This is a genomic window from Amnibacterium flavum (assembly GCF_003097495.1).
GTDB lineage: Bacteria > Actinomycetota > Actinomycetes > Actinomycetales > Microbacteriaceae > Naasia > Naasia flava.
Genome location: NZ_QEOP01000002.1, coordinates 1 through 57,343 on the forward strand (window position 1 = coordinate 1; position 57,343 = coordinate 57,343).

The following is a 57,343-nucleotide window of genomic DNA, read 5'->3' on the forward strand; positions in this document are numbered from 1 at the left end:
CGTGTGGAGCCCGGGTAGAGGCGCGTGGCCTGGTCGAACGTGACTGATGCCATGGTTCTTTTCTCCTTCACCGGCAGGTACGTGCCGGACGATCCGTAGTGAAACGAGTGCGGGTAGGTCAGCTGCGAGTGCGCAGCGAGAACCTGAAGGTGTCGCCGTCGATGAGTGCGTCGAGCTCCTTGTCGGTCAGCTCGGGAGCGGCAGCCGGGTCGAGGAACACGCGCGATCCGTCGCGCTCGACGACCTGGTCGCCTTCGTTCGGGGCTGGTGCGATCGCGAGTCCGAGCCCCTTCGCGTCGTCGGGTTTCGTTCCGATCCGCAGGCCTGCGTCGTTCTCGAGCTCGATCTGATTGACGAGGCCTTTGATGATCGTGGCGGCGTTCTCTGAGATGGTCAGCACGGGCTGCTCCCTTCGTTCGGTGCATCTGATGGAAAATGAGCCATTCCCAGCATTGCACTTTTGCAATAGTTGCATCCAGACATATATAGGCGATTCGCAGGTTGCAGATGGTCGTGCCACGCGACTGTTGCAAACCGGCAACGAATCGCGGCGCGCTGGATTCGAGCGCGCCGACCCGTGCCACACTGCAACCGTGAGACTCGTTCCGACGAGTCGGTGGATACGAAGCGGAGCGACATGATCACTCCTCATGGAGAGCCTGACGAAGACCCTGTCGAGTCGACCCTTCGAGCGTCTCGGGCGCTGCTCGGTGTCGTCGCGAGGTCCTCGATCGATGCGTTGACGCGCGTATCCGTCTCCGAGTTGCGTCTTCTGGTGCTTCTCACGAGTCGGGGGCCGTCGAGTCCGAGCGAACTCGCGGCGAGGATGGGAGAGGGACCGGCCTCCGTCGACCCGTTGCTGTCCTCGCTCGCCAGTCGGGCGTTCGTGGCGTTCGTGTCAGGGGCGGACCCGGCTTCGCCCTCCCTTCAGATCACCTCGCGGGGGCGAGAGATCGTCGACGAGGTCACGGAGCGACGACGCTCGGAACTCGCGACGATCCTGGCGAGACTGTCTCACGTCCAGCGACGCGAGCTGGGGGAGGCTCTGAGTGCGTTCGCCGATGCGGCCGACGAGGCATCTTCCGAGGAACTTCTGATCCTGGGTCTATAGCCCCAGCGTCAGCAGGTCGCGCGATGGAGCTTCGCCCGCTGCTCGGGCGAAGACTCCGAGCGCCTGGGAGATGCCGCGCTGCTCGTCCGGTGAGAGCCGTCCGAGAATCTCCGCGATCTCACGGCGTCGGAGGTCGGTCACGTGCTCGACCAGCGCCCTGCCCTTCGCAGTGACCTCGATGAGAACTTCGCGCCGGCTGTCCGTGCTGTTCGTCCGGTCCACCCACCCGTGACTGACCATCCGGTCGATGGTCCTGGAGAAGGTGGACGGGTTCGAATTCATGCGGTCGGCGAGAGCCCCGATCCGGAGTCTGCCGACGGTCGACAGCACGACGAGCACTCGGAACTGCGGCAGGGTGACATCGTGGAGGACGTCGGCGATGGATCGGGCGACCACGCCGAGCAGGGCGCGGGAGGTCATCAGCGTCGCCTCGACAGCGTCGGGGTCAGCTCGGTACTCGCCCACTCCAGCTCCTTCTCGTCTGCGACAGCGGCCCACGATCGCAATATTTGCAAGCGTACAAGCAAGGAATGTGGTCGGCGCCGTGCGCAATCAGGCATCGACGCCGCTGCGGCGGGTCGAAGTCAGGGGAGAGCAGACCCATCACCGCGAGAGCTCTTCCCGATGACGCTCAAAGTGCCGTTCGGCTCCAACACCACTGCAGCCACGAGGCTCACGTCTCCGAATCCGCCGCTGCGCACAGCTTGCATCACCTGCGACTCGGTGACCCGGTTCTCGCGGATCGCATGCTCGAGCACTCGTCCCTCGGAGACCAGCACGGCAGGTTTCGAGGTGATGGCACCCCGGACAGCTCCCCATTTCGTCGACAGCCATGCCACCAGAAACTGCAGCCCGCCGAGAAGCGAGAGGGCAACCACTCCCTCCGCCCACGAGACATCCGCGCTGAGGAGGATCGTTGCCAGGGTCGATCCGAGCGCGACGGTGACGACGAAGTCGAACGCATTCATATGACTCAAGGTCCGTTTGCCGCTGACTCGAAGGGCAGCGATGAGGAACGCGTAAGCAGCAGATCCGACGAGGAGCACGCGGCCCACCTCGGACCAGGTATCGAACCACATGGTTTGCCCCTTGCTGATCGTCGCGGGTCCGGACGGATGAGAATGGCCGCTCGCGATTCCCCGACTCTATGCGCAGAGCCTGACCCTCGAAGAGGCGCTTCCGTCAGAGGCGTCGTTTCAGTCGATGCCAGGCATCGAGGAGTTTGCGTCGTGTTCTCGGAACGAGAGTGTCGCTCCGATCCGGTATCTCCTCGCCGTTCCGCAGAAGCGTGCCGTTTCGTACGTCCACAGCTGCCGTACGACTCGACGTGTCACTCGCCGTCGTGTCGCGAGCCGGGAGCAGGAGACGAGATTCGGAGCGCATGCCCGCCTGGAGCTGCCGACCGCGCTCGAGCTCCGTGTTGAACTCGGCGCCGAGCAGCAGGGCGAGATTGATCAGGAAGATCCAGATCAGGAAGACGATGACACCCCCGAGAGCGCCGAACGTCTGGTTGTAGCTGGCGAAGTTGGCGACGTAGAAGGCGAAACCGGCCGATGCTCCACCGAGCAGGAGCAGCGCGACGAGGGCGCCGAGGCTGAGCCACCGGAATCGAGGCTGCCGGACGTTGGGCGTCGCGGCGTAGAGGAGGGCGATGATCAGAAGTGCAGCGGCGGCCAGGACAGGCCACTTGACGACGTCCCAGACCGCGAGCGGTGTGCCCTCGATACCCATCAGCCGACCGAGCGTGCGCGCGACCGGTCCCGACAGGGTGACTATCGCGGCGATCACCAGCACCAGACCGGCGATGATGACCGTCAGGAGAAGCTGGAGGGGTTTGCGCTTCCAATACGGTCGCCCCTCGTCCACCTCGTAGATCCGGTTCATCGCTCGGCTGAACGCGCTCACGTACCCCGAAGCCGACCACAGTCCCGTCAGGACCCCGATGGCGAGTGCGAGGCTCGCACTCGACGTGGTAGCGATGTCGTCCAACGGCTGCCTCAGCACCTCAACGACGGGTCCCGGGGCAACCTCGTCGAGAAGAGAGAGAAGGCGGTTCACGATCGCCTCCCCATCGGCGATGACTCCGAGGAGGGATACGATTGCGAGTGCCGCGGGGAAGATCGACAGTACCGCGAAGAACGTCAGCGCTCCGGCTGCATCGAGGGCACCATTCCGTACGAAGCCGTGCAGGCTGCGCCGGGCCAGGTATTTCCAGGTCCGGCCTTGTATCTGCGTCGGCCACGACGCCTTCGTGGGGTCGTCGGGTTCGAGCTGCGGTTCTTCGGGCACCTTCGAATCGCCTCCGGGTACGAAGAATTGAGCGGACCGTTCACTGCGATGCGTGCACAACGACGATAGTTCCCGTCGAGGCGCTCCGCCTCCGAGTGGGTGGCGTCGGTCCGAACCGAGAGGCGTGAACGTGCGAGCGACGATGACGAAGAGCCGAGGCTGGATCGCGCGGGTATCCGAGTCGATCGAGTCCAGGTTGTGGCCGCTTCCCGTGGCGTCGATCGTGGTGGCAGTGCTTCTGGGGATCTACGTCCCGCGCCTCGATCTCGCGATCGATGAGGTGCTCCCTCCAGGAGTCGATTCGATCGTCTTCAACGGGGGAGCGGAGACGGCGCGATCCGTACTGTCCTCCATCGCGGGATCGCTCATCACAGCTACCTCCCTGACGTTCTCGCTCACTGTCGTTGCCCTTCAACTCGCAAGCAGCCAGGCGTCGCCGCGAGTCCTCCGCCTGTTCTCGCGGGACAGACAGGTTCACGCGACTCTCGCGGTGTTCCTCGGCACCTTCGCCTATGCCATCACCGTTCTGCGCTCCGTACGCGACTCGACCGACGAGATCCCCGAGTTCGCACCCCGAATCGCCGTGACAGGCGGGTTCGTGCTCACCCTGGTGAGCGTCGTGGTGCTCGTCTTCTTCCTTGCGCACCTCGCAGCTCAGCTGCGGGTCGAGACCATCATGAAGGAGATCCATGCCGAGACCGACCGCACGATAGATCTCGTCGGCGACGGCAATGCCGCAGCGAACGCCTACTCGCACCCGATCGAGGTACCCGCCTCGAAGCACGTCGTGACTGCCGAGTCATCGGGATTCCTGACGAGTTGCGATCGCGGCGGACTGGTGAAGCTCGCGTCGTCGCATGGGATCGTGATCGAGGAGACGAAACGCGTCGGCGAGAGCGTCGTCGCGGGCGCACCGCAGGCCTACTGGTGGCCACGCGATGGGCGACGCCCGACTGATCCCGCGGAGATCGCGCGAGAGATACGAAAAGCCTTCGTCGTCGGCTACGAGAGAACCGCGGCGCAGGATATCGACTACGGCCTTCAGCAGATCCTGGACATCGGCGTCCGTGCCCTCTCGGCGGGCATCAACGATCCGACCACGGCCGTCAACGCTTTGGGACACCTCAGTGCCCTGGTGTCGCGAGCAGTCGAAGTGCCTCAGCTGCCCGCCGGCCTCGCCGACGGCGATGACGAGCTCGCGGTGGTGACGATCGATCGACCTCCCGCCAGGATCGTGGAGGAATCGCTGACTCCCATGCGGCATTACGGCGGAAGCAGCCCCGCGGTCGTCGTCCGATTTCTCCAGCTCATCTCCGACCTGCACTACACCTGCCCGGGGGCGGCGATCAGCGGCGCACTGATCCAACAGCTGATCGCGCTGGAGACGCAGCTTCGCGGCGATAGCACCGATCCCGCTCTCATGGCTGTGCTCATCGAACAAACGGCACGACTGAGAGATCGAATCGAGCAGAGCTAGGGGAGGACGAGGTGCCCGACGCCTCGAAGCGCCCCAAGCCGTTCCCTACCGCTCGACGTTTGCATTCTCGGCCGCTCCTGAGGCTGGTGCCGGTCGTCTGGCTTCGGGCTGGAGACGGAACTTCCGACAGCCCGTGGTGGCCGAGTGGGCTCAGCGCGCCAGGAACTGGATCAGGACCCGGTTCCACTCGTGCGAGTGACTCACGTTGACACCGTGGGGCCCTCCGGCCACGAGGTAGAGCTCGCTGTTCGGGATCGCCGCGTGCGTGCGAGCACCCGAGCCCTCGAACGGAACCGTCGCGTCGCTGTCGCCGTGGAGCACGAGCGTCGGCACCGTGACCTTCTCGAGGTCCTCTCGGAAGTCGGTCGACCCGAAGCTCGTCATGGTCGCGAGCGCGGCCTCCTTGCTGGCCAGCTCGGTGAGCGCGAGGGCCTCCTGACGCTGCTCCTCGGTCACGACGACCTTGTCGTCCGCCGAGAAGAACTGCGTCACGAAGTCGTCGAAGAACTTCTCGCGGTTGGCGGTCAATCCCGCCGCCATCTGGGCGGCCTGACCCGCTGACAGCGGGCCATCGGGGTTGCCCGGTGTGGTCAGCAGGTACGGCGGGACCGCCGAGGCGAAGACGACGCTGTGGATGAGCTCCGATCCGTGCTTCGCGAGGTAGCGTGCGACCTCGCCGCCGCCCATCGAGAAGCCGACCAGAGTCACGTCGGTGAGCGCGAGCCCGTCGATCACTGCTGCGAGGTCGTCGGCGAGTGTGTCGTAGCCGTACCCGGTGAGCGGCTTGTCGCTGCGCCCGAATCCGCGGCGGTCGTAGGTGATCGCCCGGTAGCCCGCCGTCACGAGGGCGGGGACCGCGTCCTTGAACGCTTCTCCCGAGAGGGGCCAGCCGTGGATCAGGACGACCGGTCGACCCGAGCCGCCGGTGTCGTCGACGTGGAGGTTGGTGTCCTTGAAGAGCCCGTGGTGGGCGGTGATCTCAGTCATCGGTCGATGACTCCTTCCGTGGGCATCGATGCCCGTCGCTTGTCCATTCGGTACGGGGGAACCTACGGATTGCGGCTGACCGGTCAGTGCGGAACGCCTGGGTGCGAAGGGTGAGCGAGCAGTGAGATCGTCGGCCTGTCACGGGGCATGCGATGTCGGAGGTACCTGGTTTCCTGGGGTCATGGACGAGGAGTTCGAGCAGGAGAGCGAGGGACTGATCGCCTCCGACGACTCGGCTCCCGAGCCCGTCCCCGGTGTCGACGAGCCCGGCCCGTTCCCGATGATGCGCCAGCTGGCGCGCATGCTCGAAGACAACGAGCGCTCGACGGCCGGGTTCGCAGCCAATCGTCTGCGACTCGTCGACGCGATGCGCGGGCAGTGGGAGGCCGGCATGGGCGGGTCGATCACCGATCCCGGCGATTTGCAGAGCCGTGCCCTCCGCGCCGAGGTGGCCGCGGTTCTGGGCATCGCCGAGCGCACCGCCGAATCGCTGCTCGGGGTCGCCCGCATCCTCGTCCACGACCTGCCGTCCACCCTTCGCCGCCTGTCAGCCGGCCGCTTCTCCGAACGGCACGCCCGGATCCTCGCCGACAACATCGGCGGACTCGCTCCCGATCAGGTCGAGGAACTCGAGCGACGCGCTCTCCCGCACGCCGAGCGGCTCACGGCCGTGAAGTTCGATCGCAAGGTCCGGGTGCTCCGCGAGATGATCAGCCCCAGCGACATGACCGAACGTCACCGCAAGGCCATCCTCGACGCCGACGTCAGAGTCGAACCCGCCCGCGATGGAATGGCCTACATCAGCGGGTACGTTCCCGCCCCCGAGGCCTACGCGATCGACGACTACCTCGACCAGGTCGCCGGCAGTCTCAAGGTCGAAGGCGAGACCCGCACCCATCGCCAGCTGCGCGCGGCGGTCTTCATCGACATGCTGCTCGACGACGGAGCAGGGCTCCCTCCCGCTGAGGGCGAGACCGAGCTGCGGTCATCGGCCAAGCGGGTCCGGGGCGTCGTGCCTCATGTGAACGTGACGGTGCCCGCACTCACCGCGGCGGGACTCGATGGCGGCGTCGCGACCCTCGACGGCTACGGTCCGATAGATCCCGAGACGGCCCGCCGTCTGGTCGGCGCCTCATCGGGCTTCTACCGGGTGCTCACCCACCCCGAGACGGGTGTGACGCTCTCATTCGGACGCGACAAGTACGTCGTCCCCGCCGAACTCCGTCGCTACCTTCAGCAGCGCGACGGCACCTGCCGGTTCGTGGGATGCAACCGGGCCGCCAGGAAATGCGACATCGATCACACGGTCGACTGGCAGTGGCTCGGCTGCACCGACGCCTGCAATCTCTCGCACCTCTGTCCGGGGCATCACCGCCTGAAACACGGCACCGCCTGGAATGTCGCGGGTGACGCCGGCGGCAGCGGAACCCTGACCTGGACCTCCCCGCTCGGCTTCCGGTACGTCACCGAACCCCAGAACGGCCCGCCGGGGTCCGTGCCTGTGTCGTCGGGCGAGCCGGCGACGAGAGTCGGATCAGGTGCCGTGGCGCAGACGGAGTGGCTGTCCGACGACCCACCGTTCTGACCGCCATCGAGGCGTGCCCGTCGAGGGCGCTTGGTCAGACAGGTGTGCTGAGGAACTCCATTGCACGTTCGCGGAACGCCCGCGCGGTCGGGGCGTTGAAGTGATTGCGTCCCGGGATCGAGAAGAACTCGCCTCGAGGGGTCGCCTCCGCGAGCGCCTTCGACGCCTCGAGGATCTTGTCGTCGCTTCCCGTCGCGAACAGGAGCGGTTGGCGCGGCGCGTTGTCCGGGTCGGGCTGAGGACTTCCGCGCATTCCCTCGACGAGCGCCACCAGGGCCGACAGATCGTTCCCGTCGAACCCACTCGCCATCGTCAGGTACGCGGCGGTCAGCCGATCCTCGACGGGTCTGCCGTCGGCGATGAAGCTCTTCGCCTCGTCGACCCGGAACCGGGTGAGGGGGTCGCCGTCGGGGATGCCGCCGAAAACACCGCGCACCACCAGATGCGGCAGATCGATCGCGGCATGCCAGCCCACCCGTGCACCCAGTGAATAGCCCACGTAGGTGACCTCGTCGAGGAGGTAGGTGTCGAGCACCGCCTGCACGTCGTCGACCAGAGCGCCCATCGTGTACGCGGCCGGATCGTGCGGCTTGTCGCTGTTGCCGTGGCCGCGCTGATCGAAGGAGATCACGCGGTATCCCGCCCGACCGAGCTCGCGGACCCAGCCCGTCACGACCCAGTTGCTGTACGCGTTCGAGGCGAAACCGTGCACGGCGAGGACGACGGGGAGATCGCTCGAACCGCCGTGGTCGTAGGTCGCGATCCGCAGCCCGTCGGAGGTCATGACACCGACAGCGGGCGGACGCGGGGGCAAGGGGAGCATCAGACCGAACCGTACCGCACGCGGAGCCGGTCGGCACGGCGGTCGCTACGCTATCCGGGGGCGTCGCGACGGCGCACCGCCACACGAAACAGGGAGCAGCGCGTGACCGATCCCCGCCTGGCCGTCATCGTCCTCGCAGCAGGTCAGGGAACGCGAATGAAGTCCGCGACCCCCAAACTGCTGCACGAACTCGCGGGAGCGCCGATCGTCAGCCATGTTCTGGCCACGGCGAAGGCCCTCGATGCGGCCCACGTCCTCACCGTTGTGCGGCACGAGCGCGACCGACTCGTCGAACTCATCTCCGTCGAACTGCCCGAGGCGATCGTCGTCGATCAGGACGAGCAGGCCGGCACCGGCCGCGCCGTGGAACTCGCGGTCGCCGCCCTTCCCGACGATTTCGACGGCGACGTGCTCGTGCTCAACGGCGACGTCCCGCTCCTCGACGCCGCAACCCTCGAGGCTCTGCTCACCACCCACCGCGCCGGCGATGCCGACGCGACGCTCCTCACCTCCGAACCCGCCGACCCGACCGGGTACGGCCGCGTGCTCCGTGCGGTCGACGGCAGCATCGAGCGCATCGTCGAGCAGAAGGATGCGACCGCCGCCGAGCTCGCCACCCGCGAGGTCAACGCCGGTGTCTACCTGTTCGGCGTCGAATCGCTCCGCGACCACCTCGCGAGCCTCTCCACCGAGAACGCGCAGGGTGAGAAGTACCTCACCGACCTCGTCGCCGCGCTCCGAGCCGCGGGATCTTCCGTCACCGCTCTTCCCGTCGGCGACGCCTGGATCGTCGAGGGCATCAACGATCGCGCCCAGCTGTCCGCCGCTGCGGCACGCCTCAACGCGCTGATCGTGCGCGGCTGGCAGCTCGCCGGCGTCACGATCCAGGATCCGGCAACGACCTGGATCGACCTCACGGTGACCCTCGCCCCCGATGTCACCGTGCTTCCCGGCACCCAGCTGAAGGGCGCGACCATCGTGGCGACGGGAGCGACGATCGGACCCGACACGACCCTCGTCGACTGCGAGATCGGCGAGCGTGCGACGGTGAAGCGCACCGACGCGACTCTCGCCGTCATCGGAGACGATGCCACGGTCGGCCCGTTCTCCTACCTGCGGCCGGGCACCATCCTCCACGCCGACGGCAAGATCGGAACCTTCGTCGAGACGAAGAACGCCGTCATCGGTCGCGGTTCGAAGGTGCCCCACCTGTCCTACATCGGCGACACCGAGGTGGGGGAGGGTTCCAACATCGGGGCGGGCACGATCGTCGCGAACTACGACGGCGTGAACAAGCACCGCACCCAGGTCGGCTCGCAGGTGCGCACCGGGTCGCACAACGTGTTCGTGGCCCCCGTTAGAATTGGCGACGGAGCCTACAGCGGTGCGGGCACGGTCATCCGCAAGAACGTACCGGCTGGGGCACTGGCCGTGAACGTGGCCCCACAACGGAATATCGAGGGTTGGGTCGCCGCCAATCGGCCTGGTACCGAAGCCGCGCGAGCCGCGGAAGAGAGCGGGAACAGTTGACGGGCATCAGGACAACCGGGGAGAAGCGGCTCGTCATCGTGAGTGGGCGCGCCCACCCGCAGCTGGCGCGAGACATCGCCGCTGAACTCGACACCGCAGTCGTCCCCACCGACGCCCGCACCTTCGCCAACGGCGAGCTGTACGCCCGCTACGACGAGAGCGTGCGCGGCTGCGACGCGTTCGTGATCCAGTCGCACACGGCCCCGATCAACGAGTGGCTCATGGAGCAGCTCATCATGGTCGACGCCCTCAAGCGCGCCTCGGCCAAGCGGATCACCGTCGTCTCCCCGTTCTACCCGTACGGTCGCCAGGACAAGAAGGGCCGTGGACGCGAGCCCATCTCCGCCCGTCTCGTCGCTGACCTGTACAAGGCCGCCGGTGCCGACCGCATCATGTCGGTCGACCTTCACGCCGCTCAGATACAGGGCTTCTTCGACGGCCCCCTCGACCACCTGTTCGCGATGCCGGTCCTCCTCGAGTACATCGCGAAGACCGTCGACCGCGACAAGCTGACGGTCGTCTCGCCCGACATGGGCCGCGTCCGCGTCGCCGACATCTGGAGCGACAAGCTCGGTGCGCCGCTCGCGATCATCCACAAGCGCCGCGACCCCAAGGTGCCGAACCAGGTCTCGGTGCACGAGATCGTCGGTGACGTCTCGGGGCGGGTGTGCCTCCTCGTCGACGATCTCATCGACACGGGCCGCACCATCCAGCACGCCGCTGTCGCACTCAAGGCGGCGGGCGCCATCGGCGTCGTCGTCGCCGCCACCCACGCGGTCTTCTCGGATCCTGCCGTCGAGCTGCTCCAGGCTCCCGAGATCGACTCGGTCATCGTCACCGACACCCTGCCGCTGCCCGAGGACAAGAGGTGGGACAAGCTCGTCGTCCTGCCGATCGCACCCCTGATCGCCCGCGCGATCAAGGAGGTCTTCGGAGACGGCTCCGTCACCTCCATGTTCGACGGGGCGGCGTAGCCGAACCGTCGAACCGGACGGGCACCTCGACGGGGCGGCGAAGCTGAACCGTCGAACCGGGCGGGCACCTCGACGGGGCGGCGTAGCCGAACCGATTCGGCGCTCTACTTCGTGGCGCGGCGTCCCAGGGATGCGAGGGCGGTGACGGCGAGAACACCCGCGGTCGTCGCGAACGCGGCCGCTGCCGTGTAGGCGGCGGGACGGTTGCGGATCGCCCACATCTGGACCGACGTCGACTTCGCCTTGTCGTCGAACGCCCCGCGGGCTCCCTGATCGCCGGGGGTGGGCTCGTAGAGGTTGTCGGCGAGCATCGGCTCCGTCACATCGGGTGCCTGCTGCCCGGAGTATCCGGTGCGCGCCAGGTAGACGTCGAGGATGCGGGATCCGAACCGATTCCCGATGATCGTCAGGACGGTGGAGGAGCCGACCCAGACGCGGCGTCGGGGCTTCTCCGCCGTGTCGACGACGATCGCGGCGCAGATCTCGGGTTGGAAGATCGGCTCGACCGGCTGCGGGTGGTCGGGCAGCTGCGAGCGCACCCAGTTGAACTGCACGGTGTTCATGGCGGGCATGTCGACCTGCGAGACGGTGACCTTCGACTTGTTGTGCAGCAGCTCGGTGACGATGCTCTCGGTGAAGCCGGTGATCGCATTCTTCGCTGAGCAGTAGGCGGCCTGCAGGGGGATGCCGCGGTGGGCGAGCGCGGATCCGACCTGCACCACGGTGCCGCGGTCACGCGCGGTCATCCGGGCGAGGGCGGCACGGGTGCCGTTCACGAAGCCGAAGAAGTTGACCTGCATGGCGCGTTCGAAGTCGGCCGGGTCGGTGTTCAGGAACTCACCGAAGACCCCGACCATGGCGTTGTTGATCCAGGCGTCGATCGGGCCGAGTTCCGCCTCGACCCGTGCGGCGGCAGCATCCACGGCGGCGGAGTCGGCGACGTCGGTCGGGACGGCGAGCGCGCGTCGGCCGCGCGACTGGACGTCGCTGACCGCTCCGGCGAGGCCGTCTTCCCCGCGGGCGAGGATGGCGACATCCCAGCCCCGGTCGGCGAGTTCGCGCACGATGGCACGGCCGAGTCCTGCTGATCCACCGGTGACTACTGCAACTCGTTGTGCGCTCATCTGGCGAACGCTATCCGCGAGGGCCTGGGAGCATGCCCGGCGGTCAGCGATCTCCGAGCCCCCGCCCACCGACCCCAGGGCTGCGACCCCGCCCCGCCCATTGAGCGCAGCGAAATGAAGGGGCTCGCTTCGTCGGGCTCAGCGGGCGGGGGAGAGGCCCGCTCATTGACCTCGTCGAAATGAAGGGGCTCGCTTCGTCGGGCTCAGCGGGCGGGGGAGAGGCCCGCTCATTGAGCTCGTCGAAATGAAGGGGCTCGCTTCGCTGCGCTCAGCGGGCGCGGGGCCGGCCCGCCCAGTGAGCGCAGCGAAATGAAGGGCTCACTTCGCTGCGCCCAGCGGGTGGGGCGTGCGCTCAGTGGGAGGCGACGGCCTCGATCTCGGAGCGGTCGCCGCTCCACAGGGTGTGGAAGGTGCCGTCGCGGTCGACGCGCTTGTAGGTGTGCGCCCCGAAGAAGTCGCGCTGACCCTGGATGAGCGCGGCCGGAAGCCGGTCGGCGCGCAGCCCGTCGTAGTACGCGAGCGACGACGAGAACGCGGGGCTGGGGATCCCGCCCTGCGCGGCGGCGATGACGACGCGACGCCATGCCTCCTGAGTGCCCTCGAGCGCCTCGCGGAAGTACGGCGCGGTCAGCAGCGCGACCAGGCCGGGGTTCTCGTCGTACGCCTCGGTGATGCGGTTGAGGAACTGGGCGCGGATGATGCAGCCGCCGCGCCAGATCTTCGCGATGTCGCCCTTCTTGATGTCCCAGCCGTACTGCTCAGCGCCGGCGACGATCTCGTCGAAGCCCTGCGAGTAGGCGATGATCTTCGACGCGTACAGGGCACGGCGCACATCCTCGACGAAGCCGTCGGGGTCGTTCACGGTCCACGCCTCGGACGGGCCGGGCAGGTCGCTCGAGGCGGCGCGCTGGGCGGGCTTCGACGACAGCGAGCGGGCGAAGACGGCCTCGGCGATGCCCGACACGGGGATGCCGAGGTCGAGGGCGGTCTGCACGGTCCAGGCTCCGGTGCCCTTGGCGCCGGCCTGGTCGAGGATGACGTCGACGAGGGGGTTGCCGGTCTCGGCGTCGACCTGGCGGAGGACCTCGGCGGTGATCTCGATGAGGTAGCTCTCGAGCTCGCCCTTGTTCCACTCGGCGAAGATGTCGGCGATCTCGGCCGGCGACTTGTTCGTGCCGCGGCGGATGAGGTCGTACGCCTCGGCGATGAGCTGCATGTCGGCGTATTCGATGCCGTTGTGGATCATCTTCACGAAGTGGCCGGCGCCGTCGGTGCCGACGTGGGTCACGCAGGGCTCGCCCTCCGCGACGGCGGCGATCGACTTGAGGATCGGGCCGAGCGTCTCCCACGCCTCGGCGGAACCGCCGGGCATGATCGACGGCCCGTTGAGCGCGCCCTCCTCGCCGCCCGAGATGCCGGCGCCGACGAAGTTGATGCCGGTCTCGCGGACCGCCTTCTCGCGACGGATGGTGTCGGTGAAGAGCGCGTTGCCGCCGTCGACGATGATGTCGCCGGGCTCGAACACCTTCGTGAGCTCGTCGATCACGGCGTCGGTGCCCCGGCCCGCCTGGACCATGATGATCGCGGTGCGCGGGGTCGTCAGCGACTCCGCGAACTCGGCGTAGGTGGTGGCCGGGATGAAGCCGGCCTCGGGGTGCTCGCTCGTGAGGGTCTCTGTCTTCTCGTAGGAGCGGTTGAAGACCGCCACCGTGTTGCCCTCGCGGCTGGCGAGGTTGCGGGCGAGGTTCGAGCCCATCACCGCCAGACCCACAACACCGATGTTCGCTTTGGTCGTCGTCTCAGCCACGCGTTCCGTCCTTCTTCGGGGAATGTCCTCATCCAGGCTAGTGCGCGTGGACGCGGCTGGAAGCGGACGGAATTAGGCTCTTCTGCATGCCCTCACGCCCGATCGTCGTCATGGGAGTCTCCGGCAGTGGCAAGTCGACGATCGGGGCGCTGCTGGCCGAACGCCTCGATGACGACTTCGTCGACGCCGACGACCTCCACCCCGCCGCCAACAAGGCGAAGATGACGGCGGGCATCCCGCTCGACGACGCCGACCGGCTGCCCTGGCTGCGAGCGGTCGGCAAGACCATCGCGACCGATCGCGATCTCGACCGGGGGATCGTGGTCGCCTGCTCGTCGCTGAAGCGCGCGTACCGCGACATCATCCGCGACGCGGTGCCGACCGTGCTGTTCGTCTACCTCGACGGGACTCCCGAACTGCTCGCCCGGCGCATGGGCGCCCGCACCGGCCACTTCATGCCGACCGCGCTGCTCACGTCGCAGCTCGCCATCCTCGAACCGCTCGAGGCCGACGAGGTGGGGGTGACGGTCGACGTCGATCAGTCTCCGGAGGCGATCGTCGACAGCGCGCTCGCGTCGATCGGTGCCATCGACTAAGATTGCCCACTGAACTTCGGCGAGGGATGCTCCGGCATCCGTTATCGACGCGGTGGACGGCTTCGGCTTCCTCACGCGCAGGTGTGCGATCACACCGCCGTTCGAGTTGAACACCTACTGGGCCGTCCGCTAGCGGCCTCGGATGCGGGGCAGGCCCCGCGGGAGAAGAGAATCAGCATGGCTGAGAACGAACAGAACAAGTTGACCGTCGACGTGCGCACCAGCTTCGGCAAGGGTGCCGCCCGCAAGATCCGTGCCCTGGGCAAGATCCCGGCCGTGATCTACGGCCACGGTACCGAGCCGCAGCACGTGACCCTGCCCGGTCACGAGACCGCGCTGATCATCCGCCGCGCCAACGCGCTCATCGAGCTCGACATCGAGGGCAAGGACCAGACCGTCCTCGTCAAGGACGTCCAGCGCGACCCGGTGCGTCAGATCATCGAGCACATGGACCTCGTCATCATCCGCCGCGGCGAGAAGGTCCAGGTCGAGATCCCCGTGCACGTGGAGGGCGAGTCCGCTCCCGGCACCGTCGCGAACCTCGACACCACGACCCTGCTGCTCGAGGTCCCGGCCGTCAGCATCCCGCAGAACATCGTCGTCAGCATCGAGGGCCTCGAGGACGGCGCGCAGGTCACGGCCGGCGACATCACGCTGCCCGAGGGCGCTGTGCTGGTCAGCGAGCCCGACCTGCTGATCCTCGCGATCTACACGCCTCAGGAGGAGAGCGACGACACCGACACCGAGGCGACCGACGCCCCGGCCGAGGAGTCGAGCGACTCCGACGAGTAGTCGTCAGTCCATCGAACGGCCGTCGTCCCTCAGGGGACGGCGGCCGTTCGTGCTTTCGCAGGCCTTTCGGGCATGCTGGTGTGACGGTCCGCGGAACGCGGACGCCGGAAGGGGATCAGCGTGGCGGGCGAGGCATGGCTTGTTGTCGGTCTCGGCAACCCCGGACCGGGCTATGCCGGCAACCGGCACAATGTCGGCCAGATGGTGCTCGACGTGCTCGCGCACCGCATCGGCGCCCGCTTCGGCACCCACAAGACCAACTCGACGGTGGCGGAGGGACGAGCGGTTCCCGGGGGGCCGCGCTACGTGCTCGCCAAGCCGAACTCGTTCATGAACCTGTCCGGCGGGCCGACGGCGTCGCTGCTCGCCTATTACGACCTCGACGTCGCCAACCTGATCGTGGTGCACGATGAGCTCGACATCCCGTTCGACAGCATCAAGCTGAAGCGCGGGGGAGGGCACGGCGGTCACAACGGCATCCGCGACATCGCCTCTGCTTCGGGCAGCGGCGACTTCACCCGGGTCCGTGTCGGCATCGGGCGTCCTCCGGGGCGGATGTCGGCGGCGGACTTCGTGCTGCGCGACTTCTCCGGTTCCGAGCGCGACGTGCTGCCCAACCTCCTCGAGGATGCCGCCGACGCGGTCGAGCTGGTGGTCGGCAGCGGACTCGAGGCGGCCCAGCTGCGCTTCCACACCGCGGCCACCGACTGACGGTCCGCGGTCAGACGGCGAACCGGGCGCCGACGAGTCGCTCGGACTCCTCCCACAGCCGGCGGGCCGAGCCCATGTCGGCGAGCGGGCGCCACAGCTCCACCGCAGCCGGCGCGCCGCCGACCTGCCGGCGGGGGCCGAAGAACTGGTCTCCTCGCGAGTCGGCGCCGGTCGCCGCGAGCAGCGCCGGCAGCGCTGCGGTCTCGGGCGTGCCGACGATTCCGACCCGGGACAGCAGGCGGATGAGGCGGACCTCGATCGTGTCTCTGCTTCGACCCATTCCCGGTTGGGCGGCGAGAAGGTTGGTCGGTGAGACGCCGGGATGCGAGAGGTTGCTGCTGATGCCCCAGTCGCCTGCCCTGCTGCGGGCGTCGAGCTCACGGGCGAAGAGCCCGACGGCGAGCTTCGACTGGGAGTAGGCCTTCATCACGTTGTAGCTGCGCTCCCCGTTGAGATCGTCCCAGTCGATGGCCGCGCTGCGGGCGGCGATGCTCGTCTGATGGGTGACCCGGGCCCGCCCCGCCTTCAGCAGGGGCAGGAGGCCGAGCGTGAGAGCGAAGTGGCCGAGGTGGTTCGTGCCGAATTGCAGCTCGAAGCCGTCGGCGGTGAGCTGGCGGCTGGGCGGCGTCATCACCCCCGCGTTGTTGATGAGGATGTCGATCGGTCGACCGTCGGAGATCAGTTCGTCGACGAGGGCGGTCACCGAGTCCAGAGAGGCGAGATCGAGCGATCGCACGGCGATGTTCACCCCCGGAGCGGCGTTCCGGATCCGCTCGGCCGCCCGGGCCCCCTTCTCCGCGGAGCGCGCGGGCAGGATGATGTCGGCGCCGGCCCGGGCGAGCCGGGTCGCGATCACCTGGCCGATGCCGTCGCTGGCTCCGGTGACCACGGCGAGTCTGCCGGTCTGGTCGGGGATGGGGATGTCGATGCGGGCCATGGGGTTCTCCTGATGTCGCGTGGGCCGGTGGTGCTACCCATGTTCGGCAATTCGGAGAACCTCATTCAGGGCCTGGCGATCCACTGCTCGACGAGTCACCGCTGAGCGAGCCGACTCAGGGCAGCCGGCCCCGTGCCAAGCGGGCGGAGGGCAGCGCAGGCTCAGGGCAGGGCCTGGGTGCCGATGACGGAGAGGAGCTGCAGCTTCTCGTAGCTCTCGCTTCCGGGGACCGCGGTGTAGACGAGCAACCGGTGCGACTGCTCCGGGTCGAGGAGCGTCTGACACTCCAGTTCGACCAGGCCGACCTCGGGGTGCGCGAAGCGCTTGATCTCGGTGGGCTGGATGCCGGCCTCGTGGGCTGCCCAGAGCGTCCGGAACTCAGCGCTCGTCGCCTCGAGCAGTTCGGCGAACCGGGCGGCTCGGGAGCCGGGGCCGCGGAGCGTCACGACTTCGCGCAGGCCCGCCACGTACACGCGCGAGAGCTGAACGGCGTCGTCAGGCGGGTAGGGCGTCCTCGCCGCCGGATCCGTGAACCAGCGGTAGCCGAGACTGCGGGCGGGTCCGGTCCGCTCGGAGGCATCGCCGAAGAGCGCGGCGGCGAGCGGTGTCTGCCGCAGCGTCTCGCCGAGCTCGGTGATGATCTCGGCAGGGGTGTCCTGCAGGCGATCGAGGATCCGCAGGAGTCCCGGTCCGACGTAGTCGCTGTCGGCCCCGCGCGGCGGCGGATTGTGACCGGCCAGACGGAACACGTGATCGCGCTCGCCGAGCGACAGATGCAGACCCTGAGCGATCGACGCGATCATCTGCTCCGACGGCTGCGGGCCGGTCCCGCGCTCGAGCCGTGCGTAGTAATCGGTCGACATGTGGCAGAGCACCGCGACCTCCTCGCGGCGCAGACCGAGCGTCCTGCGGCGCTGGCCCCGCGACATGCCGACGTCCTCCGGCTGCAGCGACTCCCGGCGGTGCCGCAGGAACGTCGCCAGTCCTTCGCGATCGATCACTGTCGTCTCCTCGTCCGGCGCCTGCGGCGCCCCCATCCGTTCGTACCGTGTCGCCGGGATGCGTGCCATGACTTCCCGATCCACCCCTCCGCCCGCGGGCGGCCCGCGGCAGCCGCCTCGGGACACGAGGGGTCGCGCTCGCGTGGCGTGAGAGCGCGCTCCACCGAAGCTATAGCCTTCACTCTGGTCCACTGCCGGGCCGGGAACTGGCCGATGGAGGTGGGTGAGTGCCCTCGCAGCGAGAGCGGACCTCGTCGCATCGATCAGCCCACCGCATCGGTCGCGGTCTGCCCGGGATCCTTCCCGTCTCGTTGGCCACGACTCTCCGCCGGACCCGCTCGTCCTGGCCCCTGCTGGTCGTGCTGACCTCGATCACGACGATCGGCTGCGCCATCGTCGTCTCGCTCGGACTCCTCGCGAGCTCGACCGAGCAGGCCGGGGTGCGCGACGCCCTCGACACGGTTCCCGAGGCCCGGACCTCGCTCCAGGTGCGCGCGAGCGTTCCGTTCGAGGGGCTGGCGGCCAGTCATGAGGCGATCGACGGTGTCGTGGCGGAGATCCTCGGGCCCCGCATCAGCGCCGCCTCGACCACCTACGCCCTCTCGGGCTTCATCGAGGTGCCCTCCCGGGGCCCGCTGCTGACGCTCGGATACTTCGGCGAACTCGACACCGTCGACCAGCACGCGACGCTCGTCGCCGGCGAGTGGCCGGCCGAGCTCGCCGAGGAGCGCAACCCGGCCGATCCGGTCCCCGTCGCGATGCCGCAGGCGGCGGCCGGTTCGCTCGGATTGGGAGTCGGCGACACTCTGGTCCTCGATCCGCCCGGAGATCCGCTCACCGTGCAGGTCTCCGGGATCTACACGGTCGACGATCAGGCCGACGACTACTGGACGGTCGATCCGCTCCGCGGTCAGGGCGACGTGCCCGACTTCCCGAAGCCCGACTCCCGCGAGTACATCCCGACCCACGCGTTCGGGCCGCTCGTGCTCCCTCCGCGCGGGATGGACGCGGCATCCCTCGACGCCGACTTCCTCGACCTCACCTACACCCCCGACTTCTCCGGGCTCCGGGTCGACGACCTGGGGCCCCTGGAGACCCGACTCGACGATCTCGACACCGCCCTCTTCCGTGACGCCGGAGCCACGGCGTCGGCGATCTATCAGACGACCCAGCTCCCCGAGACCGTGCGGCTCGTCTCGACGGGACTCGTGGTCACCCGGTCGACCGTGGCCATCGCGAGCCTCCTGGTGCTCCTCGCCTCGCTCGCGGCGATCTGGCAGGCCTCCCGCATCTACGCCGAAGCGCGAGCGGGGGAGCGTGCACTCCTGCGGTCGCGCGGTGCCTCCGCCGCTCAGCTGGTGGGGCTCGCGGCGATCGAGACAGCGCTCATCGCGGTCGCCACCGCCGTCCTCGGTCCGCTTCTCGCCGTGGCCGTCATCGACCTGCTCGCCACCCGGCCCGCGCTGTCGAGTGCGGCGTCGACCGGGATCCTCGACCTGCCCGCCGCGGCATGGATCACCGCGGCGGCGCTGGGCGCAGCCTTCGGGCTCGTGCTCCTCGCCCCTCTGATCCGCCCACCCCTCAGCTTCGCCGACGCGGAACGAGCCGCGGCCCGCCCGCGACTCGTCTCGGGCGTCGCGCGATCGGGACTCGACCTCGCGGTGGTGGCCCTCGCGGGCATCGCCTACTGGCAGCTCCTCAGCCACCAGAGCTCCGCGGTCACCGAGGCGCTGCCATCGGTGGATCCCGTGCTCGCTGCCGCGCCGTCGGTCGTGCTGCTCGGGGCAGCGCTCCTCTGCGTGAGGCTCGTGCCCCTCTTCGCCCGGGCATTCGATGGTGCGGTCCCCCAAACCCGCGGGCCCGTGCTGGCGCTCGTGCTGTGGGAGGTGGGCCGACGTGCTCGCCGGGCGACGGCGGCGGTGCTCCTCCTCAGCCTGTGCCTCGGCGTCGCGACCTTCGCCTCCGCCTTCCTGGCGACCTGGACGCAGTCGCAACGCGATCAGGCCGCCGTCGCCGTCGGTGCTCCGGCTCGGGTCGACCTCGATGCCGCGCAGAGCTCACCCGTCGCAGCCGACTTCTCGCCGACCCTCCGCCGCCTCGGCTCCGTCTCGATCGACGACGGCGGGACCTCGACCTCGGTGCAGCTGCTCGGGCTCGACCCCGCCGCCCGCGCCCTCCTGACGACCGGACGCCAGGGCGAGGTGGGAGGCGCCCGGATCGCCGACCGACTGGCCGCGGAGAACGGCGAGCCCGCGTACGGGCCCCTGCCGGCCGGGTCGCGCGGCCTGACCATGACCGTGGCCCTCGGCGACCCCGCTGCGCCGCTGCCCGACGCGAGCGCCGACGTGTCAGCCGTGCTGGTCGATTCGCGCGGCTATCTCCGCACGGTGCCCATGGGCGCGGTGACAGCGGATGGCACGTCGCGCCGACTGGCCGCCGACCTCGGCGGGGATCCTTCGTCGCAGACCTCGTTGGCGGGCATCCGGTTCAGTCTCACGGTGGGCGAGGAGGCGTCGCCCGATGAGTCGCAGGGCGGTGCCGGGGTGATCGTCAGCGAGATATCGGCTCTCGACACCGCGCCCTCGACGGGGGAGACTCCGACCGCGTCGACCCCGATCACCTTCGACGACTCGACCTGGTCGACCGTGCTGTCGCCCTACGCCTCGGTCTCGGTCGCCCGCGACGACACCCCGCCGGCGGGATCGAGCTTCGCTCTGTTCCTGAAGCTCCCGGCGGCCGGGTCGTACGGTGCGGACACGGTCTCCTTCGTCGCCTGGGCACCGGTCAGCACGGTGCAGGCGGTCCTGCCCACGAGCCTCTCCCGGTCTCTGCGTACGGTCGATGACTCGACCCTTCAGCTCATCCTCGACAACGTTCCTGTCACCCTGCAGCTGCACGGAACCGTCGACGCGGTCCCGGGTGCGGCGAGCGCGGCGGAGGTCAGAGCGGGGGAGAGCGGCGCGTCGGCGCCCGATGCCTCCGTGCCGACCGCCGTCGTCGATCTGACCGAGGTCTCCCGTGCCCTGATCCAGGCAGGGGACACCGGTGTGCTCGCCGACGAGTGGTGGGTCGATCTGCCGCCCGGCGCGGGGGTCGACTACGTGGACTCGCTGGCGGCAGCGGCGACCGAGGACTCGCCCGTCGCGGCCGTGAGCATCGACACCCTCGCCGAGGCGCTTCTGCAGGCGCCCCTCCGGGCGGGGACGCCGGCCGCGCTCTGGCTCACCATCCTGGCGGCCGGTCTTCTCGCCGCCGTCGGATTCGCGATCCACACGGCGTCGTCCCTGCGCGCTCGCCGCCTCGAACTGGCGCAGCTGCGCGCGATCGGACTGACCGGGCGTCAGCTGCTCGGTGCTGTGGCTCTCGAGTCCGCCGTGCTCGTCGTGCTGGGGGTCGTCATCGGCGTCGGCGTCGGAGTGCTCCTCGCCGCAGGACTCGGTCCGCTCGTATCGGTCTCGGCGGGCGGGGTCGCGCCGGTCCCGTCGGTGATCATCGTCACCCCGTGGCCCGAGATCGCGCTCCTCACGGGCGCGGTGGTTGTCGTCGTGGCCGCCGCCATCGCGATCGCGACGGCGCTCCAGCGTGCGGTGAGTCCGGCCGCGCTCCTCCGGGGAGGCGGGTCATGAGGCCGAGACGCCGCCGTCGCCCGTCGCCGTTGAGTGCTCTCGCGTCATCGGGGCTGCTGATGCGACGACGGCTGCGCCGTGACCTGCTCCTGGCCGTCTGCTACGCCGCGCTCCTCGGCTTCGTGACGTTCGTCGCGGCTGCCACCCCCGCACTCATCAGGACGACTCTCGACGAGGGAGCGCAGGAGGCGGTCGCCGACGCGGGGTACGACGCCGATCTGCTGGTGTCCGTGCCGACCGGCCTGTCCGACGGCGTGACGCGGACCGTGGAACCCGTCGTCGTCGATCAGGTCGCCGACGGCATCGTCCCGCGGCTCCCTCCCGCCCTGCAGGCCAGCCAGGACGGTGCAACCGCCACCGTGCTCACTCCCACGATCGATGTCGCGGTCGACGGGGCGACCAGTCCGGACAACGCGATCGACATCCAGGTGGGTATGGCCACGGGGACCCGACTCGATGACATCGTGCTCACCGAAGGCCGGCTGCCGTCGAACCCGGAGAGCGCGACGGGCCCCGTCGAGGTGATGATCGGCTCCGAGGCGGCGAGCGCTGCGGGCATCGAGGTCGGCTCGGTGCTCGAGGTCCCCGCGGGCGAGCAGCTGAAGGGCGGGCCCACGAGTTTCGTCGTCACCGGGCTCGCCGACCTCGTCGACGAGGCGCAGGCGTCGACGCGCCAGTGGATCGACCTGCCGACCCTGTGGACGCCGGTCGAGCGTCTGCGCTCGGGACGGATCGTCGGTCTCGGTGTCACGGTGCTCACCGACCCCGAGGGCGAGCGCCGGGCCGAGCAGCTGATCGACGATTCGGTCGACGCCGTCGTCCGCGTCGGCTTCGACCCCGAGAGTTTCAGCGAGGCACGTCTGTACGAGGTGCTCGACGAGATCGAGGCTCTGACCGTCAACTCGTCATCGCTCGCCGGGGACAGCACCGCCCAGATCTCGGCGCGCTCCTCGCTGGCGAATGCGGTATCCGGCTATCCGGCTGCGGCGGCGGGTGCGCTCGCCCAGCTGACGACTGCTGCGGAAGGCGTCGGGGGCGTGGGGGCCGTGACCCTCTTCCTCACCGCCCGCCTGCTCGTGCTCCGCCGCGAGCGGGACGTCGCCTGGGAACGCGCCCGCGGTGCCTCTCTCCTCTCCGTCGCCCTGACCTCGTTCGTCGAGTCCCTGCTGCTCGCCGCCGTCGGCGTGGCGGCGGGGGCAGCGCTGCTGCTGGCCCTCGGTGCGTCGAGCGATCTCATGAGTCTGGCCGTCGTCCTGCTCGTCGGAGTGGCGGCGCCGGTGCTCCAGACCGTCATCGGCGCCTCTGCGGTGTGGCGCGCTCCCCGCGGAAAGGTCGCGCAGGCAGGGCGGGACGCGCGCCGTCGCGCTCGCCGTCTCGTGGCCGAGGCGCTCGTCGTGGTCGTCACCGTGGCGGCGGGGGCGGCTCTGTTCTCCCGCGGGTTCGGTCGGTCCGCGGGAGGGACGCCCGACCTGCTGATCGGAGCGCTCCCGCTGCTGGTCGCGCTGACGGCGTCGCTCCTGATCCTGCGTCTCCAGCTGCCCGCGGTCCGCTTCCTCGCGGCCCTCGCCCGGAGGTCGAAGGGGGCGGCCGGCATCGTCGCCGCCTCGCAGGCCGAGGCTTCGCGGCCCGCCCTGCCGCTCATGGCGCTCACCGTCGCATTCGCTCTGGCGATCGGGGGAGCGACCCTGGTGCAGACGATCGATGCCGGTGAGGTCGACGCCTCCTGGCAGCGCGTGGGTGCCGACGCCCGCGTCGACGGCAGCATCACCGACGACGAGATCGCCTCGGCTCGCGCCGCCGACGGCGTGACCGCGGCCGGGGCCGCCGCGAGCCTGCCCGGCACCCCGCTCGAGGGCGGCAGCGGCACCACCATCGCCACGGTCCTGGCGATCGATCCGGGCTACTGCGATGTCCTGTCCCGACTTCCGCGGTCGGCTCACGGAACCGCGGCCGATCTGTGCGGGAAGCTCGCGTCCGGCGGATCCGATGACGCGGTCCCCGTGATGGCCGACGAGGTGCTCGCGGAGCGGCTCACCGCGGAGACCCTCGAACTGAGCGTCGAGGACCAGGTCGTGCCGATCCGGATCGTCGGCACCACCAGCGCCGGGCCGAACGGTTACGACAAGGGTCCCTTCCTGTTCGTCGACAGGACGGCGCTCGCCGAGGCCTCAGGCGTGAACCTCACCGTCGACACCCTGCTCCTGATGGGAGACGGTGCTGACGCGGCGGGAGAGGCGACCGCCGGCAGCAGCGGGTCCACCCTGACCAGCCGCACGGCCTGGCTGGCGGACCAGCGCACCAGCGCCCTCCCGTCCGGCGTCGTGGGCGGCTTCGTCACGTCGGTCGGAGCGCTGCTCGTACTCGGCATGATCGCCCTCGCGACCGCGACCATCGCGGGCGGGCAGGCTCGGTCGCGCACGCTGTCGCTGCTGCGCACCCTGGGCCTGCCCCGCCGGACCGGGTGGCTGCTCGTGGCCGTGGAGACCGTGCCGCTGCTCGTCGCCTCGCTTCTCGGCGGGATCGCCGCGTCGATCGTGGCGGTGCTGCTGATCGCGCCCCGCCTCGGGCTCGGCGCCCTGACGGGCGGGACCGGCGACCCGCCGATCGCCTCGACCCTCCCCGCGACGATCGCGGCCATCGGCGCGGCGGTGATCGTGCTCCTGGTCACGACCGTCGCCGAACGGATCGCGTATCGACGCGAACGCCTCAGTGAGACACTTCGAGTAGGAGATCCACGATGACGATGTCACTTCAGGGCAAGGCCGCGGCCGCCCCGGCGTACGGGTCCGAGTCGCTCATCGTCTGCGACAACCTCGTCCGCATCTACCAGGTGGGGCGCATCGAGGTCCAGGCGCTGCAGGGGCTCGATCTGCTCATCGACGACGGCGAGATGCTCGCGATCGTCGGCGCATCGGGATCGGGCAAGTCGACTCTCCTGAACATCCTCTCCGGGCTCGACGTGCCGACCGCCGGCCGGGCCGTCGTGGCGGGCCGCGACCTCCTCGCGATGACCTCGGCGCAGCGGCTCGCGTTCCGGCGGGAGGCGGTCGGATTCGTCTGGCAGCAGACCGCGCGCAACCTGCTTCCCTACCTCACCGCCGCGGAGAACGTCGCCCTGCCCATGTCGTTCGCTGGGCTGCGCGGCCGCGAGCGTCGCCGCCGAACCGGCGAACTGCTCGGGGCGATGGGGCTGCGCGAACTGGCCGACCGCCGGCCCGGCGGGCTGTCGGGCGGCCAGCAGCAGCGCGTCGCCATCGCCGTCGCCCTCGCCAACCGACCGCGTGTGCTGTTCGCCGACGAGCCGACCGGCGAACTCGACAGCGCGACGGGGGACGAGGTCTTCGCCGCTCTCCGCGCCGCCAACACACGCTTCGGCACGACCATCGTGATCGTCACCCACGATGCCGCGGTGTCGGCCCAGGTGCAGCGGACCGTCGCCATCCGCGACGGCCGCACCTCCTCCGAGGTCGTGCGCGAGACGACGATCGACAGCGCCGGAGCCTCCTCGGTCATCGCCCGCGAGTTCGCGGTGCTCGACCGGGCCGGCCGGCTGCAGCTGCCGGGGGAGTACCGATCCGCTCTGGGCCTCAAGGGCCGCGTCAGGCTCGAACTCGAACGCGACCACGTGGGCATCTGGCCAGGCGTGGACAGACCGGCGTCAGCGCCGACGGAGCCCGACGCGTCGGAGCAGGCCGGAGACGCCCGATGAGCGCACCCCTGCAGGGCGAGGCCGAACGCCAGATGGTGTCCGTGCAGTCCCTGACCCGCAGCTACCGCACCCCATCCGGCGTCGTCACCGCGCTCGCCGATGTCTCGTTCGAGCTGCCGGCGGGAGAGATCCTCGCCGTGCTCGGCCGGTCGGGGGCCGGCAAGACCACCCTGCTCAACTGCGTCGGTGGACTCGATCCCGCCACCTCGGGCAGCGTCGTCGTCGACGGGGTCGAGGTCGCCTCCCTGGACGAGCGGAAGCGGACCCTGCTGCGGCGCCGAGAACTGGCCTTCGTCTTCCAGACCTTCGGTCTGCTCCCGCTCCTCACCGCCGCGGAGAACGTCGAGCTCCCTCTGCGAGTGCTGAAGACCGACCGTGCCGAACGACGCGCACGGGTCGAGCACCTGCTCGATCTCGTCGGCCTCTCCGGATCCGCCGGTCAGCGCCCCGGGGAGCTGTCGGGAGGACAGCAGCAGCGGGTGGCCATCGCCCGCGCCCTGTCCACGGCGCCGCGTCTGCTCATCGCCGACGAGCCGACCGGCCAACTCGACGCCGAGACGGGTGACGACATCCTGCGGCTGCTGCAGGACGTGGTCCGCTCCGAGGGCACCACCGCGATCATCTCCACTCACGATCCGCGCGTGCGCGACTCTGCCGACCGGGCGCTCGTGCTCGCCGACGGCCGCGTCGTCGAACGGGACGAGGCTCGGCTCCGCCTCCGGTGAACGCACAGCGCCGTGTCCGACCGGACGCCTAGACTCGTTTGAGTGAGTTTGCAGGGGATGACGCGCGCCCTGACGCGTGCCGATTCGTTCGCCGCCGCCGCCCGTGCGATCGGGCGCGACGCTGATTTCTCCGCGACACCGGGCCTCCAGGCACCGCTGCTCGCCGCCCTTCTCGAGGCCCGCACGGCCGCCGGGAAACCCGCCGTGCTCTTCACCGTCTCGCCGACCGGTCGCGAGTCCGAAGGCCTGCGGGTCGCTCTTGGCTGCCTGCTGCCCGACGCCGAGATCCTCGACTTCCCGGCGTGGGAGACCCTGCCGCACGAGCGGCTGAGCCCCAGCCCCGAGACCGTCGGCAACCGCATCCACGCGCTCCGACGGCTGCGCGACTGGAACGGCGAGCGCCCTCTCATCGTCGCCAGCTCGGTGCGTGCCGCCCTGCAGCCGCTCGCCGAAGGGCTGACGGATCTCGAGCCCGTGCGGCTGACGATGAACGCGCGCGGCATCTCGCTCACGGACGTGACCGCCACCCTGCCCAAGCTGGCCTACTCCCGCGTCGACATGGTCACCCGCCGCGGCGAGTTCGCGGTGCGCGGCGGCATCCTCGACGTGTTCCCGCCCACCGCGGAGCACCCTGTCCGCGTCGACTTCTTCGGCGACGAGGTCGACAGCATCCGTCAGTTCTCGGTCGCCGACCAGCGCTCCATCGAGGGCGATGTCGAGTCGGTGGAGCTGCCCGCCAGCCGGGAGCTGCTTCTCGACGACAAGGTGCGCCAGCGCGCCGCCGAGATGCTGCACGAGTTCCCGAGCCTGTCCGCGATGCTCGCCAAGATCGCCGAGGGCATCCCGGTCGAGGGCATGGAGTCGTTGACCCCCGCACTCGTCGACCGGCTGGTGCCCGTGACCGCCTACCTCCCGCCGGGGGCCGCGGTCGCCGTGGTCCAGCCCGAGCGCGTGGCGAGCCGCGCAGTCGACCTGGCCGACACCAATCGCGAGTTCCTCGACGCCGCCTGGCTCGCCGCGACCGCGGGTGCCGCGGCGCCGATCGATCTCGCGAGCGGCGACTTCATGACCGTCAATCAGCTGCGCGACGCAGCGGCCGACCGATCGTGGTGGACCCTCTCGACGTTCGAGTCCGCGCCCGACGACGACGCCGCGGCGGTCGAGATGGCGAGCTATCAGCGCGTGCGCGGCGACGCCGTGCCGCTCATCCAGGGCGGCGCGGTCGATCACGTCGCCGACCTGCTCGGCAAGGGGTGGAGCCTCGCCATCGCCGCCGGCGGGCAGGGGCTCGTCGAGCGCAGCCGCGACCTGCTCGCCGAGCGGGAGCTGCCCGGCCGCATCGTCGACGAGTTCCCCGCCGACCCCGAGCCCGGCATCGCCTACCTGATCCGCGGCGCCATCGACACCGGGTTCGAGCAGACGGAGGCCAAACTGGCCCTGCTCTCCGAGCGCGAGTTCTTCGGCCGCAGCGCGGGCTACGACTCCCGGCAGCCGAAGAAGCTCGCGACGCGGCGCAAGAACGTCGTCGACCCCCTCCAGTTGAAGGCGGGCGACTACGTCGTCCACCAGACGCACGGCATCGGCCGATTCGTCGAGCTCGTCTCACGCGAGGTCAGCTCGGGCGGTCGCAACGCGGTCAAGTCGAGTCGTGAGTTCCTGCTGCTCGAGTACGCCCCGAGCAAGCGCGGCTACCCCGGCGACAAGCTCTACGTGCCCACCGACCAGCTCGACCTCCTCACCCGGTACGTGGGCGGCGAGGCGCCGCAGCTGTCGAAGATGGGCGGAAGCGACTGGGCTGCCGCGAAGGGGCGTGCACGCAAGGCCGTCCGCGACATCGCCGTCGAGCTGGTCAAGCTCTACTCCGCCCGGATGGCGTCGAAGGGGCACGCGTTCCCGCCCGACACCCCGTGGCAGCGCGAGCTGGAGGAGGCGTTCCCGTTCGCCGAGACTCCCGATCAGCTCACCACGATCGACGAGGTCAAGGCCGACATGGAGCGGCCCATCCCGATGGACCGCCTGCTCGCGGGCGACGTCGGCTTCGGCAAGACCGAGGTCGCGGTCCGCGCCGCCTTCAAGGCGATCCAGGACGGCAAGCAGGTCGCCATGCTCGTGCCGACGACCCTTCTCGTGCGCCAGCACCTCGAGACGTTCACCGAGCGCTTCGCCGGCTTCCCGGTCAAGGTGCGCGCCCTCAGCCGTTTCCAGACCGCGAAAGAGGCCAAGGAGGTGTCGAAGGGGCTCGAGGACGGCACCATCGACATGGTCATCGGCACCCACCGCATCCTCACCGATTCGATCTCGTTCAAAGACGTGGGGCTCGTCATCATCGATGAGGAGCAGCGCTTCGGCGTCGAGCACAAGGATGCCCTCAAGAAGCTCAAGACCAACGTCGACCTGCTGGCCATGAGTGCGACCCCGATCCCGCGCACCCTCGAGATGGCGGTCACGGGTATCCGCGAGATGTCGACTCTCGCCACCCCTCCCGAGGACCGGCACCCCATCCTCACCTTCGTCGGACCGCACTCCGACAAGCAGGTCGCCGCCGCCATCAAGCGCGAGCTGCTGCGCGAGGGGCAGGTCTTCTACGTGCACAACCGGGTGTCGAGCATCAACCGCGTCGCCGCGCAGATCGCCGAGCTCGTGCCCGAGGCCCGGGTCGCGGTGGCGCACGGTCAGATGAACGAGCACCTGCTCGAGCAGGTCATCGTCGACTTCTGGGAGCGCAAGTTCGACGTGCTCGTCTCGACGACGATCATCGAGACCGGCCTCGACATCCCCAACGCGAACACGCTCATCATCGACCGGGCCGACAAGTACGGGCTCAGCCAGCTGCACCAGCTGCGCGGTCGAGTCGGGCGCGGACGCGAGCGCGCCTACGCGTACTTCCTCTGGGACGACGCGAAGCCGCTGTCCGAGACGGCGCACGACCGGCTCTCGACCATCGCGGCCAACAACGATCTCGGCTCGGGCATCCAGGTGGCGTTGAAAGACCTCGAGATCCGCGGTGCCGGAAACCTGCTCGGCGGCGAGCAGTCCGGTCACATCGCGGGTGTCGGCTTCGACCTGTATCTGCGGATGATCGGCGAGGCCGTCAGCGACTTCCGCGGCGATGTCGCCGAGGGGCAGACCGAACTCCGGCTCGAGCTGCCGGTCGATGCCCGCATCCCCGAGGAGTACGTCGAGAGCGAGCGGCTGAGGCTCGAGGCCTACCAGAAGCTCTCGGCCGCGAGTGCGCTCGGCGCCGACGAGGCCGCGCTCGACCAGGTCCTCGAGGAGATGACCGACCGCTACGGTCAGCCGCCCGCCGAGGTGCTCCGACTCATCGCCGTCTCGCGCCTGCGCCGCACCGCGCAGAGGGCGGGGCTCTCCGAGGTCGTCATCGTGGGCCCCAACCTCCGGGTGTCGCCCGCCGACCTGCCCGACTCACGTCAGGTGCGCATGCAGCGCATGTACCCGAAGTCGCGGATACTCACCCAGTCGGGCACGGCGCTCATCCCCGTGCCCGTGACGGGCGGCGAGCACCCGGCCGACGACGACCTCGTCGGGTGGGTGCGCGACGTCATGGACTCGATCTTCGTGACAGACCCGGCACCCGCCGCGGCAGCGGGCGCCTGACCGCCACGGTTTGGTGGACGCGGACGAACGCCGCGTGGCTCCGGCGTGCTCGAGTGATGGCTTTCGCACAGCCCGCTTGTCGCATCCGCGCCGGTGCGTGATGATCGCGCGGTGGTCGAACTGAGCGAGACCGGGTTCCGTATCGAGTCCGTCGGTGCATCCCTGACGGTCGCCGCGTCGGGGGTCGTCGATCCCGTTCGACCGTCGGTGCTGTTCCTGCCGGCGCTCGGGGTGCCGCTCGGCTACTACGGGCCTCTGTTCGAGGCGTGGGCGGGGCGTGGTCGCGCGGTGTTCGGTGCGGAGACGCGGGGGATGCCGCTGAGCCCGGTCCACAATCGGGCGAGCGCGACGGGGTACGCCGCCCTGGTCGGCCACGACGTGCCGGCGCTGGTCGGGGCGGTGGGCGAGCGGTCGCCCGGGGGTGTGATGGTCGTCGGGCACAGTCTGGGCGGCCAGGTCGCTCTTCTCGCTGCGGCGGCCGGGAGGATCGATGTGGACGCCGTCGTCGCGGTCGCGAGCGGCACCAGCGCCGTCGAATCGGTGCCCACGCTCCCGGGGCGCCTGCGCCGCCGGTTCGAGATCGCCGTCGTCCGATCGACCATCTCCACCCTCGGATACTGGCCGGGCCACCGCCTCGGCTTCGGCGGTCGGCAGAGTCGGGATCTGATGGCCGACTGGGCCTACGAGGCCCGCCGCGGCGGCTACCGCTTAGCCGGGGACGCGACCGACTACGAGGCGGCGCTCGGTCGGCTCGAGGTGCCGACCCTGCTGGTCGGCATCGAGGGCGACGAGCTGATCACCCCGCGCGCCCTGCGGCACCTGGCCGATCGCCTGCCACCCAGCGTCGACACCGTCGAGGTCCCCGAATCGCCGGACAGGCAGCACGGCCACTTCGCCTGGGCCCGTCGCGACCCCGAGGCGGTCATCACCCCGATCGAGGAGTGGCTCGCCCGACACGAATCGCGGAACTCAGAGGGCTGAACCGCCTTGTCCGGCTCGATTTCGGGCGGAATCGCCGATGATCTCCCCGATTCGTGCAGGGAGGCCTATTCGACGTGGGTGATGCGGGCCTGCAGGCGGCTGCGGAGGTCGAAGATCTCGGTGCCGCCGACGGGGCGGGCGCCCTCGAATCCGTCGCGGAGAAGGGCGGGCAGCACGGACCGACGCACTGCGGCGACGATGGCACCGCTCGCCGACCCGAGCGGCACGATCGGCTCGGCCAGGTGGTCGTCGGGGAGCACGATCAGCATGCCGCTGAACTTCACCATGCTGCGGCGGGCGAGCCGCTTCGCACGACCCACCAGCGCATCGCGCGGCTTCTCATCGTCGACCGCGTCGCCGATCAGCTCGCCGCGGCGGGCTCTGACCGGCCCGCCGTAGTCCTCGGACAGGATCGCGAACAGACCCGTCGGACCGAGAACGACATGGTCGATCTTCTCGTCGGGGTCGCCGGTCGCCACGTCGTGCCAGACGGTGTACCCGATTCCGAGCGAACTGAGCGCCCGCGCCGTGCTCTCCTCGGCCAGTGCATCGGCGAGCAGGCGGCGGAGTTCGCGGGGCGCGCTGTGCACGAGCTCGGCGGCGTACGGGTCCTCGATCTCGACCCCGCGGCCGACCCACTCCTGCATAAGTCGCAGGTAGCGTTCCCGCCGCCATCCGCCGGGATGCCCGTAGGAGCGGGCCGTGGGACGCGACTGCTGGGCCGGCTGACGCGGGGGAGCGGGCGCCCAGCTGCGACTCGTGGATCCGGGGCGGGCGCCTCTGTCGTAATCGGCCCGAGCCTCAGGGGTGCCGATCTGCTCCCAGGCGAGTTGAACAGCGGTGAAGCGGACCGCGTCGCCTCCGGTGTCGGGGTGCGTGCTGCGGAGGAGTCGGCGGTAGGCCTTGCGCAGTTCGTCGTCGGACGCGGAGGCGCCGACGCCCAGCGTCTCGTAGGGCGAGGCGGAGGCCGGGCTGTCGCTCATGCCGTCCCCTTCCTCTCGCTGTCGGCCCGAACCGCTCAGGCGCATCCGGCCCACGACATTACCGGCCCTGTCGAAGAAGGCCGCTCAGTTCCGCCGTGGGCGAGCGGGCGGTGTCAGTTCGGGATCGCCCGGCGGCGTCGGTTCCGGGCGAGCAGCGACACGAGGACGGCGGACAGCAGGATCGAGATACCCGAGCCGATCAGCACGGCGAGCGTGCCCTCGTCCTGCACCTCGGGGGACCGGGCGAAGGCGAGTTCGTTCATGAGGAGCGAGACCGTGAAGCCGATTCCGGCGAGCGCGGCGACGGCGACCAGCTCGCCGACCTCGAGCCCGCCGCCGGACCTGCGTCGGGCGACCAGGCTGACGGCGCCGCCCGCGAGAACGACCCCGAGGAGCTTGCCGATCGGGAGGGCGATCAGGATCGCCCAGAACGGCGGAGCCAGCTCGCCGGGCGAGACCGCGGGGAACGCCACGAGAGCTGCGGAGAAGGCGAACACCGGCAGGATGATCGCGTTCGAGAACGGCTCGAGCGCGTGCCGCACCCTGCCGGCGGGGTCGCGCTTCATCGCCAGACCGAGCGCGACTCCCGCGATCGTCGCGTGCACTCCCGACTGCAGAACGAAGTACCAGGCGATCACGGCCAGAAGCACCATGGCGACGGCGATGAGGACACGCATCCGGGTGCGCAGAAGACGACTCAGCAGGCCGAAGGCGACCACCGCGACGACGGCGGCGAGCAGGGCGCCGAACTGGGGATCGCGGGTGAAGAACACGGCGATGATGAGGATGGCGACGAGGTCGTCGAGCACGGCGAGCGCGAGGAGGAACGCGCGCACCCGGCCCGGCAGACCCCGGCCGAAGACGGCGAGGACGCCGAGCGCGAAGGCGATGTCGGTCGCGGTCGGGATCGGCCAGCCGCCCTCGTACCCGCTGCCCGCCGTCACCGCGAGGAAGATGGCGGCGGGGACGACGACACCGCCGAACGCGGCGATCGCGGGGGCGATGGCGCGCGCCGGGCTGGCCAGCTCGCCGCGGGTGAGCTCGTGCTTCAGCTCGACGGCGACGAGGAAGAAGAAGACGGCGAGGAGTCCGTCGCTGATCCAATGCGAGATCGAGAGGTCGAGGCCGAGCGCCGGGATGGCGAGGTGGGCGTCGCTCAGGGCGAGCGCCCCGGGGCCCAACGGCGAGTTCGCGATGACGAGGGCCAACGCGGCCGCGCCCAGCAGCAGGAAGGCGGAGAAGCGGTCGGATCGGGTGATGCGCATGGAGCTCCAGAGGGTCGACGGACTGTCTGCCGACCAGGCTTCCCGGCTCACCGGGACCCAGCCTATCGGCCGCGCCTGAGGGAAACCGGGTGCACTGCGGCTCGCGGATAGGGTCGATCCGTGACCTCAACCCTGCGTCCCCTCCGCGAGTCCGACCTTCCCGAGGTCACGGCTCTGAACAACTCGGCGTATCCGGCGGTACCGCTCGCCACGGAGTCCGAGATCGCGGGTCTGGTGGACATCGCGAGTCTCGCTCTCGTCGCCGAGGAGGACGGTGCGGTCCGCGGGTTCCTCGTCGCCGTCGATCCCGGAGCGCACTACGACAGCGAGAACTACGTCTACTTCTCGGCTCGGGCCGCCGAGCTGACGAGGCCGTTCCTCTACATCGACCGCATCGTGATCGGCGAGGGGGCCCGCGGTTCCGGTCTCGGCCGTCGGCTGTACGACGCCGTCTTCGATCGGGCCGCCGGTGACGGCCGAGCCGAGGTGACCTGCGAGGTCAACATCGAGCCGCCGAACCCGCAGTCCCTCGCCTTCCACGCCCGCATGGGCTTCGAGCGCGTCGGCGAGCAGCCGACGAAGGGCGGCGAGGTCGTCGTCGCGCTCCTGGCCGCACCTGTCGCCGGCCGCGAGGGGCCGGCAGCGTGAGCGGACTGGAGGAGCTCGTCGCCGTCATGCACCGGCTGCGCCGCGAGTGCGCCTGGGACGCCGAGCAGACCCACGAGTCGCTGGTCCCCTACCTGATCGAGGAGAGCGCGGAGCTCGTCGAGGCGATCGAGCTGCACGACGTGCCGGGCATGCGCGAGGAGCTCGGCGACGTGCTCTACCAGGTGCTCTTCCACGCCGACCTCGCCGCGTCGACGGCCGGGGAGGGATTCGACATCGACGATGTCGCTGCCGCGACCGCCGAGAAAATGCGGCTGCGTCATCCGCACGTCTTCGCCGAGTCGGATGCGACGACCACGGAGGAGATCACCCTGCAGTGGGACGCGATCAAGAAGCGCGAGAAATCGACCCGTACGAGCGTCCTCGACGGCATCCCGAGAGCGATGCCGAGTCTCGCGCTCGCCGGCAAGATGCTCGGCCGGGCGGCGCCCCTGGGCGTCGAACCGGAGCCGACGCCGTCGGCCGCCGCCGACGAGGCCGCGCTGGGGCGTCAGCTGCTCGGCCTCGCCGTGACGGCTCGTGCCAACGGCTGGGATGCCGAGCGGGCTCTCCGCACCGCATTGCGCGCGCTCGAGGCCGATGTCCGTGCGGCGGAATCCTCAGCGCCGCCGCTTCACTGAGGCCCGCTGCAGGAATCACGGCGTTCGAGGCGCCGAAGGGCCTGGATCCGCCCGTTTCCGTAACTCTCCGGCCCCGAAGTCCTTGATACGTGCCGGGCGGCGGATCAGACCGGGGCGAGCGGGGTCGCGACCGCGGGCAGCACGACCTCGATGGGGTCCCCCGGCCGGATGACGCCCTCGGTGAGAACCACCGCCATGACGCCCGACTTCCGGACCACGACCCCGTCGTCACCGCGGAACACCATCTCGGCCATGAGGCCGGGGGCGAGCCCGTTGATCTGCGAGCACGGGTTGCGCAGCCCCGTCAGCTCGACCGACGCCTCCTCGCCGAAGCGCAGGACGGTGCCGGTCGGGAGGCCGAGCAGATCGAGTCCGCGGGTCGTGACGTTCTCGCCCATCCCGCCCGGTTCGACCTCGTAGCCGTGTTCCGCCACCTCGTCGAACAGCTCGGAATGGATGAGATGCACCTGTCGCAGGTTGGCGCGCGACGGGTCGCGTCGTCGATCGGAGAGGTGCTGCACGGTCGCGCCGGCGTGCGCGTCGCCCTCGACGCCGAGGCCGGGAAGGAGCCGGATCTCGTCGGCGCGCTGCTTGCTGAACCGGTGGCGGCCGTCGAGTGAGACGGACACGACCTCGCCGAGGAGGGGAGCGGGGGAGGTCATGCGATGCGGGATCCCTTCGGCAGGCGGCGTGCGGGCGTGCGCGTGGCGGACCATCCCGCGGTGAGTGCAGTGGCGGCGAGTACGAGGTGGATGGCGGCGCCCACGAACCACCCGGGCACCGTGCTCTCGATGATCTCGCGCGAGGTCTGGAAATCGGAGATGCCCTCCTCGGTGCACCCGTCGTAGACCGAGTTCAGATCGGGAGCGATCTGCGCCTGCCGCACCGCCACCTTGACGAAGCCGAACAGGTCGTCGGGGGTGCCGCTCCGATCGAAGTGGGTGGGAGTCGCGTCGGCGAGCAGCACGTACGGGTTGGCGACGAGGACGCCCCAGTACGGGTCGAAGCGGGGGATCGAGTAGGTGCTCGTCTCCCAGTCGCTGCACACCAGGTCGTCGTCGCCGACGCCCATGTACTCGGGGTATCGGCTCTCGGATGTGACGGTGCTCTGCGTCGCGATGCCTGCAAGCGAGAACACGATGAGCGTGCCGACGCTGAGCGCCGCGACGGCGAGGTAGGTGACCACGATCGAGAACAGCGGGCGGGCAAGCAGGCCGGACAGTCCCACCCCGATCGCGGCGACGACACCCAGCTCGAACGCGAGCACGAGGATCGACACGAGCGCCGTGTCGAGGCTGACGCCGCCGATGATGACGCTGACGGCGATGAACGGGGCCCCGACGACGAGGAACGCGAGCGCGCTCACCCAGGCGGCGAGGAATTTGCCGAGCACGAGCTGCCCGGTGCCGATCTGGGTCACCTGCGTAGTCGCGAGCGTGCCGTCGGCGCGGTCGCCGTTGATCGCGTTGCCGCTCAGAGCAGGGGTGACGAGGGTGCCGAGGAGGAGCACGAAGTAGACGATCGTCGACAGTACGCCTCCGCCCGCGTCGCCCAGGAAGCCGCCGAGGGCGAAGGTGAGGAGGAGGGTCACGAGTCCGACTACGACGAAGAAGACGCCGAGCAGGATGTACCAGGCGGTCGTCCGGACCCGCTGCCGCAGCTCGAGGGCCACGACGACGCCGACGCCCGTGAGGAAGGCGTTCACGAGAGGTCCTCCGTCCCGTCGATGACCGGCTGGGCGGGCACGGCGCCCCTGCTGAGGTCGAGGTAGGTGTGCTCGAGATCGCCGACGACGGGTGCGAACGAGCTGATCGCGAGCCCGGCGCCGACGAGCTTCGTCAGCACCGACGCGGCCTCGGCCTCGGATTCGACGGACACGAGGGTGCCGAGGTGGTCGCGGCCGATCCGGTCCCGCTCGACGCCGGCCGCCTCGACGGCGGCCGGGACGGCGGATGCGTCGAGCGCACGGACCCGCCACTGGCGCAGGCTCGCCTTGGCGCGCCCGATGCGCTCGGCACTGACCGAGGCCCCCGCCTCGATGTAGACGGCGCTGTCGGCCATCTCGTCGAGTTCGGACAGGACGTGGCTGGAGACGAGCAGGCAGCGCCCCTCGTCGGCGAGGCGACGCACGAGGATGCGCAGCTCGGCGCGCGCCGACGGGTCGAGACCGCTCGCTGGCTCGTCGAGCAGCAGCACGCGCGGGTCGTGCACGAGAGAGCGCGCAAGGCTGAGCTTCTGCTTCTGCCCCCGGGAGAGCACCCTCGTCGGCTGCTGGGCGAGCGGCTCGAGACCGACGAGATCGATCAGCTCCTCGGCTCGCGCCGCTGACGCGGGCTTCGACAGTCCGTGCAGGCGGCCGGTGATCTCGAGCGTCGCGCGCACCGAGAGGGTCGCCCACGATCCGAGCACGTCGGGCATCCAGCCCATCGCCGCGCGGACCGCACGGGGGTCGGCCACGGGGTCCTGTCCGGCGATGCGGATGCTGCCCGAGTCGGGGGTCAGGAGCGAGGCGAGCATCAGCATGAGCGTCGTCTTGCCCGACCCGTTCGGTCCGATGAGAGCGGTCACCGCTCCCGCGGGGGCGCTGAAGGTCGCATCACGGACGGCGTGCACCGCCCCGAAACTCCGGGCGACCCCGATGACGTCGATTCCGGTGTCGGTCATCAGTCCACGCTATCGGCTGGCTCGTCCGGCATCGCGGGTCGGCGCTCCCGCCCGCGCGTCGCCGGCACCCGCTCCTGCCGGTGCCCGGTCCCGCCGGTGCACGGTGCCGCCGGTGCACTGTGCGGCCGATGTGCGCACGCTCCGGCCATCCGGCGACGCGGTGGGATGGGAGAATCCTTCCCGTGGCTTCCCAGATCAACCCGCCCCGCGGCATGCGCGACTTCCTCCCCGCCGACAAGGCACGACGTGAGCGCGCGCTCGCGGTCATCAAGGGCGTCTACGCGCGGCACGGCTTCGACGAGATCGAGACCCCTGTCGTCGAGGACTTCGATCGACTGCACTCGGGGCTCGGCGGGGACAACGAGAAACTGTCCTTCAGCATCCTGAAGCGGGGCATCGACCGTGACGATCTCGCGGCGGCGACCGACGCGGAGGATCCGCTCCTCCTCGCCGACCTGGGGTTGCGCTACGACCTCACCGTCCCGCTCGCCCGCTTCTACGCGAGCCACCGCGCCGAGCTGCCCACCGTCTTCCGTGCCCTCCAGACCGGGTCGGTGTGGCGGGCCGAGCGTCCGCAGAAGGGGCGTTACCGCCAGTTCGTCCAGTGCGACATCGACATCATCGGCGACGCGACAGCTCTCGCCGAGGTCGAGCTGATCACCGCGACCACCGCCGCTCTCGACGCACTCGGCCTCGAGGGCGCGAGCGTGCGGGTCAACGACCGCCGCATCCTCGCCGGGCTCCTCGCCTCGTGGGGAATCCCGCAGCACCTGGGGGAGCGGGCACTCATCACGATCGACAAACTCGACAAGGTCGGCGTCGACGGCGTCGTCGCCGAGCTCGGCGGCTTCGGCATCGACACCGACGGCATCGCCGATTCGCTGAACTCGATCGTGTCCGCGGGCTGGCACCTGCTCGACGGTGTCGCCCCGCCGCCCGCATGGCTGGACCGCGAGGCGTACACGCACCTCCTGGCCCTCCGCGATGCGGTGCCGAGCGCCGAGGTCGTCTTCGATCCGACCCTCGTGCGCGGGATGGGGTACTACACGGGAACGATCTTCGAGATCGCGCACCCCGGTTCCGGCAGCTCCGTCGCGGGCGGCGGACGCTACGACGGCATGATCGGCCGGTTCCTGGGCACCGACGTGCCGGCGGTCGGGTTCTCGATCGGCTTCGAGCGCATCCTCGAGCTCCTGCCCGCCGATGCGCTCGCAGGTCACGGCGGCCTGGTGCTCGTCTACGACCCGGACACGGATCCGGCGCTGCTCGTCGCGACCAAGACGAGGCTCGCCGCCGAACACGACCGCGTCCGTCTCGAACGGCGACCCCGCAACCTCAAGCCGCTGCTCGAGACCGCGGCCGCGTCGGGCTGGACCCACTTCGCGACGGTCGCAGCCGACGGCTCCGTCGGAGACATCCGCACCCTCGGCTGAGGAGGCGTCAGCGGCGGTCGGCCGGGCCGCCCTCGTCGTCGAGTCGCCGGACGAGCTTCTTCGGCGCGGTGAGGCGGAAGGATTCGTCGACCAGTTCGGCGACCTCCTGCCAGTCGACGTCGGCGGCCGTCAGATCGAGTCCGACCCAGCCTCCGGCGCCGAGGTAGGCGGGGTCGAAGAACCGGGGATCCGCGAGCAGCGGCACCTTGTGCCCCTCCTCGACCTTGACGAGGACCGCGCTCGGGTAACGCCTCTTGTCGGGTCCGCGGGTTCCGCCGCCGAACACCGCGAACCCGGTGGTCGTTCTGAACCACGGCCTGCCGTGCGAGACGGTCTCCACCGCGCCGGGGAAGGCGAGCGCGATGCTCCGGACCTCGTCGAGGCCGAAGTCGTCGTCGCGGAACATGATCGGATGCGGCTCTGCCATCTGTTCACCTGCCCTGTTCGGAGGCGGTCGAAGCGTCTCGTTAGGATGAATGCGTCGCGCGCTCCCTGCGCCGGCATCACCATCGAAGCATTCCTGAGGAGTAACCGTGGCCGCAATCGAGGCAGTCGGAGCACGCGAGATTCTGGACTCCCGAGGCAACCCGACCGTCGAGGTCGAGGTTCTCCTCGAAGACGGAACGGTCTCCCGCGCCGCCGTCCCCTCCGGTGCATCCACCGGCGCGTTCGAGGCCTACGAGCTCCGCGACGGTGACAAGGGCCGCTACTTCGGCAAGGGTGTCCGCAAGGCCGTCGACGCCGTCCTCGACGAGATCGGCCCCGCGGTCGAAGGGCTGGACGCGACCGACCAGCGCGTCGTCGACGCCACGCTCATCGCCCTCGACGGCACCGAGAACAAGGGTCGCCTCGGCGCCAACGCACTGCTCGGGGTCAGCCTCGCGACCGCACGCGCCGCCGCCGACTCCGCTGACCTGCCGCTCTTCCGCTACATCGGCGGACCCAACGCGCACATCCTCCCCGTGCCGCTGCTCAACGTCATCAACGGCGGCGCCCACGCCGACACCGGCGTCGATATCCAGGAATTCTTCCTCGTGCCGCACGGCGCCGAGACGTTCTCCGAGGGCCTCCGCTGGGGCGTCGAGACCTACCACACGCTCAAGTCGCTGCTGAAGTCGAAGGGCCTCGCCACCGGCCTCGGCGACGAGGGCGGCTTCGCTCCCGAGCTCGCCAGCAACCGCGAGGCGCTCGACCTGCTGCTCGAGGCCATCGAGAAGGCCGGCTTCACCCCCGGAACCGACATCGCGCTCGGTCTCGATGTCGCCAGCACCGAGTTCTTCTCCGACGGCGTCTACAACTTCGAGGGAGTCGGACGCACCTCGGCCGAGATGAACTCCTACTTCGCCGACCTCGTCGCGAACTTCCCGCTCGTCACCATCGAGGACCCGCTCGCCGAGGACGACTGGGAGGGCTACGCGGCCCTCACCGCCGAGCTCGGCGACAAGGTCCAGATCGTCGGCGACGACCTCTTCGTCACCAACCCGACCCGCCTCCAGCGCGGCATCGACGAGGACATCGCCAACTCGATCCTCGTCAAGGTCAACCAGATCGGCACGCTCACCGAGACGCTCGACGCGGTGTCGCTGGCGCAGCGCAGCGGCTACACGGCGATCCTCTCGCACCGCTCCGGCGAGACCGAGGACGTCACCATCGCGCACCTCGCCGTCGCGACCGACTGCGGCCAGATCAAGACCGGCGCGCCCGCTCGCAGCGAGCGGGTCGCCAAATACAATGAGCTGCTGAGGATCGAGGAGGAACTCGACACCGCAGCGGTCTACGCGGGTCGCAGCGCGTTCCCCCGGTACACCGCCTGATTCCAGCTGGCTCGAGGGGGCTGCAGACGATGCCCACGAGCACCGGCACGACCACGACTTCGACGTCGGGGAGGTCGCCGCGCCGCATCCGCGTGCCGGTCGCCCTCCCCGACGAGTCGCAGTCGCATGCCTGGCTCCGGAGTATCCGGCTGTCCGGGTTCTCGATCCTCGTCCTCGCGATCATCGTCCTGTTCCTCGTGGTGCTCGCTCCCGGGCTGCGCACCCTCATCGAGCAGCGGCGGCAGATCGCCGACCTCGAGGCATCGGTGGCGGCGCAGCGCGACAACGTGACCCAGCTGCAGGAGGAGCGGGCGCGCTGGGACGACCCCGCCTACATCCGCGCGCAGGCGCGCGACCGGCTCTTCTACGTCATGCCGGGGGAGTACCCCTACCTGATCATCGACGACGTACCGTCGACGACGGATGGCACGGCGGCGCCCGCCGCCACCACGCTCAGTGAGACGAAGGTCGACTGGACGGCATCGCTGCTGTCCTCGTACCTCGCTGCCGGCCTCACCGATGCCCCCGCCCCCGAGACCGCCCAGTAGAGGCACCGCCATGACCAGACCCCCGTTCCCCGCTCCCGAACAGGCCGACATCGCCGAGGTCTCGGCGCAGCTCGGACGGCCCGCCCGTGATGTGCTCGGCATCGCGGCGCGCACGGCGGCCGGGGAGCCGACGGTGGTCGCCACCGCCCCTCGGCTCGGAGACGGGACCCCGTTCCCGACGCTGTACTACCTGAGCCACCCCGCGGCCACGGCCGCGATCTCGGCCCTCGAGGCCGACGGTGTGATGCGCGAGCTCAACGACCGCCTGCAGGCCGAGCCCGAGCTGCGCGAGGCCTACGCGCGCGCCCATGAGGCGTACCTGGCCGATCGCGACAGCATCGAGGTCGTCCCCGAGCTGGCCGGCATCAGCGCGGGCGGCATGCCGGTCCGGGTGAAGTGCCTGCACGCCCTCGCGGCGCACTCGCTCGCGGCCGGACCGGGGATCAACCCGATCGGCGACATCGCCCTCGAACTGGCCGATTGGACCCCCGAAGCAGATGCGCCGCGCGCGCTCGACTGACCAGCGGCGGTCGCCCCGTCGACTGCTCGTCGCCGTCGTCGCCGCGGGGGTCGGACTCGCCATGGCCCTCGGGGGAGCGGTGCCGGCCCGAGCCGACTTCGTGCGAGACCTCGAGTACTGGCTGAGCGACTACGGCATCGAGTCGGCCTGGCAGGTCACCCAGGGTGCGGGGCAGCGGATCGCGGTCATCGACACCGGGATCGGAACCGTCCCCGAACTGGCCGGCGCCGTCGTCGGCGGGACCGACATGTCGGGTCTCGGTTCTGCCGACGGCCGCACCCCCGTGGGTGAGGACTCCGGTCACGGGACTCTCGTCGGATCGATCCTCGCCGGCCGCGGTGACGGGCCCGGATCCGGGGTCATCGGGGTGGCGCCCCAGGCGGAGCTGCTTTCGATCTCGGTCGCTTTCGGCGAAGGGACGACCGTCTCGACGGGCGATCAGATCGCCGGCGCGGTGCGCTGGGCCGTCGACAATGGGGCGACCGTCATCAACATGTCGCTCACCACCAACACCCTCACCTGGCCCGAGAGCTGGGACGACGCCTTCCTCTACGCCTTCGAGCACGACGTCGTCATCGTGGCCGCAGCGGGCAACCGCGGTGCGGGCACCGTGGAGGTGGGAGCTCCCGCGACCATCCCCGGTGTCGTCGCGGTCGCGGGTGTCGACAGGGACGGCGAGGCCAGCTTCGACGCATCCAGTCAGGGCGTCACCCTCGCGGTCGCCGCCCCCAGCGAGGAGCTCGTCGGCGTCGACCCCGACGGCCAGGACCTCTACTGGTCGGGCACGAGCGGCGCCGCCCCGATCGTCTCGGGCATCGTCGCCCTCATCCGTGCCGCCCACCCCGAGCTCGACGCGGACAACGTCATCCAGCGGCTCATCTCCACGGCGCAGCCGAAGGGCGACCCCGTGCCCGGTCCCATCTACGGCTACGGACTCGTCGACGCCGGCGCGGCGGTCACCGCCGAGGTCGCAGCAGTCGACTCCAACCCGCTGGCCAAGCCGTACGACCTCGCGGAGTGGATTCGGATCTACCGTCGCTCGGACGCGCCGACGACCGCCCCGACCACGCAGGCACCCGCCACCCCGGTGCCCGTTCCGCGCGCGCCGGCCGGCCCGCTCGACGTCCTGCCGGTGTGGCTGCGCCAGGTGCTGCCCCGCACCTCCGACCTGACCGACGTGGTCCTCCCCGCGGCCGTCATCGTCGTCTTCGGCGGGCTGTTCGTCACGACCGTCTGGGGAGCGGCGCGCGCGAACAGGCGGCGTCGCGCCAGGTAGTACCCTTTATTTGTTGTATTCCTGCCTTAACACACACAACTGGAGACGTCCACGGTGCCCAAGATCCTGATCGTCGGCGGCGGCTACGCCGGCTTCTACACAGCGTGGAAGCTCGAGAAGCAGCTCAACAAGGGCGAAGCCGAGGTCATGGTCGTCGACCCTCTGCCGTACATGACGTACCAGCCCTTCCTGCCCGAGGTCGTCGGCGGCAACGTCGAGCCGCGCCACGCACTCGTCGCCCTGCGCCGTCACCTGAAGAAGACCACCGTCGTCACCGCGCGCGTCACCAAGATCGACCACGCGTCGAAGACCGCGACGATCACGCCCGAGGTCGGCGAGCCGTGGGAGACCAGCTACGACATCATCGTCGTCACCGCCGGATCGGTCAGCCGCACGTTCCCGATCCCCGGCGTCGCCGACAACGCGATCGGCCTCAAGGCCATCGAAGAGGCCGTCGCCATCCGCGACCGCATCATGACCAATTTCGACAAGGCGGCGACGCTGCCCGCCGGACCCGAGCGCGATCGCCTGCTCACCTTCGTGGTGGTCGGCGGAGGCTTCGCCGGCATCGAGGTGTTCGCCGAGATGCGCTCGCTCGCCAGCGACCTGGTCAAGAAGTACCCCCAGATCTCCTTCGACGACACCCGCTTCCACCTCATCGAGGCCATGGGGCGGATCATGCCCGAGGTCTCGCTCAAGACCAGCCACTGGGTCCTCAAGAACCTCGCCCAGCGCGGGGCCGAGGTGCACCTCGACACCCAGCTCAAGTCGGCAGTCGGGGGAGTCATCGAACTCTCCACCGGCGAGAGCTTCGAGAGCGATGTCATCGTCTGGACCGCCGGTGTCATGGCGACTCCGATGCTGCGCAACACCGACCTTCCGCTCGAAGAGCGCGGTCGTCTCCGCGTCCGCGCCGACCTCCGCGTCGAGGACGACAACGGCATCGTGGCCGACGCGTGGGGTGCCGGTGACGTCTCGGCAGTGCCCGACCTGACCGGCAAGGGCGTGGGCGGCTACTGCGTCCCCAACGCCCAGCACGCGGTGCGTCAGGGAAAGCAGCTCGCGAAGAACATCACCGCGACGGTGCGCGGCGAGCTGCCCAAGGACTACTACCACGAGAACCTCGGCGCCGTCGCTGGTCTCGGCCCCGGCTACGGCGCCTTCCAGTCGGGCAAGATCGGCATCACCGGTTTCGTCGCCTGGATCATGCACCGCGGCTACCACGGCCTGGCGATGCCCACCTGGGAGCGCAAGATCCGCGTCATCGGCAACTGGGTGTTCAACGTCATCCTCGGTCGCGACATCGTGTCGATCGAGGCTCGCGAGCACCCGCGCGCCGGCTTCGAGGCGTTCGCGTCACGACCCAAGCCCGCCGCCGACGAGGCTCCTGCCAAGGCGGCCAACGCTCCGCTGCCCGGAAAGGGGTCGACCACCCCCGCGCAGAACGAGCCGGTAGCCGTCAAGAAGTAGGCGATTGCTCGGCGGTCGCTTCGCGAGCTTTCCAGCCGGCGACCGCCCCCATAGCCCAATCGGCAGAGGCAGACGACTTAAAATCGTTTCAGTCGGAGTTCGAATCTCCGTGGGGGCACCAGTAGTCGGGGTGCCCGGGTTCGCTCGCTGCGCTGCGCCCTGCCGTACGTCGGGTCAGTGATTGAGGGCCGGCTCCACGTAGCGGACCCACAGCCATGATGCGGCACCGACCGCGCCGACGCCCAGCGCGACGAGCGCGGCGACGACGACTCCGGGGTTCCCCGCGATCTCGCTCGCGGAGATGAGCACGGTGAACAGCAGCGTCCAGGCTCCGATGGTCGTGGCGGCCCAGATGGCTCGGGAGTGGGCGAGCAGATCGGAGCCGGGGGACCCGCCGAGCGGGAGCAACGAGATCGCCGCCGCCCCGGCAGCCGCGAAGGTGACGGTTGCGGCGAGCTCGCTGAGGAAGAGGTCGCCCGCGGACGAGGCCCCGACGAGGCTGTATCCGGTCCACGCCCCGATGGAGAGCGCCCCGAGCGTCGCCGCGCGTGCGAGTGCGACGCCGCTGCGTGCGCGGACGGTGGCGATGGTGTCGAATGCTCCGCCGAGCACCTGCCCGAAGGCCAGGGGAGGGGTGAGGCCGAAGACACGGGTCACCACGGCCGCCAGTGCACTGACGCCCAGCAGTCGCGGACGGGGAACCACGCGCACGGGAACGCGGAAGAGCCTGCGCGCCACGATGAGCACGAGGGCGGTGCCGACCAGGTTGACGACGGCCAGTCCCGCAAGGACGGCGGCGCCGAGCCTCAGGTAGTTCGACTGGGCGAGCACCGGTTGCGAGAGCACCGCGAGCACAGCGGCGACCAGCAGCGACAGAGTCGCCACCGTCCATCGGCTGACGGTCGGCCACGGGCGTGCCCGTGCGCTGTCGATCCTCGACCGGTTGCGTCCGGTGAAGGAGGGGAGCGCGCGCATCCGGCCGCTCATGGTGCGGAAGCCGACGAGTCCCGGCACGAACGCCAGCCCGATCGTCGCGGTCGACAGGCCGAGGCCGGCGATCAGGCTCGTCGCGACCGCGCCGCTCATCGGGGCCAGCGCCGACCCGTAGGCGGTCGGCACGAGCAGGTTCGATACCCAGGTGGGGACCGTCGCCCTGCCGGTCGGTCCACCGGCCGCTCCGCCGGGGCCGGAAGCTGACGGCGATCCGGTCCCTGATCCGCCTCCGGCTCCGGAGTCCGTGCCGGTGGCCCCGCCGGAGGAGGGAGCCGGTGCGGTCGTGCCGGCCGAGGCCGAAGGGGTCGGAGTCGACGCGGGGGCATCGGAGGCGAACCGCACCGGGACCGCGGGACTGGCGGCGCTCGCGTTACCGGCGGGGTCGAGCTGGATCGCGGTGAGGTCGGCGCGACCCTCGGGAATGGGTGCACCCTCGCACGACCAGACTCCCCGCGAAACCGCCGCCTGGCAGACGGGCTGGATCCCCGCGAACACGAGCACGCTGTTGCCGTCGTCCCCGGTGCCGGCGATGCGCGCCTTCGACGTCGGAATGCGGGCACCGGACGTCGGAGAGGTGATCGTCGGCGACGAGGGGGCGTCGCGGTCGATGAGCAGGGTGACGGGAGCGCTGGGAGTCGAGGTGCCGTAGAAGTCGGCGGTCTGCGTGGCCGAGACCGAATAGCTGCCCGTCGTCAGGGTTCCGCCCCACACGCAGGTCCACAGCCCTGAGCTGTCAGCGACCACGACGCAGGTCGAGTCTGTGCCGTCGATGCGGGCCGTGACGGTGGCGCCGGGATACGCCGTGCCGCCCACCTGGCCGGCGGTCGTCGCCTGGGTCGTCGGCTGGATGGTCGGGGCGCCGAGCCAGGCGACCGTCGCCGAACGCTCCGTCTGGGTTCCATTGAGGAGGGCGACGAGTCGGATGGGCACCGCGGGCCCATCGGGCAGGGAGGTGACGACACAGCTCCAGGCGGTGTCGTCACCCGCGGGCACGATGCAGAGCGGATCGCCCGATCCGTCGTCGAGCTGCACCTGCACCTCGCTACCGGCGGACCGGGTCCCCGTGACGGTGAGCGGCAGGGAGACGGGTGAGGCGACCGGGTCGATCGTCAGTTCCGGCGCGGTGCCGGATCCGGGATTCGGCAGGGACTCGGTCGGTGGCGCGGGCTCGCTCGAGGGAACCGGTCGGGGAGAGGTGTCCGGCTCCGTGGACTCCTGCGGATCGGGCGCGGTCGTCTCTGCGGGAGCGGGAGCAGGCGCCCGCTCCGCGGTGTCGGCCGGCGTCTCGGGGACCGGCGTCGACTCGCCGGCGGCGACAGCCGGTGCGGAGGCGAAGGGGACGATCGCACCGGCTCCAGCGAGCATCAGCACGAGCGTCAGGGACCACCGAATGCGGCCCCGTCCCGGGCGGGACGGGCGCCTCTGTTCTGAGCGGAAAGCGGAAAACACCTCCTTCCATTGACGCAGGGGCGTGCGCACATGTCAAACATTCCGGCGAGCCGACACTGGTCACCGTGCCGCCGAGGCCCCAGAATGTGCGGAGTGGGACGATCGTCCCACTCCGCTTTCCGATCGGAGTCCGATGGGTCGCATGTCGGCGCTGGACCGCAAGAGCGTGCTCCTCGACGCGGCGGCCGCAGTGATCGCCCGGGACGGCGTCGCAGCGGCGTCGACACGGGCGATCACGGCGGAGGCGGGGATGTCGCTCGCCAGCTTCCACTACGTGTTCCCCTCCCGCGATGCGCTCCTCGCCGAGGTCATCGAGCGCACGCTCGACCGCGAATTCAGGGAGCAGTCCCTGGTCGCCGAGTCAGGCCTGAGCGTCGAGGAGCGCGTCTACCGCGGCTTCTGCGCCTCGCTCGGCCTGCTCGCGGAGCGTCCGGAGGTCGAGCTGTCGATGTTCGAGCTCATGCACTACGCGCTGCGGACCCCGGGGCTCGAATCCCTCGCCCGGCGGCAGTACGAGCGCTACTGGGAGGCGGCCGAACGGATCGTCGTCGAGACGGGCGTCAGGTGGGACCGCCCGACGTACGAGATCGCACAGGTCGTCGTGGCCATGAACGACGGCATCGCGCTCGCCTGGCTGGCGACGCGCGACACCGAGGCGGCCCTGCGGATGGCGGCCGTCGCGACCGCGTCGATCTGCGGGATGGCGGTGCCGGCGTGATCGAGACGATCCCCCCGCGGACGACGCGCAGCTGGACACCTCTCTTCGGCGTCGCCTGGCTGGGCGTCTGGCTCGCGCAGCTGACCCCGATCCAGCTGCTGCTGCCCGCCCAGATCGACCGCCTGGCGCCCGGCGACTGGCTCGACAGCGTCATCGCGTTCGGAGTCATCTCGGGAATCGCGGGGCTGTTCGCCCTCATCGCATTCCCCGTCGCCGGAGCGTTGAGCGACCTGACCCGGTCCCGCTTCGGCCGCCGCCGCACCTGGATCGTCATCGGGGCGGGGGTCTTCGCCGCGGGGCTCGTCCTCCTGGGGTTCCAGCACGACTATCTGGGCATCGGCATCGCCTGGACGATCACCCTCGTCGGCTTCTGCGTCATCTCCTCCGCTCTCACCGCCCTGATCGGCGACCTGATCCCGGTCAGCCGGCGCGGAACCATCTCGGCGTGGATCGGCGGACCCCAGGCGCTCGGCACCATCCTCGGCCTGCTCCTCGTGACCGAGGTGTTCACCGGGGTGCTCGACGGCTATCTCGCGGTGGCGGCGGTGCTCGTGGTCCTCGTCATCCCGTTCGTCGCGACCACCCCCGACGAGCCGTCGACCATCCGCACGCGCCCGAGTCTCCACTCGCTCCTCGCCGGCATGTGGATCGACCCCCGGCAGCACCCCGACTTCGCATTCACCCTCGCGGGGCGCGTGCTCGTCAACCTCGGCAACGCCCTCGGCACGACCCTGCTGCTCTACTTCCTGCTCTACGGTCTGGGCGACGAGAACGCGGAGGACGACCTCGTCCTGCTGAGCCTCGTCTATCTGGTCTTCCTAATCGCGGCCACGTTCCTCGGGGGGATGCTGTCCGACAGGCTCGGCCGCCGTCGTCTCTTCGTCGGCGTCGCCGCCGTCTTCCAGGGCGTTGCGGCCGCCATGCTCATCGTCTCGCCGTCGCTGCCGACGACGTTCGTGGGCGGTGCCCTGCTCGGGCTCGGCTACGGCTGCTTCCTCTCGGTCGATCAGGCCCTCGCCACCCAGGTGCTGCCCGATCCCGAGTCGCGCGGCAAGGACCTCGGCATCATGAACGTCGCGATGGCGGTGCCGCAGGCCATGGGCCCCCTCGTCGGGGCCGGTCTGGTCGCCGCCACCGGCGGGTTCGGCGCCGTGTTCGGTGCCGCCGCCGTTCTGTCTATCGCGGGCGCCGTCGTGGTGTCCCGCGTGAAAGGAGTGCGCTGATGTCGCACGGAGTGCCGCCGCTGAGGCGACCGGGCGTGCAGCCCTGGAACGATCCGGCCGCCTACTGGGGTGGGATCACGCGCGCTGTCGCGGGAATCGACGCCCCCGTCGGCGTCATCGAGCTGAACGCGCTCGCGCACAACGCCTACGACATGCTGGACCGCGCGGACGGGGTGCCGATCCGCGTCGCGTCGAAGTCGATCCGGGTCCGCTCCGTGCTCGACGCGGTCCTCGCACTGCCCGGCTACGCCGGCGTCCTGGCCTTCACCCTCGCCGAGGCGATCTGGCTCTCCGCGACGATCGACGATGTCGTCGTCGGCTACCCGACGGCGGACCGCTCGGCGATCGCGGCGCTCGCCGCCGACCCCGTCGCCGCATCGCGTGTCACCCTGATGGTCGACTCCGTCGAGCACCTCGACTTCATCGATTCGGTCGTCGCCCCGTCGCAGCGCGAGACTCTGCGGGTCGCCATCGAACTCGACGCCTCCTACGACTCGCGACTCCTCGGCCGGCTGGGCGTCTGGCGCTCTCCCGTCCACACCGCTGAGCAGGCGGAGCAGCTCGCCGGTCGGATCGTCGCCCGTCCGGGTTTCGCGCTCGTCGGGATGATGGCCTACGAGTCGCAGATCGCCGGCCTCCAGGACTCGCCGCCCGGCGCCGGCCTGCGGGGCGTCATCGTGCGCGACATGCAGCGCCGGTCGTTCGCCGAGATCCGGGACCGTCGGACCGCGGCGGTACTCGCGGTGCGGGCGGTCGCCGACCTCGAGTTCGTGAACGGCGGAGGCACGGGCTCGCTCCATCTCACCCGGACCGACAGCTCCGTCACGGACATCGCCGCGGGGAGCGGACTGCTCGCAGGTCACACCTTCGACGGCTTCGCGGCATTCCAGCCGGCACCGGCGGCGTCCTGGGGGTTGAGCGTCGTCCGCAAGCCGACGAATGACCGTGCGACCGTGCTCGGCGGCGGCTGGATCGCGTCGGGTCCTCCCGGTCCCGATCGGCTTCCGCGGGTCGTCTGGCCCGAGGGGCTCACGATGGCGAAGCACGAGCAGGCCGGCGAGGTGCAGACGCCGCTCGCGGGCGAAGCGGCGTTCTCGCTCGGCGTCGGCGACCGGGTCTGGTTCCGGCACGCGAAGTCGGGGGAGCTCAGCGAGAGGATCGAGGCGTTCCATCTCGTCGACGGCGACACCGTCGTCGACGTCGTTCCCACCTACCGCGGCGAGGGGAAGGCCTTCCTGTGACGACCACGACGAGCGCTCGACGCATCGGCTGGACCAATTGGGGTCGCAATCAGAGGGCATCGCCCGTCGTCGCCGCGCCCGCGTCGGTCGAGGAGCTCCAGGAGGTCGTCGCCTCCGTGTCCGATCGGGGCGGCAGCGTCAAGGCCATCGGGGCAGGGCACAGCTTCAGCGCCATCGCGGTCCCCGAGGACGTGCAGCTGAGTCTGTCCCATATCTCCGGGCTCCTGTCCGTCGACAGCGTCCGGCGCCATGCGACCTTCGCCGCGGGTACCACGCTGAACGAGATCGCGAAGCTGCTGGCTCCCCACGGTCTGGCCATGGAGAATCTGGGCGACATCGACCACCAGACCATCGCCGGAGCGATCTCGACAGGCACTCACGGAAGCGGTGCGCGCTTCGGAGGTCTCGCAACCCAGGTGGTCGCACTCGCCATGGTCACGGCGACGGGGGAGCTGCTGCGCATCGACGCCGACACCGACCCCGAGCTGCTCGAGGGAGTCGCGGTGGGCCTCGGAGCGCTCGGGGTCCTCGTCGAGGTCACTCTTCGCTGTGTGCCCGCGTTCCCCCTCCACGCGGAGGAACGCAACGAGCCCTTCGAGGATCTGCTCGGGGGACTGCCGGAGCGGGCATCGCTCGTGGACCATCTCGACATGTACTGGTTCCCGCACACCAGCCGGATCCTCGTGAAGACGAACACCCGGCTCGCTCCCGGCAGTGCGATCACCCCGCCGTCGCGGATCCGGCAGTGGTGGGACGACGAACTGCTCGGCAACACCGTGTTCGGTCTGCTCTGCAGGATCGGGAGCGCGGCTCCCGATCTGATCCCGCGGATCAACCGGCTCGCGAGCGGGACCATCGCCCAGCGCGGCTACTCCGACCACTCGCACCGCGTCTTCGTCGCGAACAGGAACGTGCGATTCGTCGAGCAGGAGTACGCCCTGCCCGCCGAGAACGTCACCGAGGCCATGCAGCGCATCCGCTCCCTCATCGAGAGGCGGGGGTGGCGGATCTCGTTCCCCGTCGAGCTGCGCTTCTCAGCCGCGGACCGGCTCTGGATGTCGACCGCCTACGGCCGCGCGAGCGGCTACATCGCGGTGCACCGCTACGTGGGCGAACCGTACGAGGAGTACTTCGCGGCGGTCGAGGAGATCTGCGTCGCCCTGGGCGGACGCCCGCACTGGGGCAAGCTGCACACGCAGAAGGCGGACTCCCTGCGTCTCGGCTACGAGCGCTTCGGTGACTTCGTCGCTCTACGCGATCGACTCGACCCGGATCGCACCTTCCGCAACAGCTACCTCGACGGCGTCCTCGGTTCATGACGCCTCGACGCCTCTTGTTGTCAACCCTGAGTTCCCTGGGAGCCGCCCTTGCGTCTCCCGATACCGAAGAGCCCCTTGGTTAGGATGACCGCATGGAGATCTTGATCCCGATTCTGATCGTGGTCGCCCTCGTCGTGATCGTCGGCATCTACCTGTGGGCGACGTACAACTCGCTCGTCACCCTGGGTGTCCGGGTCGATGAGGCGTGGAGCGACATCACCGTTCAGCTGAAGCGGCGAGCGGACCTCATCCCCAATCTGATCGAATCGGTCAAGGGGTATGCCACTCACGAGCGCGGCGTATTCGAGGCCGTCACCGAGGCCCGTGCCGAGACGATCTCCGCCAGCACCCCGGCGCAGGCGTCCGTCGCCGAGGACCACATGCAGACCGCCCTGAAGAGCATCTTCGCGGTCGCCGAGGCGTACCCGCAGCTCCAGGCCAGCCAGAACTTCCTGCAGCTGCAGAGCGAACTCGTCGATACCGAGGATAAGATCCAGGCCTCGCGCCGCTTCTACAACGGCGGAGTCCGCGAGCTGAACACGAAGATCAAGGTGTTCCCCAACAACCTCTTCGCCCGCCGTCTGGGGTTCAGCGAACGCGAGTTCTTCGAGGTGTCCGAGCCGGCCGCGATCGCCGAACCGCCCCGCGTGCAGTTCTGACGGCCCGGATCGCGTCAGCGATCCCGCCGTCGACATCCAGTGACCGCGCATGTTGCGCGGTGCATCGAAATGCGAGAACCTCCGTCGTATCGTGAAGCCGGGACGCCGCGACTCGATCCCGCTGCTCTCCACATCGACTGACGGAAAGACCCCATGTACTCCGCGATAGCCAAGAACAAGCGCAACACGGTGTTCATCCTGTTGGCCTTCGTGGTGCTGATCGGGGCGCTGGGGCTTCTGGCCCAGTGGGCGTACGGGCGGCCGGGCGACTACTCGATCGCGATCCTCATCGTGCTGGGGGCGGCGGCGTTCGCCGTCTTCCAGTACTTCGCGGCGGGCAGCGAGGCCATCGCCATGGCGGGCGCGGTGCCGATCCAGAAGTCCGACAACCCAAGGCTGTACCGGATCGTCGAGAACCTGTCGATCACGACGGGGTCGCCGATGCCGAAGGTCTACATCGTCAACGACCCTGCGCCCAACGCCTTCGCGACGGGACGCGACCCGAAGCACGCCGTCGTCGCGGCGACCACGGGGCTGCTCGACATCATGGACGACGCCGAGCTCGAAGGAGTGATGGCGCACGAGCTGGGCCACGTGCGCAACTACGACATCCGGGTGTCGCTGGTCGTCTACGGCCTCGTCGTGGCCGTCGGCATCCTGTCCGATGTGCTCGTGCGGATGGCGTTCTTCGGCGGCAACAACCGCAACAACAACAACCCGGTGGTGCTGGTCTTCGGACTCATCGCCGCCATCATCGCCCCGATCGTCGCCTCCCTGGTGCAGCTGGCCATCTCACGACAGCGCGAGTACCTCGCTGATGCGACCGGTGCCCTCACGACGCGGCACCCCGAGGCGCTGGCGAGCGCCCTGCAGAAGCTGGGGGAGTACGGCCGTCCCATGCGTCGGCAGAACTCGTCGATGGCCCACCTCTGGATCGCCGACCCGATGAAGCCGGGCTTCGTCGCCCGCCTGTTCAGCACCCACCCGCCACTCGAGGAGCGCATCAAGCGCCTCACCCGCATCGGCGGCGAGTTCTAGGTCGTGACCTAGCTCAGGTTCTCGCAACGGCCGCTGCCAACGCCGGAGCGAGGTCTCCGCGGCCCATGACCACGACGTCGCCGAGGCCCTGCCACGCCGCCGCCTCTCGAAGCAGAGCGGCGATGCGGTCGACTCCCGCGAAGCCCGCCTCGCCTTCGCTCCACGCCGCCTGCACCCGCAGGACCCCGTTCTGGCGATCGCTCTTCAGATCGAGACGGCCGACCAGCCGATCGTCGAGGAGGACCGGCAGCACGTAATAGCCGAACTGCCGTTTCGGTTCCGGGGTGTAGATCTCGATCCGGTAGCGGAAGCCGAACATGCGCTCGGTCCGCTCCCGTTCCCAGACGACCGGATCGAACGGCGACAGCAGAGCCTCCGCCTCGATACGGCGGGGGATGCGGGCGTCGCGATGACGCCACGCGGGAAGGGGCTTGCCGGCTCTCTCCCACCCCTGCACGGTGACGGGGATCAGCTCACCCGAGTCCTCCAGCTCGCGCAGCGCGACGGCGACACCGGCGCCCTTCAACCGGTAGTAGTCGGCGAAGTCGCGAGCGGTTCCCACTCCGTGGGCGAGGGCGGCCCGCGAGAGCAGCTCCCGGAATGCGTCAGCCTGATCGACGACCTCGTCGATGACCGACGCGGGGAGCACCTGCTCCGCGAGCCCGTACCGGCGCTCGAACCGGTTGCGGCCCGCGGAGACCACCTCGCCCCACCAGAACAGGTACTCCAGACCCTCCTTGACGTCGCTCCACCCCCACCACGGGCCGCGGCGCTTGTTGGCGTCGTGCTCGATCTCGCTGGCCGCGATCGGCCCATTCGCCGCGAGCTCGGACCTCAGCCAGTCGAGCATGGCCCCGTTCGCGAGAACCCACGGATCGGTCGAGTGCTTGGCGCGGTAGGCGTCCATGCGCCAGCGGAACAGCGGCCAGCTGGCGGTGGGGATGAAGCAGGCGACGTGGGCCAGGTATTCGACGTACCTGCCGGGAGGGGTGAACAGCTGCCGGTCGAGCAGCGAGCGATCGTAGGGACCGAGACGTGCGAACACCGGCAGGTAGTGGCTGCGCTCGAACACGTTGACCGAGTCGATCTGGAGCAGCCCGAGCCGCTCGATGAGGGCGTTCAGCTGGCGGGTGCCGACTGCTGCAGGGGCCGCACGGCCGAACCCCTGGGCGGCGAGTGCGACCCGCCGAGCCGTCGCGGCGCTCATCGTCTCGGTCATCGGGACGACCCTACCGACCGCCGCGGACACTCTCCGCCCTCCGTCCAGTCGTCGTTCACCTCACGGATGCCCCGCGTATCCCGGCCCTCCCTACCGTCGATCCGTCAGCACGCTCGAAGCCCGACCACAGCACGGGCAGCGGCCGACAACGACTCTGGAGGAATCCGTGACAGTGAAGCGCCACGCGCTCGCATCCCTCGCACTTCTCAGCATCGCCGGGCTCGCGCTCGCCGGATGCTCGAGTGCCCCCGCCGCAGGCTCCGAGGGCGGCTCCGACGCCGCGGCGGCGACCAGCCTCGCCGACTTCGGCGACATGGCCGCGCTCGAGGAGGCCGCCAAGGCGGAGGGCGCACTCAACGTGATCGCGCTGCCGCGCAACTGGGCGAACTACGGCGAGATCCTCGACGCCTTCTCGGCCAAGTACCCCGAGATCACGATCAACGAGGCGAACCCCGACGGATCGAGCCAGGACGAGATCGACGCCGCGACGAACCTCGAGGGCCAGGACACCGCTCCCGATGTCTTCGACCTCGGTGCCGCGGTCGCGCTCGCCAACACCGACATGTTCGCGCCGTACCAGGTCGAGGGCTGGGACGACATCCCCGACGCCCTCAAGGAGCAGAGCGGCCTCTGGGTCGGCGACTACGGCGGATACATGTCGATCGGCTACGACCCCGACGCCGTCCCGGAGCCCACTTCGCTCGACGACCTGCTCGGCGCCGAGTACAGGGGCAAGGTCGCGATCAACGGCGACCCGACCCAGGCCGGTTCCGCGTTCGCCGCCGTCGGCCTCGCTGCCGTGCAGAACGGCGGCGACCTCGATGACTTCCAGCCGGGCATCGACTTCTTCTCCGAGCTGAACAAGGCGGGCAACTTCCTCAAGGTCGACCCCGACACCTCGACGATCACCTCGGGTGAGACCCCCGTCGTCTTCGACTGGGACTACCTGAACGCGGGCCTCACGAGCGAGCTCGAGGGCCAGCGCAACTGGGAGGTGGTCGTCCTGCCCGGCACCGGCTACGCGGGCTACTACAACCAGGCCATCAACAAGTCGGCTCCGCACCCCGCAGCCGCCCGTCTCTGGCAGGAGTTCCTCTACAGCGACGAGGGCCAGAACCTGTGGCTCGCCGGCGGTGCACGCCCGGTTCGTGCCGATGCGATGGTCGAGGCCGGGACGATCGACGCCGACCTGTACGACGCGCTGCCCGAAACCCCCGAGGAGACGGTTGTCCCCTCGGGCGAACAGTCCGACGCGGCGGCCACGCTGCTCGGCGAGAACTGGGCCTCGGCTGTCCAGTGATCTGACCGTGGCGGGGGCGCTCCCGGTGAGCGCCCCCGTCTCCGGGTCACCCGCATCGGTCCCCGCTCCGGGGAACCGCACCGCCATGCCCGCTCGCCGGGGATGGCTCGCAGGCCTCGGCCTGCTGCCCTTCGGGGCCTACGTCGTCATCTTCCTCGCCCTCCCCACGCTCCTCGCCGTGGGCACCGGCTTCTTCGACGCCGACGGCGCCGTCACGCTCGACAACGTCGCCGCCCTGGGCGACCCGGTCGTGCTCCAGACGTTCGGCAACACCCTCTGGCTCTCGCTGATCACCTCGGTCGTCGGCGCCGTCATCGGCGCGCTCGTCTGCTACGCCCTGGTCGGCACGAAGCCCGCCGGAGCGCTCCGCTCGTTCGTCGACGCCGCATCGGGTGTGCTCGCTCAGTTCGCCGGCGTCATGCTCGCCTTCGCCTTCATCGCGGTGATCGGGGCGCAGGGCGTCGTGACGCTGCTGCTCGCCGACGCGGGGATCGACATCTACTCGGGCGGCATCTGGCTCTACGACCTGCCCGGCCTGATCCTGCCGTACCTCTACTTCCAGATCCCGCTCATGGTCATCACCTTCCTGCCCGCCCTCGAGGGCCTCAAACCGCAGTGGGCGGAGGCCAACTCGACGCTCGGCGGAAGCGCGCTCTCGTTCTGGACCCGCATCGGGATCCCCGTACTGGCTCCCTCGTTCTTCGGCAGCCTGCTCCTCCTGTTCGCCAACGCCTTCTCGGCTTACGGCACCGCCGCCGCGCTGATCAGCCAGGGCTCGCCGATCGTCCCGCTTCAGATCCGCGGCGCGCTCTCCAGCGAGGTTCTGCTGGGGCGGGCCAACCTCGCCGGCGCGCTCGCGCTCGGCATGATCGTGATCATGGCGATCGTCATGGGCGCCTACGCGCTGCTCCAGCGGCGCGCATCGAGGTGGCAGCGATGACCCCGTCCCGCACCACCCGATGGATCATCCTCGGCATCGTCGGAGCGCTCTTCGCGATCCCGATCGTCGGCATGATCGCATTCACGCTGCGCGGAGGACTCGAGGGCGGCCTCACCCTCGACCGCTGGCTGGCGCTCTTCGACCCGGAGGAGGCACGGGGGTACACGCCGGTCTTCCGCGGGCTCGGCAACTCGCTGATCCTCGTGCTCGTGACCGTGGTGGTGATGCTCGCCCTCCTCGTGCCGACCATGGTGCTCGTGCGGCTGCGCTTCCCCCAGCTGCGGCCCATCATGGAGTTCGTCTGCCTGCTCCCCATCTCGATCCCCGCGATCGTCCTCGTCGTCGGCCTCGCCCCGATCTACCAGGGCCTCTCGCGGGCGTTCGGGTCCGGGATCTGGACGCTCGCCCTCGCCTACGTCGTGCTGGTGCTGCCGTTCTCCTACCGGGCGATCCAGGCGAACCTCGACGCCGTCGACGTGACCACCCTCACCGAGGCGTCACGGTCCCTCGGCGCGGGCTGGACGACGACGCTGTTCCGCGTCATCCTGCCGAACCTGCGCCGCGGCCTGCTCGCGGCTGCCCTCATCTCGGTCGCCGTCGTGCTCGGCGAGTTCACCTTCGCCTCCCTGCTCAGCCGGGTGAACCTGCAGACCTCGCTGCTCGTGGTCAGCAAGCAGGACCCGTACGGCGCCGTGATCTTCACCCTGCTGGCGCTGCTGTTCGCCTTCCTCCTGCTCATCGTCATCGGCCGCGTCGGCGCTGGCCGCACCCCTCGAAAGGCATCGTGACCACTCTCACCGCCGCACCGGCGACGACTCCGGCGCCGAACCCATCCGCATCGGTCGAACTCCGCGGGGTCGTCAAGACCTACGGACCCAATCGCGCGCTCGACGGCATCGACCTCCGCCTCGCACCGGGGGAGTTCATCGCCCTCCTCGGTCCCTCCGGCTGCGGCAAGACGACGGCGCTGCGCAGTCTCGCCGGACTCGAGCGCATCGACGGCGGCGAGATCCTCATCGACGGCGAGGACGTCGCCCGGGTCCCCACGAGCAGACGAGACATCGGCATGGTCTTCCAGTCCTACTCGCTGTTCCCGCACATGACTTCGCTCGCGAACGTCGAGTACGGGCTCCGCATGCGCAAGGTGCCGGCCGCCGAGCGCCACCGTCGCGCAATCGAGGCACTCGAGCTCGTGGGCCTCGGCGACAAGGGGGAGCGGTTCGCGCATCAGCTCTCAGGGGGTCAGCAGCAGCGCGTGGCCCTCGCCCGTGCCCTGGTCACCCGGCCCCGCGTCCTGCTCCTCGACGAGCCGCTGTCCGCGCTCGACGCGAAGGTGCGCACGCAGCTGCGCGAGCAGATCCGACTCATCCAGCTCGACCTCGGCATCACCACCCTGTTCGTCACCCACGACCAGGAGGAGGCCCTCGCGGTCGCCGACCGGGTCGCGGTCATGAACGCCGGACGGATCGAGCAGCTGGGTGCCCCCGAGGAGCTGTACTCACGGCCGTCGACCCCGTTCGTCGCCGACTTTGTGGGCTCCAGCAACCGGGTGCGCGGACTCGTCCGCGGCGGTCGCGTCGAGGTG

The 57,343-nt window shown here is 69.9% G+C and carries 50 protein-coding genes and 1 tRNA gene (1 of these 51 cut by a window edge); 33 read left to right on the top strand and 18 right to left on the bottom strand.

Going from position 1 to position 57,343, the window contains the following annotated elements; translation table 11 throughout:
• Positions 1-118 precede the first annotated feature (118 nt).
• The gene (locus tag DDQ50_RS17240; RefSeq protein WP_116756179.1) at positions 119-400 is read right to left on the bottom strand and encodes a HesB/IscA family protein; all 282 of its coding nucleotides are present in this window, start codon (positions 398-400) and stop codon (positions 119-121) included.
• A gap of 237 nt (positions 401-637) precedes the next feature.
• On the opposite strand from DDQ50_RS17240, the gene DDQ50_RS07605 reads away from it, so the two are divergent.
• Positions 638-1,111, top strand: coding sequence for a MarR family winged helix-turn-helix transcriptional regulator (locus tag DDQ50_RS07605; protein ID WP_116756180.1), 474 nt, complete (start codon positions 638-640; stop codon positions 1,109-1,111).
• Here DDQ50_RS07605 and DDQ50_RS07610 read toward each other — a convergent pair.
• From DDQ50_RS07610 to DDQ50_RS07620, 3 genes are all read right to left on the bottom strand, one after another.
• Positions 1,106-1,576 carry a MarR family transcriptional regulator gene (locus DDQ50_RS07610; RefSeq protein WP_116756181.1) on the bottom strand — a complete coding sequence of 157 codons (471 nt, stop codon included), beginning with the start codon at positions 1,574-1,576 and terminating at the stop codon, positions 1,106-1,108. The two genes, DDQ50_RS07605 and DDQ50_RS07610, sit on opposite strands and share 6 nt — an antisense overlap.
• Before the next feature lie 119 nt (positions 1,577-1,695).
• Positions 1,696-2,190 carry a DUF421 domain-containing protein gene (locus DDQ50_RS07615; RefSeq protein ID WP_116756182.1) on the bottom strand — a complete coding sequence of 165 codons (495 nt, stop codon included), beginning with the start codon at positions 2,188-2,190 and terminating at the stop codon, positions 1,696-1,698.
• A gap of 103 nt (positions 2,191-2,293) precedes the next feature.
• Positions 2,294-3,400, bottom strand: a complete 1,107-nt coding sequence (locus tag DDQ50_RS07620) for a YihY/virulence factor BrkB family protein (protein WP_165829743.1) — start codon at positions 3,398-3,400, stop codon at positions 2,294-2,296.
• Between the two features lie 142 nt (positions 3,401-3,542).
• Here DDQ50_RS07620 and DDQ50_RS07625 point away from each other — a divergent pair, with 142 nt between their 5' ends.
• Entirely contained in the window at positions 3,543-4,877 is a 1,335-nt protein-coding gene (locus DDQ50_RS07625; RefSeq protein WP_133245937.1) for a DUF2254 domain-containing protein, read from the top strand.
• 150 nt (positions 4,878-5,027) lie between these two features.
• On the opposite strand, the gene DDQ50_RS07630 is transcribed toward DDQ50_RS07625, so the two are convergent.
• Entirely contained in the window at positions 5,028-5,864 is an 837-nt protein-coding gene (locus DDQ50_RS07630; protein WP_116756185.1) for an alpha/beta fold hydrolase, read from the bottom strand.
• Positions 5,865-6,045: 181 nt separating this feature from the next.
• Between DDQ50_RS07630 and DDQ50_RS07635 the strand changes: the two genes are divergently transcribed.
• Positions 6,046-7,449: an HNH endonuclease signature motif containing protein gene (locus tag DDQ50_RS07635; RefSeq protein WP_116756186.1), complete on the top strand. Its 1,404-nt coding sequence runs from the start codon at positions 6,046-6,048 to the stop codon at positions 7,447-7,449.
• Between the two features lie 34 nt (positions 7,450-7,483).
• On the opposite strand, the gene DDQ50_RS07640 is transcribed toward DDQ50_RS07635, so the two are convergent.
• Positions 7,484-8,272, bottom strand: coding sequence for an alpha/beta fold hydrolase (locus DDQ50_RS07640; protein ID WP_116756187.1), 789 nt, complete (start codon positions 8,270-8,272; stop codon positions 7,484-7,486).
• 102 nt (positions 8,273-8,374) lie between these two features.
• Here DDQ50_RS07640 and glmU point away from each other — a divergent pair, with 102 nt between their 5' ends.
• Both glmU and DDQ50_RS07650 read left to right on the top strand, forming a co-directional pair.
• Complete coding sequence (glmU, locus tag DDQ50_RS07645; RefSeq protein WP_116756188.1) at positions 8,375-9,802, top strand: bifunctional UDP-N-acetylglucosamine diphosphorylase/glucosamine-1-phosphate N-acetyltransferase GlmU; 1,428 nt, start codon at positions 8,375-8,377, stop codon at positions 9,800-9,802.
• On the top strand, positions 9,799-10,776 hold the full coding sequence (locus DDQ50_RS07650; protein ID WP_116756189.1) for a ribose-phosphate diphosphokinase: 978 nt from the start codon (positions 9,799-9,801) through the stop codon (positions 10,774-10,776). The genes glmU and DDQ50_RS07650 overlap by 4 nt, the downstream gene beginning before the upstream one ends.
• A 104-nt stretch (positions 10,777-10,880) precedes the next feature.
• Here DDQ50_RS07650 and DDQ50_RS07655 read toward each other — a convergent pair whose 3' ends face one another.
• Complete coding sequence (locus tag DDQ50_RS07655; RefSeq protein WP_116756190.1) at positions 10,881-11,900, bottom strand: SDR family oxidoreductase; 1,020 nt, start codon at positions 11,898-11,900, stop codon at positions 10,881-10,883.
• Positions 11,901-12,252: 352 nt separating this feature from the next.
• Positions 12,253-13,707: an NADP-dependent phosphogluconate dehydrogenase gene (gene gndA, locus DDQ50_RS07660; RefSeq protein ID WP_116756191.1), complete on the bottom strand. Its 1,455-nt coding sequence runs from the start codon at positions 13,705-13,707 to the stop codon at positions 12,253-12,255.
• Between the two features lie 86 nt (positions 13,708-13,793).
• Between gndA and DDQ50_RS07665 the strand changes: the two genes are divergently transcribed.
• The 3 genes from DDQ50_RS07665 to pth all read left to right on the top strand — a co-directional run bounded on the left by DDQ50_RS07665 (position 13,794) and on the right by pth (position 15,806).
• Entirely contained in the window at positions 13,794-14,303 is a 510-nt protein-coding gene (locus DDQ50_RS07665) for a gluconokinase (protein ID WP_116756192.1), read from the top strand.
• A 177-nt stretch (positions 14,304-14,480) separates the two neighbouring features.
• Entirely contained in the window at positions 14,481-15,095 is a 615-nt protein-coding gene (locus DDQ50_RS07670; protein ID WP_116756193.1) for a 50S ribosomal protein L25/general stress protein Ctc, read from the top strand.
• 120 nt (positions 15,096-15,215) lie between these two features.
• A complete protein-coding gene (gene pth, locus DDQ50_RS07675; protein WP_116756194.1) occupies positions 15,216-15,806 on the top strand; it encodes an aminoacyl-tRNA hydrolase in 591 nt (196 codons plus the stop codon).
• Between the two features lie 10 nt (positions 15,807-15,816).
• On the opposite strand, the gene DDQ50_RS07680 is transcribed toward pth, so the two are convergent.
• Both DDQ50_RS07680 and DDQ50_RS07685 read right to left on the bottom strand, forming a co-directional pair.
• Positions 15,817-16,743 (bottom strand): SDR family oxidoreductase, encoded by a 927-nt coding sequence (locus DDQ50_RS07680; RefSeq protein ID WP_116756195.1) that lies wholly within the window; start codon positions 16,741-16,743, stop codon positions 15,817-15,819.
• A gap of 161 nt (positions 16,744-16,904) precedes the next feature.
• Positions 16,905-17,744, bottom strand: a complete 840-nt coding sequence (locus DDQ50_RS07685) for a helix-turn-helix transcriptional regulator (RefSeq protein WP_116757341.1) — start codon at positions 17,742-17,744, stop codon at positions 16,905-16,907.
• 227 nt (positions 17,745-17,971) lie between these two features.
• Here DDQ50_RS07685 and DDQ50_RS07690 point away from each other — a divergent pair, with 227 nt between their 5' ends.
• The 6 genes from DDQ50_RS07690 (at position 17,972) to DDQ50_RS07715 (ending at position 30,400) form a co-directional block, all read left to right on the top strand.
• Complete coding sequence (locus DDQ50_RS07690) at positions 17,972-21,370, top strand: FtsX-like permease family protein (protein WP_116756196.1); 3,399 nt, start codon at positions 17,972-17,974, stop codon at positions 21,368-21,370.
• A complete protein-coding gene (locus tag DDQ50_RS07695) occupies positions 21,367-24,111 on the top strand; it encodes an FtsX-like permease family protein (RefSeq protein ID WP_133245938.1) in 2,745 nt (914 codons plus the stop codon). The genes DDQ50_RS07690 and DDQ50_RS07695 overlap by 4 nt, the downstream gene beginning before the upstream one ends.
• Before the next feature lie 2 nt (positions 24,112-24,113).
• Entirely contained in the window at positions 24,114-25,079 is a 966-nt protein-coding gene (locus DDQ50_RS07700) for an ABC transporter ATP-binding protein (protein WP_205663643.1), read from the top strand.
• Positions 25,076-25,804 carry an ABC transporter ATP-binding protein gene (locus DDQ50_RS07705; protein WP_205663608.1) on the top strand — a complete coding sequence of 243 codons (729 nt, stop codon included), beginning with the start codon at positions 25,076-25,078 and terminating at the stop codon, positions 25,802-25,804. Before DDQ50_RS07700 ends, DDQ50_RS07705 begins: the two co-directional genes overlap by 4 nt.
• Before the next feature lie 42 nt (positions 25,805-25,846).
• Complete coding sequence (gene mfd, locus DDQ50_RS07710; protein WP_116756199.1) at positions 25,847-29,419, top strand: transcription-repair coupling factor; 3,573 nt, start codon at positions 25,847-25,849, stop codon at positions 29,417-29,419.
• Positions 29,420-29,530: 111 nt separating this feature from the next.
• Entirely contained in the window at positions 29,531-30,400 is an 870-nt protein-coding gene (locus DDQ50_RS07715; protein WP_165829744.1) for an alpha/beta fold hydrolase, read from the top strand.
• A gap of 65 nt (positions 30,401-30,465) precedes the next feature.
• Here DDQ50_RS07715 and DDQ50_RS07720 read toward each other — a convergent pair whose 3' ends face one another.
• Both DDQ50_RS07720 and nhaA read right to left on the bottom strand, forming a co-directional pair.
• Positions 30,466-31,383, bottom strand: a complete 918-nt coding sequence (locus DDQ50_RS07720; RefSeq protein WP_116756201.1) for a J domain-containing protein — start codon at positions 31,381-31,383, stop codon at positions 30,466-30,468.
• 113 nt (positions 31,384-31,496) lie between these two features.
• Positions 31,497-32,648 carry a Na+/H+ antiporter NhaA gene (nhaA, locus tag DDQ50_RS07725; RefSeq protein ID WP_116756202.1) on the bottom strand — a complete coding sequence of 384 codons (1,152 nt, stop codon included), beginning with the start codon at positions 32,646-32,648 and terminating at the stop codon, positions 31,497-31,499.
• 120 nt (positions 32,649-32,768) lie between these two features.
• Between nhaA and DDQ50_RS07730 the strand changes: the two genes are divergently transcribed.
• The gene (locus DDQ50_RS07730; RefSeq protein ID WP_116756203.1) at positions 32,769-33,296 is read left to right on the top strand and encodes a GNAT family N-acetyltransferase; all 528 of its coding nucleotides are present in this window, start codon (positions 32,769-32,771) and stop codon (positions 33,294-33,296) included.
• Positions 33,293-33,934: a nucleoside triphosphate pyrophosphohydrolase gene (locus DDQ50_RS07735; RefSeq protein ID WP_240614297.1), complete on the top strand. Its 642-nt coding sequence runs from the start codon at positions 33,293-33,295 to the stop codon at positions 33,932-33,934. The genes DDQ50_RS07730 and DDQ50_RS07735 overlap by 4 nt, the downstream gene beginning before the upstream one ends.
• 104 nt (positions 33,935-34,038) lie before the next feature.
• On the opposite strand, the gene DDQ50_RS07740 is transcribed toward DDQ50_RS07735, so the two are convergent.
• Genes DDQ50_RS07740 through DDQ50_RS07750 form a run of 3 tightly spaced genes read right to left on the bottom strand, consistent with a single transcriptional unit; the run spans position 34,039 to position 36,598 of the window.
• The gene (locus tag DDQ50_RS07740; RefSeq protein WP_116756204.1) at positions 34,039-34,596 is read right to left on the bottom strand and encodes an MOSC domain-containing protein; all 558 of its coding nucleotides are present in this window, start codon (positions 34,594-34,596) and stop codon (positions 34,039-34,041) included.
• Positions 34,593-35,639: an ABC transporter permease gene (locus DDQ50_RS07745; RefSeq protein ID WP_205663609.1), complete on the bottom strand. Its 1,047-nt coding sequence runs from the start codon at positions 35,637-35,639 to the stop codon at positions 34,593-34,595. Before DDQ50_RS07745 ends, DDQ50_RS07740 begins: the two co-directional genes overlap by 4 nt.
• Positions 35,636-36,598 carry an ABC transporter ATP-binding protein gene (locus DDQ50_RS07750; RefSeq protein ID WP_116756205.1) on the bottom strand — a complete coding sequence of 321 codons (963 nt, stop codon included), beginning with the start codon at positions 36,596-36,598 and terminating at the stop codon, positions 35,636-35,638. Before DDQ50_RS07750 ends, DDQ50_RS07745 begins: the two co-directional genes overlap by 4 nt.
• 182 nt (positions 36,599-36,780) lie before the next feature.
• Here DDQ50_RS07750 and hisS point away from each other — a divergent pair, with 182 nt between their 5' ends.
• Positions 36,781-38,031 carry a histidine--tRNA ligase gene (hisS, locus tag DDQ50_RS07755; protein WP_116756206.1) on the top strand — a complete coding sequence of 417 codons (1,251 nt, stop codon included), beginning with the start codon at positions 36,781-36,783 and terminating at the stop codon, positions 38,029-38,031.
• Between the two features lie 7 nt (positions 38,032-38,038).
• On the opposite strand, the gene DDQ50_RS07760 is transcribed toward hisS, so the two are convergent.
• Positions 38,039-38,458: an MmcQ/YjbR family DNA-binding protein gene (locus DDQ50_RS07760; RefSeq protein ID WP_116756207.1), complete on the bottom strand. Its 420-nt coding sequence runs from the start codon at positions 38,456-38,458 to the stop codon at positions 38,039-38,041.
• A gap of 106 nt (positions 38,459-38,564) precedes the next feature.
• On the opposite strand from DDQ50_RS07760, the gene eno reads away from it, so the two are divergent.
• From eno to DDQ50_RS07790, 6 genes are all read left to right on the top strand, one after another.
• On the top strand, positions 38,565-39,845 hold the full coding sequence (gene eno, locus DDQ50_RS07765) for a phosphopyruvate hydratase (RefSeq protein ID WP_116756208.1): 1,281 nt from the start codon (positions 38,565-38,567) through the stop codon (positions 39,843-39,845).
• Between the two features lie 29 nt (positions 39,846-39,874).
• Positions 39,875-40,393: an FtsB family cell division protein gene (locus tag DDQ50_RS07770; protein WP_116756209.1), complete on the top strand. Its 519-nt coding sequence runs from the start codon at positions 39,875-39,877 to the stop codon at positions 40,391-40,393.
• A gap of 10 nt (positions 40,394-40,403) precedes the next feature.
• Entirely contained in the window at positions 40,404-40,913 is a 510-nt protein-coding gene (locus tag DDQ50_RS07775) for a DUF501 domain-containing protein (protein ID WP_116756210.1), read from the top strand.
• A complete protein-coding gene (locus tag DDQ50_RS07780) occupies positions 40,891-42,189 on the top strand; it encodes a S8 family peptidase (protein WP_116756211.1) in 1,299 nt (432 codons plus the stop codon). The genes DDQ50_RS07775 and DDQ50_RS07780 overlap by 23 nt, the downstream gene beginning before the upstream one ends.
• A gap of 54 nt (positions 42,190-42,243) precedes the next feature.
• Entirely contained in the window at positions 42,244-43,659 is a 1,416-nt protein-coding gene (locus tag DDQ50_RS07785; RefSeq protein WP_116756212.1) for an NAD(P)/FAD-dependent oxidoreductase, read from the top strand.
• Between the two features lie 44 nt (positions 43,660-43,703).
• A tRNA-Leu gene (locus DDQ50_RS07790) sits at positions 43,704-43,780 on the top strand.
• 53 nt (positions 43,781-43,833) lie between these two features.
• Here DDQ50_RS07790 and DDQ50_RS07795 read toward each other — a convergent pair.
• Positions 43,834-46,017 carry a hypothetical protein gene (locus DDQ50_RS07795; protein ID WP_116756213.1) on the bottom strand — a complete coding sequence of 728 codons (2,184 nt, stop codon included), beginning with the start codon at positions 46,015-46,017 and terminating at the stop codon, positions 43,834-43,836.
• A gap of 226 nt (positions 46,018-46,243) precedes the next feature.
• Between DDQ50_RS07795 and DDQ50_RS07800 the strand changes: the two genes are divergently transcribed.
• The 6 genes from DDQ50_RS07800 (at position 46,244) to DDQ50_RS07825 (ending at position 52,299) form a co-directional block, all read left to right on the top strand.
• Positions 46,244-46,819 carry a TetR/AcrR family transcriptional regulator gene (locus tag DDQ50_RS07800; protein ID WP_165829745.1) on the top strand — a complete coding sequence of 192 codons (576 nt, stop codon included), beginning with the start codon at positions 46,244-46,246 and terminating at the stop codon, positions 46,817-46,819.
• Positions 46,816-48,042, top strand: coding sequence for an MFS transporter (locus DDQ50_RS07805; protein ID WP_240614298.1), 1,227 nt, complete (start codon positions 46,816-46,818; stop codon positions 48,040-48,042). The genes DDQ50_RS07800 and DDQ50_RS07805 overlap by 4 nt, the downstream gene beginning before the upstream one ends.
• On the top strand, positions 48,042-49,283 hold the full coding sequence (locus DDQ50_RS07810) for an alanine racemase (RefSeq protein ID WP_116756215.1): 1,242 nt from the start codon (positions 48,042-48,044) through the stop codon (positions 49,281-49,283). The genes DDQ50_RS07805 and DDQ50_RS07810 overlap by 1 nt, the downstream gene beginning before the upstream one ends.
• Positions 49,280-50,602, top strand: a complete 1,323-nt coding sequence (locus DDQ50_RS07815; RefSeq protein ID WP_240614299.1) for a D-arabinono-1,4-lactone oxidase — start codon at positions 49,280-49,282, stop codon at positions 50,600-50,602. The genes DDQ50_RS07810 and DDQ50_RS07815 overlap by 4 nt, the downstream gene beginning before the upstream one ends.
• A 92-nt stretch (positions 50,603-50,694) precedes the next feature.
• A complete protein-coding gene (locus DDQ50_RS07820; RefSeq protein ID WP_116756216.1) occupies positions 50,695-51,261 on the top strand; it encodes a LemA family protein in 567 nt (188 codons plus the stop codon).
• Between the two features lie 153 nt (positions 51,262-51,414).
• Positions 51,415-52,299, top strand: a complete 885-nt coding sequence (locus tag DDQ50_RS07825; RefSeq protein WP_116756217.1) for a M48 family metalloprotease — start codon at positions 51,415-51,417, stop codon at positions 52,297-52,299.
• A 13-nt stretch (positions 52,300-52,312) separates the two neighbouring features.
• On the opposite strand, the gene DDQ50_RS07830 is transcribed toward DDQ50_RS07825, so the two are convergent.
• Complete coding sequence (locus DDQ50_RS07830; RefSeq protein WP_116756218.1) at positions 52,313-53,518, bottom strand: winged helix-turn-helix domain-containing protein; 1,206 nt, start codon at positions 53,516-53,518, stop codon at positions 52,313-52,315.
• A gap of 166 nt (positions 53,519-53,684) precedes the next feature.
• Here DDQ50_RS07830 and DDQ50_RS07835 point away from each other — a divergent pair, with 166 nt between their 5' ends.
• The 4 genes from DDQ50_RS07835 to DDQ50_RS07850 all read left to right on the top strand — a co-directional run.
• Entirely contained in the window at positions 53,685-54,818 is a 1,134-nt protein-coding gene (locus tag DDQ50_RS07835) for an ABC transporter substrate-binding protein (RefSeq protein ID WP_240614300.1), read from the top strand.
• An 85-nt stretch (positions 54,819-54,903) separates the two neighbouring features.
• Positions 54,904-55,758, top strand: coding sequence for an ABC transporter permease (locus DDQ50_RS07840; RefSeq protein WP_116756219.1), 855 nt, complete (start codon positions 54,904-54,906; stop codon positions 55,756-55,758).
• Positions 55,755-56,546 carry an ABC transporter permease gene (locus DDQ50_RS07845; RefSeq protein WP_116756220.1) on the top strand — a complete coding sequence of 264 codons (792 nt, stop codon included), beginning with the start codon at positions 55,755-55,757 and terminating at the stop codon, positions 56,544-56,546. Before DDQ50_RS07840 ends, DDQ50_RS07845 begins: the two co-directional genes overlap by 4 nt.
• A protein-coding gene (locus DDQ50_RS07850) for an ABC transporter ATP-binding protein (protein WP_116756221.1) crosses the window boundary here: on the top strand, positions 56,543-57,343 show its 5' portion. Its footprint extends 270 nt past the window's final position; 801 of the gene's 1,071 nt are visible here — the first part of the coding sequence; the start codon lies at positions 56,543-56,545; its stop codon lies off the right edge, out of view. The genes DDQ50_RS07845 and DDQ50_RS07850 overlap by 4 nt, the downstream gene beginning before the upstream one ends.

Bases quoted from the DNA above. Each gene is read 5' to 3' on its own strand.
- DDQ50_RS07605 (WP_116756180.1), top strand. From the start codon at position 638: ATGATCACTCCTCATGGAGAGCCTGACGAAGACCCTGTCGAGTCGACC.
- DDQ50_RS07615 (WP_116756182.1), bottom strand. From the start codon at position 2,190: ATGTGGTTCGATACCTGGTCCGAGGTGGGCCGCGTGCTCCTCGTCGGA.
- DDQ50_RS07625 (WP_133245937.1), top strand. From the start codon at position 3,543: ATGACGAAGAGCCGAGGCTGGATCGCGCGGGTATCCGAGTCGATCGAG.
- DDQ50_RS07630 (WP_116756185.1), bottom strand. From the start codon at position 5,864: ATGACTGAGATCACCGCCCACCACGGGCTCTTCAAGGACACCAACCTC.
- DDQ50_RS07635 (WP_116756186.1), top strand. From the start codon at position 6,046: ATGGACGAGGAGTTCGAGCAGGAGAGCGAGGGACTGATCGCCTCCGAC.
- DDQ50_RS07640 (WP_116756187.1), bottom strand. From the start codon at position 8,272: ATGCTCCCCTTGCCCCCGCGTCCGCCCGCTGTCGGTGTCATGACCTCC.
- DDQ50_RS07655 (WP_116756190.1), bottom strand. From the start codon at position 11,900: ATGAGCGCACAACGAGTTGCAGTAGTCACCGGTGGATCAGCAGGACTC.
- DDQ50_RS07665 (WP_116756192.1), top strand. From the start codon at position 13,794: ATGCCCTCACGCCCGATCGTCGTCATGGGAGTCTCCGGCAGTGGCAAG.
- DDQ50_RS07670 (WP_116756193.1), top strand. From the start codon at position 14,481: ATGGCTGAGAACGAACAGAACAAGTTGACCGTCGACGTGCGCACCAGC.
- DDQ50_RS07680 (WP_116756195.1), bottom strand. From the start codon at position 16,743: ATGGCCCGCATCGACATCCCCATCCCCGACCAGACCGGCAGACTCGCC.
- DDQ50_RS07695 (WP_133245938.1), top strand. From the start codon at position 21,367: ATGAGGCCGAGACGCCGCCGTCGCCCGTCGCCGTTGAGTGCTCTCGCG.
- DDQ50_RS07700 (WP_205663643.1), top strand. From the start codon at position 24,114: ATGTCACTTCAGGGCAAGGCCGCGGCCGCCCCGGCGTACGGGTCCGAG.
- DDQ50_RS07705 (WP_205663608.1), top strand. From the start codon at position 25,076: ATGAGCGCACCCCTGCAGGGCGAGGCCGAACGCCAGATGGTGTCCGTG.
- DDQ50_RS07720 (WP_116756201.1), bottom strand. From the start codon at position 31,383: ATGAGCGACAGCCCGGCCTCCGCCTCGCCCTACGAGACGCTGGGCGTC.
- nhaA (WP_116756202.1), bottom strand. From the start codon at position 32,648: ATGCGCATCACCCGATCCGACCGCTTCTCCGCCTTCCTGCTGCTGGGC.
- DDQ50_RS07740 (WP_116756204.1), bottom strand. From the start codon at position 34,596: ATGACCTCCCCCGCTCCCCTCCTCGGCGAGGTCGTGTCCGTCTCACTC.
- DDQ50_RS07750 (WP_116756205.1), bottom strand. From the start codon at position 36,598: ATGACCGACACCGGAATCGACGTCATCGGGGTCGCCCGGAGTTTCGGG.
- DDQ50_RS07760 (WP_116756207.1), bottom strand. From the start codon at position 38,458: ATGGCAGAGCCGCATCCGATCATGTTCCGCGACGACGACTTCGGCCTC.
- DDQ50_RS07770 (WP_116756209.1), top strand. From the start codon at position 39,875: ATGCCCACGAGCACCGGCACGACCACGACTTCGACGTCGGGGAGGTCG.
- DDQ50_RS07775 (WP_116756210.1), top strand. From the start codon at position 40,404: ATGACCAGACCCCCGTTCCCCGCTCCCGAACAGGCCGACATCGCCGAG.
- DDQ50_RS07780 (WP_116756211.1), top strand. From the start codon at position 40,891: ATGCGCCGCGCGCGCTCGACTGACCAGCGGCGGTCGCCCCGTCGACTG.
- DDQ50_RS07795 (WP_116756213.1), bottom strand. From the start codon at position 46,017: ATGCTCGCTGGAGCCGGTGCGATCGTCCCCTTCGCCTCCGCACCGGCT.
- DDQ50_RS07800 (WP_165829745.1), top strand. From the start codon at position 46,244: ATGTCGGCGCTGGACCGCAAGAGCGTGCTCCTCGACGCGGCGGCCGCA.
- DDQ50_RS07810 (WP_116756215.1), top strand. From the start codon at position 48,042: ATGTCGCACGGAGTGCCGCCGCTGAGGCGACCGGGCGTGCAGCCCTGG.
- DDQ50_RS07820 (WP_116756216.1), top strand. From the start codon at position 50,695: ATGGAGATCTTGATCCCGATTCTGATCGTGGTCGCCCTCGTCGTGATC.
- DDQ50_RS07825 (WP_116756217.1), top strand. From the start codon at position 51,415: ATGTACTCCGCGATAGCCAAGAACAAGCGCAACACGGTGTTCATCCTG.
- DDQ50_RS07830 (WP_116756218.1), bottom strand. From the start codon at position 53,518: ATGACCGAGACGATGAGCGCCGCGACGGCTCGGCGGGTCGCACTCGCC.
- DDQ50_RS07840 (WP_116756219.1), top strand. From the start codon at position 54,904: ATGCCCGCTCGCCGGGGATGGCTCGCAGGCCTCGGCCTGCTGCCCTTC.
- DDQ50_RS07845 (WP_116756220.1), top strand. From the start codon at position 55,755: ATGACCCCGTCCCGCACCACCCGATGGATCATCCTCGGCATCGTCGGA.